This window comes from Anabaena sp. AL93 (assembly GCF_001672085.1).
Lineage (GTDB): Bacteria > Cyanobacteriota > Cyanobacteriia > Cyanobacteriales > Nostocaceae > Dolichospermum > Dolichospermum heterosporum.
The window spans coordinates 1-57,671 of the sequence record NZ_LJOU01000019.1 but is presented as its reverse complement, the minus strand read 5'-3'; the positions used below and the strand labels follow the sequence as shown (position 1 = coordinate 57,671).

The following is a 57,671-nucleotide window of genomic DNA, read 5'->3' as shown; positions in this document are numbered from 1 at the left end:
GTTGAAAACGGGCGCATATAGCAACTATTATTGACCTCAATTCAGCCATTAAGTAAGGCTCTTCGGTACTTGTTATGCTAAATTATTTTTTTTAAATCCCAAAATTCTTGTTATATAAGGATTTTACTTTAATTCATTGGTTATTTTGACAAATTTGGTATCAAGAACAATAAAACCCTTTATTTATATGGGTTGTGGGGTAAATAAACTCATGTTTGGCATAACAGGTACGGAAGAACCTTAAGTAAGAAAAAACACGGTAGTGGTAAATATGTAGTGAAATGGCTGCTTGTGGGTGGGGACGTTGGGGACAACAAATTTCTCAAATTATTGCTACATCTCATCTTCAACAGCCTTGTCACCCGTTAAGTAAACTTTTATTAAGGTATTACATTTTAACTATTAAGTCATTGTATATTAATCAACGAAAACTAAGTATATAGAAAAAACTAAAGTCATACAACGGTATGTAAAGTTGTCTTAATACGAAGTTCTGATTGAGTTTCAGCCATTTTACAAAACAGTTCGATAGTGGCTATAAACAGGGAATAAAATATTTTTGCTTCTGCGAGGGTAATTATGAATCAGATCAAATTTGAAGATTTAACGCAACATGAAGTTCAAGCACTTAAACACAAATACAATTTTGCTGATGCTCATACCCATCAATCCCAATCTATCTCTCAATTAGAAATTGTAAAAAGATTGCCAGAATTATGGCTGGAATCTGAAAAAATCAAACAAGAGGTTCTCAATACAAGATTTATTGAGACTTTCTATAAAGTGAGAAAAATTGAGTCAGCCTTAATGCCGAACAATATTATGCTGCATTATGCTGCTTCAATTGCAACAATTCAGGTAGCTAACTTTCTCTTAAAAAAGAGATTAACAGTGAGTTTACTGGAGCCTTGCTTTGACAATCTATATGAAATATTGATGCACATGGAAATACCTCTTTCTCCTTTAAAAGAGGAATTACTTCATGAAGAAGATAAAATTTATGAAAACCTGAAAAATCATGTAAAAACTGATGCTATATTTATTATAGATCCGAATAATCCCACCGGTTTCACTCTGCTGGATAAAAAAAATAAGCAATCTTTTGAAAATCTAGTCAGGTTCTGTAAAGACTATGACAAAATTCTGATAATAGATTATTGCTTTGCGAACTTCTTAATGAATGATGAGGAAATTGAACTATATGATACCTATAAAATATTAAGGGAATCAGGTGTAAAATATATGGCAATTGAAGATACAGGTAAAACCTGGCCGATTCAAGATGCCAAAATAGCCATGCTGAAAGTAAGCGATAATCTTTATGACGAGATGTATAGTATCTATACAGCTTACATACTAAATGTATCGCCTTTTATTCTGAATTTTCTCACAGAGTATATAAAGGATTCTCAAAGATACCAGTTTACTTCCACAAAAAATCTTTTAAAGACTAACAGAAAAATTATAGAAGAAATTTTTGATAATAGTATTCTAAAAATACAAAAACCAAAAGGTAAAGTCAGTGTGGCTTGGTGTGAAATTATGGAACCCAATCTCACAGCCACAGAATTACAAAGAATTCTCTGTACAGGAGGGATTTACGTTTTACCAGGCAGTTACTTCTTCTGGTATAATCCTGCTCAAGGAGAGAGATATATCAGAATAGCTCTAGCGCGGAATACTGATAATTTTTTGGAAGGCATGTCATTAATTCGGCAAATACTCAACCAGCTAGATACAACCTTATCTTTGCCATCATTAGCAATTGAAACAGAGCTTTCATTAATTAGAAACTAAATCTCTAGCACCAACATGAATAGGACTCTATTTGTATAAAATTCATACCCCAAAGTCTGAAATGACGCAATTTCCTTCATACAGATAAAGGTTAATTTATACAGTAATTAAGTCCTAATGAATTAAAAATTCATCATTAAAACCTGATGCAAAATCCACTGAAATAGTAGGTAATATAATGAAATGGCAAGGTGTAATGCCAGCAATCACAACTGGCTTTAAACAAGACTTAAGTTTCGATGCGGAGTATACAGCTAAACACGTCAATTGGTTAGTGGATAATGGCTGTACAGGTATTGTTGCTAATGGCACACTTGGAGAAGCAACCTCCCTAAGCTTTGATGAAAAAATTCAGGTTCTCCAAACTTGCATAACAGCGGTTGGCGATCGCGTACCAGTTATTTCTGGTATTGGTGCGATGACAACAGCCCAAGCAGTAGCCTTGGCAAAAAAAGCTACATTATTAGGTTGTAGTGGCTTAATGATTTTACCACCCTATCAATACAGCACAGATTGGTATGAGATGAAGGCTCATGTAGCTGCTGTCATCGAAGCCACAGACACACCCTGTATGTTATACAATGACCCAGATGCCTACGGAACTGATTTTTTGCCAGAACATATTGCCGAACTAGCGGCGGATCATTCTCATCTTTGTGCCGTTAAAGAAGCAACTACTGATGTACGTAGAATTACAGCTATTCGTTCCCTACTTGGAGAGCGACTTTCTATATCTGTAGGGATGGATGATATCTTAGTCGAAGGTGTAGCCGCAGGGGCAACATCTTGGGTAGCAGGAACTGCCAATGCTTTGCCAAAAGAAAGTGTAGCCCTGTTTAACTATGCTATTCAAAAAGAGGATGATCAAGCTTTTCGTCTTTACAAATGGATGATGCCTTTGATGCGACTCAACGCAGATCCGAAGTTTGTCCAGATGACAAAGCTGATGCAGCAGGCTGTTGGCTGGGGAAATACCTTCGTGCGTCCACCAAGGTTGGAACTTACAGGATTGGAACTGCAAACATCCCTGGATATTATAAAAACAGCTTTGTCAGATCGTCCAGAATTTATCACCTAAGAACAACAATCCATTTGAATCAATAATTGCAGGAGAATAATTATGGTTACTCAAACATCCTCTCAAGAAACTCCTCTACCAAACATAGATCAACAGAAAATAATTACAACTCGTCCCCTATCATCAGCACAAATTGCGGAATATCACGCTGAGGGATTTGTCATCATTCCTGGGTTTTTTGATCCTGAAGAACTCGAACCCTTGAGGTTAGCTTGTGAGGAAGATCCGGAAATTAGAGGGGCACAGACATCTGTCATTGATGACCAAGGTAGGGTTTTTAAGGTTGCCAGTTGGAGTGATTTAAGCGATACGATGCTGGGGGTTATTCCCAGAATGGCGCGGGTTGTTGATGCATCTGAAGCACTACTGGGCAAAGAATGCTATCACTGGCACTCTAAAATTGTCAGAAAGCAACCTCACTCTGAAAGTGTAGTAGGTTTTCATCAAGATTATTGGTTTTGGTATCATGATGGTTGCTTGTTTCCAAACATATTAACCTGTACAATTGCTGTTGATAAACACACTAAAAACAACGGATGTCTCCAGGTAGTCAAGAAATCTCATTTAATGGGTCGTATTGACCAATTTAAGTTTGGCAATGATTATTGTACTGATCCTAGTCGAGTAGAAAAGATTTTGGCAAGACTGGAAATGGTACATTGTGAGATGGAAATGGGGGACGTGCTATTTTTGCACGGTAATACCTTGCACTGGTCAGATGTCAATCACTCAGATATGCCCCGCACTATTCTCCATTGTACCTATAATGCTGTGTCAAATGCGCCATTTTGGGTAGAAGGTCAAGAACACCATATATACAAGCCATTGCACAGGTTGCCAGACTCAGTACTCAAGGATGGTAAATACGATTCAGTCTTTGAAAAACATAAGTTTCACAACAAGGAAACAGATGAGAACCGGGGTACTGGTATATTTAGAAGATCAGCAAATCAGGGATTAACAACTTCTGAAGCCATTGACTAAATATTTAACTAAATTGTAGGCGCTTCATTTTATCTAGGCAAAACCGGACAGGATTTACTGGCTTGGTGAATAAATTTTTGTAAGGTTGTCCAGTTTTGTCCAGGATTTCCCACGCCAAATCATGATTAAGGAATCTCTTATGAAACCCACCAACACATCTTCTTATTCCCATAAAAAACCATACTTTTCTCTCTCCTTTGAACAAGAGCGTATGTGGGTTTTAGATCAGCTAAAACCAGGTAATCCGTCTTATAATATCCGAGGGGGGACTCAAATTATAGGTTTAATTAACCTAGACATATTAAAACAAAGTATCAATGAAATTATTAGGCGCCATGAAATTCTCCGAACTACCTTTGATGTCATTGATGGACAACCAAGGCAGATAATTACTTCACCCTTTAATGTGGATTTAGCGGTAGTAGATTTACAAAAACTGGGTGCTGTTGAGCAAAAGCAAGCAGTTGAACGGATGTCTATAGAATCTGTACAGCAATCATTTAACCTCCGCACTGGCCCATTGTGGCGAATTATTTTGTTACAAATGGAACCAACTAAATACCTTATGGTCTTAACACTACATCACATCATATGTGATGGTGACTGGTCTATAGGTATATTTTTTCAAGAAATGGCAACCCTGTATGAGGCGATCGCTAGAGGTAAGCAGTCACCATTATTGGCACTGCCGCTTCAGTATAAAGAGTTTGCCATTCGGCAGAAACAATACTTGCAAGGAGAGATTCTGGAAAACCAACTGAGTTACTGGAAACAGCAACTGGGGAAACAATTGTCTGTATTGCAACTACCTACAGATTATCCCAGACCAGCGATTCAAACTTATGCAGGTGCTTATTGTCAACTGAATTTACCGCACAATCTGAGTGAGCAACTCAAGATATTAAGTCAATCTCAAGGACTTACCCTGTTTACTGTTCTATTAGCAGCATTCAAAACATTACTCTACCGATACAACAGACAGGAAGATATCACCATTGGTTCACCAGTAGCAGGTCGTAACATTCCTGGTACAGAGGGAATGATTGGTTATTTTGGTAATCCAGTGGTTCTACGTACTGATATGGCAGGTAATCCCACCTTCCTCCAGCTATTATCTCGTGTTGCTAAAGTTGTAGAGGATGCTCAAAAACACCAAGATTACCCATTCCAAAAATTAGTAGAAGAACTAAAGCCAGAGCGGGATATGAGTTTCTCTCCCCTATTCCAGGTGTTGTTTATCTTGCGGGATGACCTAATGCCAAACCTGGAATTTTCCACCCTCAGCTTAACACCTAGTGATGTGGAGAGCAAATCAGTACCCTACGATTGGTTTATCTCTGTTAAGGATACAGAGCAAGGATTAGTATGGACTTGGGAGTATAACACAGATTTATTTGAATCAGCTACAATAAACCGTATAATGAACCATTTTGAGAATTTACTCAAAAATATCATTGCTAATCCACAAAAACATATTGGTGAAATAGTATTTTTGACAGAAGTAGAACGCAATGAATTATTGGTAGGTTATAACAATACGAAAATAGAATATCCCTCAGGTTGTATCCATCAGTTATTTGAGCTGCAAGTTCAACAAACTCCTGAAGCTATCGCTGTAGTTTATGAAAACCAGCAACTAACCTATAGAGAACTAAATCAGCGAGCTAATCGCCTAGCACATTATCTTCAGACGCAGGGAGTAGAAGCAGAAAGCTTAGTTGGTATTTGCATAGAGAGATCCCTAGAGATGGTAATAGCCATATTTTCTACCTGGTGTTCTGGTGGAACATTAGTGTTAATTTCTGAAGAAGTACGCCATAGTCCTGTAGACCTATTAAAAACAATTACTCAAACCGGAATTGAAAAACTCTATCTTTCCTTTATTGCTCTACAGCAATTGGTAGAGGTGATTGATGAGCAAACTATTCCTATCACTTTGCGTGAGGTAATGACCGCTGGTGAACAACTGCAAATCACACCTAAAATTACTCAGTTTTTCCGGCAAATCGGTGCCACTCTACACAATCATTATGGTGCTACTGAAGTTCCAGAGATAGCGACTTTTACATTGACAGGAGATGCCAAGTATTGGGCAACACTTCCCCCTATCGGTCGTCCAATTAATAATATCCAAATTTATCTTCTTGATGAGTTTTTTCAACCTGTTCCTCTGGGAGTTCCGGGAGAATTATATGTAGGTGGTGCAGGAATCGCTAGAGGTTATTTCAATCGTCCAGAATTAACTCAAGCAAGATTTATTCCCAACCCATTTAGCCCTGGTAATTTGTACAAAACAGGTGATTTAGCTCGTTACTTGAATGATGGTAATATCGAACATCTAGGACGTAGCGATGGACAAGTCAAGATTCGCGGTTTCCGGATTGAACTGGGCGAAATTGAAGGATTGTTAGCAAAACATCCGATTGTTCAGGAAGGTGTAGTTACTGTTCGCGAAGATGTCCCCGGAGACAAAAGACTAATTGCCTATGTAGTCCCTACACAAGAAGGAGTGCATCAGTCTCTAGAATCCACTTTACGGAATTATTTCAAGGAACACCTGCCTAATTACATGGTTCCATCTGCAATAGTGGTATTGGAAAAAATGCCGCTAACACCCAGTGGTAAAGTGGATCGTCGCAGTCTTCCCCAACCTGATATATCTCGTCGAGAAGTAGAAGAAGCATTAATTTTACCTCAATCTGATATTGAAAAAATAATTGCTCATGTGTGGCAACAAGTGATTCAATTGGAAGAAGTGGGAATTCATGATAATTTCTTCGATTTGGGTGGTAATTCCTTACTTCTAATTCAAGTCCATAAAAAATTAATTGAAATTTTTAATAAAAATATACCAACTGTCACTTTATTTCAATATACCACCATATATGCTTTAGCTCAACACTTAAATAAAACTGCAATAGCACCACCAAATATAGGATACCAAAAGCCGACTAAAAGACAGGGTTATCAAGCCTCGGATATCGCTATTATTGGTATGTCTGGTCGGTTTCCCGGTGCAGAAAATATTGAAACATTTTGGCACAATTTGCGCGATGGAGTTGAATCAATTTCCTTCTTCTCTGATGCAGAAATAGAGCTACCAGACCCTAGCTTGCTAAAACAGGATAATTATGTAAAAGCCAGTTCTATTTTGCCAAACATTGATTTGTTTGATGCACAGTTTTTCGGCTATTCTCCCAAAGAAGCTGAAATTATAGACCCCCAACAAAGGATTTTTTTGGAAACCGCTTGGGAAGCCTTTGAAAATGCTGGTTACAACCCGAAAAACTATCAGGGAGCAGTAGGGGTTTTTGCTGGTTCAGGGATGAGTACTTACCTGATTAATAATGTTTATCCTTACCAGGGATTTTCTGCGAAATACCCGTTCTTGGAATTCAACTCCCTTCAAGCAAGGTTAGGCAATGAGCGGAATTATTTTCCCACACGTATCTCCTATAAACTGAGTTTAACAGGACCTAGCTTAAACATTCAAACTGCCTGTTCAACTTCTCTAGTAGCTGTTCATGTTGCTTGTCAGAATTTACGAAATGGGGAATGCGACATGGCTCTAGCAGGTGGTGTTTCCATTGTCGTGCCGCAAAAAACTGGTTATCTTTACCAGGAAGGGATGGTTCACTCTCCCGATGGATGCTGTCGGACTTTTGATGCCCAAGCTCAAGGAACAGTGTTTGGTAGTGGCTGTGGTATTGTAATGTTGAAGCGGTTGGATGATGCGATCGCCGATAAAGACAATATTTATGCAATAATCAAGGCTTCAGCTATTAACAACGATGGTGCTTTAAAGGTGGGTTATACGGCTCCTAGTGTAGAAGGGCAAGCAAAAGTCATTGCGGAAGCATTAGCCTTAGCTGAAATTGACTCTAGCACGATGAGTTATGTAGAAGCACACGGAACTGCAACACCTTTAGGAGATCCAATTGAAGTAGCAGCACTTACCAAAGCCTACCGGGAAAATACGAGTAGTAGAAAAAACGGCTTTTGTGCGATCGGCTCAGTCAAAACCAATGTCGGACATCTAGATGAGGCGGCTGGTATCACAAGTCTCATAAAAACGATATTGGCACTTAAACATAAATTGATTCCCCCTAGTCTCCACTTTACAAAACCCAATCCCAATATTGACTTTGACAATAGCCCCTTTTACGTTAATACCACTCTCTCAGAATGGCAAACTCAAGATACACCTCGGCGAGCAGGCGTAAGTTCTTTTGGGATGGGTGGTACAAATTGTCATGTTATACTGGAGGAGGCACCAAAAGAAATCCAAAGTCCAAACTTAAAATCCACGACGGACAGGACATGGCATCTTTTAACGTTATCAGCAAAAACAAATCAGGCGCTGGCCGAACTAGCACAACGTTATGTTACTTATCTGGAGTCTGAACAGAAAACAGAAATAGCAGATATTTGTTTTACAGCCAATACGGGACGGGAACACTTTAATTATCGCACTTGCCTTGTTGCTAACTCCAAACAGCAACTCAAGAGGCAATTGGTTAATTTCATCAATAACCCCGAACTACCCCCAATTACAGCCCCTAAACTCGCTTTTAAGAAACGAATTGCCTTTCTATTTACAGGACAAGGTTCCCAGTATGTAGACATGGGTCGTCAACTTTACGAAACCCAACCCACTTTCCGACAAATCATAGATGATTGCGACGAAATTCTCCACCCATATCTGGAAGTATCATTGCGGTCAATTTTATATCCCGACAGACCATCTAATCATTTGCAATTAAATGAGACCGCCTACACTCAACCAGCCCTATTTGTTCTAGAGTATGCCTTAGCTGAGTTGTGGAAATCATGGGGTATAGAACCCGATGTAGTGATGGGTCACAGTGTCGGAGAATATGTGGCAGCTGCGATCGCTGGAGTTTTTAGCTTAGAAGATGGGTTAAAATTGATTGCCGCCAGGGGAAGGCTAATGCAATCTTTACCACCAGATGGCGAAATGGTGGCACTTTTAGCTAGTGAAGAACAAGCATTAGCAGCTATAGCTTCCTTAGACACTAATAGCCAACAAGTTTCCATTGCCGCTATTAATGGTCCGCAAAGTGTAGTGGTTTCTGGACAGCGAGAAGCAATTAGCATTCTTGTTACCAACCTAGAAGCATCCGGAATCAAAACCAAGAAATTAAATGTCTCCCATGCCTTCCACTCAACTTTAATGCAGCCGATGTTGGCAAAATTTAAGCAAATTACAGAATCAGTAAAATTTTATACGCCGCAGATTAAAATTAATAGTAATGTTACAGGAACACTAATAACTGATGAAATAGCTACCCCTGAATATTGGTGTCGCCATATCCTGATGCCCGTTCAATTTGCAGCAAGTATGGCAACCCTGGCACAGCAGGAAATAGATGTGTTTATTGAAATTGGTCCAAAGCCAATATTATTGGCAATGGGCTGTCAGTGTCTGAGCAATCGTGCCGCATTATGGCTACCAAGTTTACGCCCAGAACAAGAAGATTGGCACTCCCTACTAACTAGCTTAAGAGATTTATATGTGCAGGGAGTTTCTATAAATTGGGTGGGATTTGACAGAGACTATACACGCCGTCGCCAAGCTTTACCCACTTATCCTTTCCAGCGACAGCGCTATTGGGTAGAAATTCCCAAGGATAATGGAACTCAAGAACTTGTTCTTGTTGCTTCAAATCAGAGCGCTCATCCTCTGCTGGGACAGCAAATATCCTTACCGGGAACCGAGCAAATTCGCTTCCAATGTCAAATCAGCAAAAACTTCCCCAAATGGCTGGAAGATCATCGGGTGTTTGCAACTATAATTGTTCCCGGAACAGCATATATAGAGATGGCCTTAGCCGCTGGGGTAGTAGTTGCCAAAACTTCTAACCTCACCTTAGAAAATGTTTTAATTCGTCAGCCCCTCACCTTGACAGAAGACGGTTCTCATAAGCTTGTCCACTTGGTGTTAACTTCAGAGGCAGCTTTTTCCTACCGATTTGAGATTTTTAGCCTAGAACCTACAACTGAGGCAAACAAAAAACAAGTATCGTGGATACTTCACGTATCAGGTAAACTAATTACCCAAGTCAAACAGTCGCCAAATAAAACAATGGATTTGGCAACCTTAAAAAATCAATGCCAGCAAGAGATTTCTTTGCAACTTTTATACCAGCGTCACATCCAGCAAAATATTGATTACGGGCCAAGCTTCTTTGCCATAGACCAACTTTGGCGTAATGAAACCGCGGCACTAGGGAAGATATGCTTACCAGAACCAGTAAAATTTGAGGTCAACGATTACCTCATACACCCAATATTGTTGGATGCTTGTCTACAGATTTTAGATGCCACATTGATGGATGATGACCATCACAATACTTACGTGCCAGTCGGTGTAGAGCGATTGCAGATGTACGCTCGTGCTAGTTCAGTTATTTGGTGCTATGCTCAATTATATCAAAAACAGGGCAATAGCCAAGTCATGGTGAAGGCAGACTTACACCTGTTCACCCTGAAAGGAGAGTTGATTGCCCTTGTGGAGGGGGTGCAACTCCAACAAGTCCCTCAATCAGTCATGTTAAGAACTAGACAGCAATCTGTGGAAGATTGGCTATATAAAGTGGAATGGCGACCTCAACAGCGGAATGTTTTTTCATCACCACAGATATCATCTATCCCATCAGTCAGTTTCCCCAAACAATGGCTAATTTTAGCTGATAGTCAAGGAACTGGTCAGAAGTTGTCTGGACTGTTCCACTCCCAAGGAGACAGGTGTGCTTTAGTGTTTCCAGGACAAGAGTATGAACAGATTGGTGAGCAAGAGTACAAAATAGATCCTGCTAATCCTCGCCATTTTCAGGAGATATTAGTGGTTTTACCTCATATCCAAGGAGTTATAAATCTCTGGGGATTAGATACGCCCTCAATCCTAACTGGAGAGAACTTAGAAGCAGTTTCCTTGATAACTTGTGGTAGTACATTGCATTTAATCCAAGGGCTGGTTCATAAATATCATGATATACCTTCTATCTGGTTAGTTACTCGTTCGGCGCAAGCTGTAGCCGATACCTCCGTTCGACAGGTGGCTTCATCTTCCTTATGGGGAATGGGGAAAGTGATTGGACTCGAATACCCTGATCTAAATTGTATTCGGATAGATTTAGATTCGGAAGTGACAGAAAACGAGGTACAGAATTTGTTTGAGGAAATATTATTTCTACAAACATCAGAGCAAAAAGAGGATCAAGTCGCTTTTCGCAACCAGGTAAGGTATGTAGCCAGACTGATGCGCTGTCACCAGACCCAAAAAACTCTAACTCCATCCAAGCTAGATATTCCTAAAAACCAACCATTCCGATTAGAAGTGTCCTCACGGGGAACTCTAGATGGTTTGCAACTGCATAGATTAAGTCGTCAAAAGCCAAAACCAGGTCAGGTAGAAATTCAGGTCAAGGCTGTAGGACTAAATTTTATTGATGTTCTGAATGTGCTGGGCTTATATCCGGGAAATCCCCCCCTTGGTACTGAGTGTTCCGGTGAGATAGTAGCTATTGGTGAAGGAGTCAAAGGCTTTGAAATTGGAACCCCTGTTATCGCTGCTGGAATAGATACATTTAGTCAGTATGTCACGCTCAACGCTAACTTAGTGGTTTCCATGCCAGCAAGGCTGAACTTTGAAGAGGCAGCAACTATTCCTGTTGCATTTTTAACGGCTTACTGGTGTCTGCATCATGTAGCCAAGATTGGTTCTGGAGATCGAGTATTGATTCATGCAGCTACAGGTGGAGTTGGTCAGGCTGCTGTGCAGTTAGCCCAACAAGCGGGAGCGGAGGTATTTGCTACAGCCAGTCCCAACAAATGGCCAATTCTGAAGTCCCTGGGAGTAAAGTATATTATGAATTCCCGGACAATAGATTTTGCCGAGCAGGTGATGGCATATACAAATGGTAAGGGTGTGGATATTGTTCTCAACTCTTTAACCACAGAAGGATTTATTGAGAAAAGTTTGGCAGTTGTTGCACATAAAGGACGGTTTCTAGAAATTGCCAAACGGGATATTTGGCTACCCTCCCAAGTCACAAATTTCCGACCTGATATATCATATTCCGTGGTTGATCTAGGGCAAGAGTGTCAAGAGCAACCTGCTTTCATTCAACCAATACTGTGCCAATTAACTCAGCAGTTTGAAAACGGCTTCCTCAAGCCCCTACCGCAAACGGTATTTCCTCTTTCTGATGCTGTCAGTGCCTTCCGCTATATGCAGCAAGGTAAACATACTGGTAAAATCATAATCAAATTTCCTGATACAACGCCAGAGAGTCTTATTTTCCGTAGTGATAGCAGCTATTTGATTACTGGTGGTTTGGGCGACCTGGGATTATTAATTGCCCGGTGGATGGTCGAGTTGGGGGCGCGACATCTAGTATTGGTAGGACGCAGCAAAGTGAAGCCAGCTATTTCTGATCAATTAAGAACTATTGAACAGGCTGGTGCTAAAGTGGTTGTCATCCAAGCAGATGTGTCTGATACTGAACAAGTAACTCGGTTATTCACTCAAATTGAGCAATCTTTACCACCATTGCGGGGGATTATCCACGCTGCCGGCATTCTAGATGATGGTGTCTTGCATCAGCAAAATTGGCAGCGCTTTGCTCAGGTCATGGCTCCAAAGGTACAAGGGGCTTGGAATCTACACACCTTAACCCAGAATCTGTCCTTAGACTTTTTTGTGCTATTTTCTTCTAGTAGCAGTCTGTTAGGCACCGCAGGTCAAGCAAACTACGCTGCTGCAAATGCTTTTCTTGATGCCCTAGCATCCTATCGGCAGATGCGGGGACTGCCAGGTTTGAGTATTAATTGGGGTGCCTGGGCTGAGGTGGGTATGACCGTGAGAAGTAATTTAATTGGGCAATTGAGTGAGAAAGGTGAGGGAAGTATTGCTACGCAACAAGGATTGCAAGTGTTGGCACAGTTGTTGTTAGAGAATCCTATTCAAGTAGGAGTTATGTCAATCAACTGGTCGCGGTTTTTGGAAAAACAACTGACTATATCACCGTTTTTGGCTGATTTCCTGAATCTGTCAAAAACGCAGTCACAGCAGCAAGCACTCACTGATTTTCAGACCTTGTTAGAAGTAACTCCTGTGATTGAACGTCAAGGTTTGTTGGCTGCTCATGTTTGTCAACAGGTGGCGAAAGTGCTAGGTTTAGCTTCACCTGAAAAAATAGAGCCAGGACAAAAATTAATTGATTTGGGATTAGATTCTTTAATGGCTATTGAGTTTAGAAGTCATCTCCAGTCTAGTCTCAAATGCTCTTTGCCGTCTACTTTAATCTTTGACTATCCAACCATAGGAGCATTGGTTAATTATTTATCTGAGGAGGTGCTTTTATTATCGAGTAATGAAACTGCAACTAAAGGTTTTGGTAAAAATAACATCATTATAGATGAGTCGGACAATTCCACATTAGTACCAGTTCAGCCACAAGGGTCTAAGCTACCACTGTTTTTTGTTCCGGGGGTTTTAGGTAATGTGTTGGATCTTTACCCTTTGGCACGTCATCTTGGTTTAGAACAACCGTTCTATGGATTGCGATCACTAGGTCTGGATGAGAACGAAAAACCATTCACCCGCATGGTAGACATCGCTGCCCATCATATCAAGGCTTTACAAGCTGTGCGTCCACAAGGTCCATATCTGTTAGGTGGTCATTCATTTGGTGGTAGAGTTGCTTTTGAGATGGCTCAACAATTGCAACATCAAGGACATCAAGTATCAATGCTGATTCTTGTAGATTCTTGGGTGACAAGTCTTGATAAATACCAGGATTTTTCAGTGCCAGAGAATTTAAAATTCATTACCGATTTAGGTGAATTATATCAAGGTATTATCAACAAAAACCTGGAATTTATTCCCGCACAGTCACAAACTTTTTCCAGCCTTAATCAGCAACTAAACTATCTATTAGAAATATTACAAAGGTCTGGCTTCAAGTTGACAAAGGCTGAAATTGAGAGAATCTTTCAAGTTTACAAAGCTAATACAGTTGCCTTTGTTGAGTATATACCACAGGTGCATTATCCAACTTTAATCACCCTTTTCCGAGCTAGTGACATTGGAATGTTTGATTTTCTTCCTGATGCAGCGACAACTCACCAAGATCCGACTTGGGGTTGGTGTCAACTCTCTGGGCAATCTGTGGAACTGAATTTAGTACCTGGTAACCATTTTACTATGATGAGTGAACCACTGGTTCAGATTTTAGGCAAACAGCTAAAAATTTGCTTGGAGAAGATAGTATTATGATAAAATAAGTAACATTGCAGATATTATCCTCCCGGTATTAATGGTTAGACAGAACCTAAAAATTTGTGTTTTCTCGCAAGCATTCAGTTGAATCTTATACTAGAGCAGGGTTCAAGTTTTTAAAACACATTTGAGTTGTGTATTTCTTTCTTTTACGTTTACCCAAGGGAACGCCTAATAGTATTAGTGTATCCTGTCAATACGTAAGTCCTATAAACTTATAACTACAGTAGATTTATGTGTGGAATTGTGGGATTTTTCTCAAAAAACGGCATCATTTCTCAGGAAGCGTTAAAACGGGCAACACAAGTTTTATCCCATCGAGGGCCAGACGGACAAAACTTTTGGATTGCTCCCCATCAGCGAGTTGGATTAGGTCACACTCGACTGAGTATCATTGACTTAACAACAGGTGCCCAGCCAATTTCTAATGAACAAGAGAATTTACATATTGTTGTAAATGGGGAATTTTACGACTTTGAACGGATACAGGATGATTTAAAACGGCGAGGATACCGACTTCGTACCCATTCTGACAGTGAAATCGCACTTCATCTCTATGATGAGTTTGGAACGCAGTGCTTGCAGCATTTGCGTGGCGAATTTGCGTTTGTTCTGTGGGACGAAAGAAACGATCTCTTGTTCGCAGCACGCGATCGCTTTGGCATCAAACCGCTCTACTACACAGTTATAGGCGATACCCTCTACTTAGCATCGGAAGTCAAGGCCTTATTTACCGCTGGAGTACCTGCTCAATGGGATTGGGAATCGGTTTTCCAAGACAACTATGGTGTAATGCTGCAAGACCGTACTCTATATCAAGGTATCTATCAGGTTCCTCCTGGGTATTTTCTAATTGCTAATCGTAGTAATATTCAACTCATTCGCTACTGGGACTTTAATTATCCCACCGATAATGTCCGTCCTCAATATACTGAAGAGGAATACATCGAAAAGCTACGTTATGAGTTAAACGAAGCAATTCGACTGCGCTTGCGGGCTGATGTTCCTGTTGGCTGCTATCTCAGTGGTGGACTTGATTCTTCAACCATATTGGGTATGATGGCAGCGCAAATGTCTCAACCCATACAGACATTTACTGCTATATTTGACCATCCAGCCTATAGCGAAGAAGCTATAGTTCGGGAAACTGCCGCTCTAACTGGGGCAAATCTTAATCTTGTGATGATGAGTCAAGCTGAATTGGCTGACAATTTTTCTGATGCAATTTGGCACGGTGAAACTACAATTGACAACGCTTCCAGTGTTTCTAAATTTGTTCTCAGTAAAGCTGTAAGAGATTTTGGTTACAAAGTTGTCCTAACCGGTGAAGGTTCTGATGAAATATTTGCAGGATATTTTGATCTTCGTCGGGATATGTTGTTTTACAACACACAAGGACAGGACGAAAACACGGTACAACAACTGTTGGCGCAATTGCGGGATAGCAACTTAGTCGCTTCTGGTTATATGGTTTCCCAAGAAAGACCTATGCAGCTTGCAAGTGTAAAACGGTCATTAGGTTTTGTGCCCACCTGGTTTGAAACATGGGCAGAGATTGGCATGAAAATCAGATCTCTCTACTCGTCAGATTTTACTACTCAAATTGCTAATCGGGATGCCTATCGCATCTGTTTAAATCAGATTGATGTCCAAGGTCAACTCACCGGACGGGAACCTGTACATCAATCTCTTTATTTGCGGTCTAAAACAGAGTTGCCGCACTTGTTATTAATGATGTATGGCGACAAAGTTGACATGGCTCATTCTGTAGAAAGTCGTTATCCATTTTTCGATCATCATGTAGTTGAATTAGTGTGTCAGATGCCGGTTTCCTTAAAAATCCGTGGCATGACTGAAAAATATGTGTTAAGAGAAGCAGCAAAGCCTTTCTTAACGAATACAGTCTATCGTCGTCATAAGCATCCGTATGTTGCGCCACCACCTAGCCTCAAACCTAATGAATCCTTTAACGAATTAATGCAGGATACAATGCGAGGTTCAATCATGGCATCTCTACCTTTTTATGACCAAGCAAAAGTGGTTGCACTATTAGACAAATTACCGTTCATGAATGACAGCCAACGCATTGTCATAGATATTTTCTTAATGAAGTTATTGAGTGCTTGTTTTCTCCATGAACGGTTTCGACTGTCAGTTGGTTAAGAGGGAAAAGTCAGATTCTGAAATCTACTTCACATTTACATTCAACAAAACTAGAAATTTTCTATGACCACACCAGCTATAGAACATCATCAAAAGCAATCCTCGTCGACTAATCAGAGTTTCCAAGGCATCGTAATGATGATGTTGGTAACACTTATTTGGGCTTCCATGCCAGTGATGATTAAGCAAATCATCACTACTGTACCACCCGCTTTACAGATAGCAATTCGCTTCACACTTGGTGCAGTAATTTTTGTACCATTTGCTCGTAACCTAAATTTAGCCCTGCTCCGTGATGGAGCAATCACGGGGTTGTTATTTTTTGGAGGCGTTGTTAGCGAGACAATTGCACTTAAGACTATCCCAGCTAATCAGGCCTCATTCATCTATGGATTGATTGTAATCTTTGTCACACTGTTTGAAGTGTTGTTCTACCGTCGCCAATCCTTCGTAGCTATCATAGCAGCAGCGATCGCCTTTATCGGCATTGGGATAATCAGTTGGCAGGATGGTTCACCTCCGATAGGGGACGTTTGGATGCTTCTGTGTGCTTTACTCGCTTCCGCTTGGATTATCGTCCTGGAAATCCTTTCACCACGTCATTCACTTTTATCTCTCACATTCGTTCAGCTTTCCAGCGTAGCAATCTTAGGTTTGTTATGGGCAACTCCAGAACTGATTTGGCACTTTGAGTCCTTGCGTAAGAGTGTCATGAATCCAGAGACTCTAGCCGTTCTCTTCTATCTTGGTGTAGTAGCTACTGGCATCACTACATGGTTGCAAACAAAAGCACTACAAATGATAACAGCTTTTGAAGCTGGGGTAATAGAAACATTAGAACCAGTTTTTGGAGCAATATTAGCCTTTTTAATACTAGGAGAAACTTTTAAAACTCGTGGTTACATTGGTGCAGTTGTAGTAATAGTGGGCATGGCAATGGCTTTGAGTGCCAGGAATGCTAAAGAAAGTAGCGAATTAAGCCTATCGGTTGATGAAAATGAAAATAGTCAATTGACCTTACCATTAAGTAACCAAATAGAGTTAAAACTGTCAGATCAGGATCAGAAAGAACCTGCTGTATTGCTTATAGAGGAGCAAACGACGAAAATAAGCAACTGACATTTTAATTATCGGGATTTCCCTGTTCCTTGTTTGCTCTTAATATTCTTTAATAGAAATACCCGATTTATGAAGCTGGCAATTTACCAATGTTCAGGCACTTTTTTAGATCCGATTCAAAATCTTGAATTGTTGGCACGAACAGCATCCACTGCTGCAAGCCAGGGAGCAGATTTTCTTATCCTTCCAGAGCTTTTTCTAACGGGCTATAACCTTGGAAATGAGATTCAAAAACTAGCACAAGCAAGAACCGGGAAAATACTCCAGCAAGCAGCCAAAATCGCTTGGGAAAAACGATTGAACCTTTTATTTGGTTATGCGGAGGAAGACGGTGGATTTTTTTATAATTCTGCCGCATTAATTGATAATAGTGGAAATTTGGTTGGCAATTATCGTAAAATTCACCTCTTCGGTGCTGAAGAACAGCGTCTGTTCAAACAGGGAAACCAATGGCTAATACACACAATTTCAGGCTTTAAAGTTGGTGTGTTAATTTGTTACGATGTTGAATTTCCAGAAGCAGTTCGTTCTCTCGCTTTACAAGGTGCAGAACTTATTGCTGTTCCCACAGCAATTACTCCACCTTATATGCTAGTACCCAATCTACTAGTTCCCACTCGTGCCTTTGAGAATCAACTTTTTATTGCCTATGTCAATCGCATAGGCAGAGAATTGGATCTGGAATATTTCGGTCTGAGTCGAGTAATTGCTCCCGATGGTAAGATATTAGCAGCTGCTGTGGGGGACGAAGAGGCTTTGTTAATCACTGAACTAGACCGGGAAGCGATTTTTAAGGAGCGTTATTCGACCTATTCCTATTTAGAAAACCGCCAACCTAAACTTTACATTAGTTAAGGAAGGATTTACAACCTTACTTTAAGGAGGTAGTAGGAGTCCCCATCAATAAATTTAGGTGGCTTTAGACCCTTTGCCACCCTGCTTTTCTTCGGTGAACTAATCAGTTTCTGAACTACATATTATAGAGTTAAATTTGTATCTATGCTTTCACTTCCACAACGACCTAAATTCGAGCGAATAGAGAGTGACCGTCTTCATCGCAAACAACGTCTAGCCGCTGTATTTCGCTTATTTGCACGCTATGGATTTGAGGAGGGTGCTTCTGGTCATATTACCGTTCGTGACCCCGAATTTCCTGATTGTTTCTGGGTTAATCCCTTCGGAATTTATTTTGGACATATGCGAGTCTCTGACTTGGTTTTAGCTAACCATAAAGGTGATATAGTACAGGGTAATCAGCCTGTAAATGTATCTGCTTTTGCGATTCACGCTGAAATACACCATAGCAGACCAGATGTAGAAGCTGCCGTTCATGCCCACTCAAAAGATGGCAAAGCTTGGTCAATTCTTGGACGTCTCCTTGACCCAATTAGCCAAGAAGCTTGTATTTTCTATGAAGATCATGCTCTGTTCGATGACTATACTGGCATAGTGGCAGATATGCAAGAGGGCAAGCGAATTGCCGATTTAATTGGCAATAAAAAAGCTGTAATCCTGCGTAATCATGGCTTACTTACAGTTGGGAACTCTATTGATGAAGCTGCATGGTGGTTTATCATTATGGATCGCTGCTGCCAAGTACAGCTGATGGTTGAGTCTGCGGGGAAAGCTAAATTTATTGACAAAGACATCGCTAGTCTTACTCATAGTCAGATTGGTACGCATTACGAGGGATGGTTTAACTTCCAGCCTCTGTATAACATGATTGTGCGACAAGAACCGGATTTACTCGATTAAACGATTTTATTTTTCCACTTTTTCAGCAAGCCCTAATTACGGTGAAATTAGAACCATGATTATTAACAAAGTTGAATGTATTAAACTAGAAAAGTTCAAAGATGAAGGTCTCTATTCTTATAGTCCACTATCTAGCAATCAGACAATATTATATGAACTCCCTCCCCATAGCGCAGATGATGGTTTGTATTGTCACCGCTTTCAAACAGATCAGTTATTAGTTATGCGAGGGTGTATGGTTTTAGTATTCATAGAAAATCGGCATAAAAATTATATTTTCTTGAATCAAAATGTACCACTACTGGTTACAATTCCTCCAAAAATTCCCCATGCAATCATGAATCCTATTTCTGAACCTTGCTTGTATTTAAATGCTGTTATTCTTCATAACACCCCTCATCCAAAAGATTACCAACCTATTCAAAAACCTTTCCCTTTTGACATGAATCAGGTAAATCAACTATTGGAAAAATTTCGGAATTGAATCATAATTTGAGTCGGCGATTTTTTCAGGGCTATTTCATTCTAAAAAAGATGGTAAAATGGTAGAGATAGCCAGGCATCTATAGGACTAATATTTGATTTTTGAAAAAGCTCCGCACATCTGAAGCATGGGAAAATCAAAGGTAGTGTGTCGGATAAACCATTCAAACATCCATTTTAAATGAGAAAATGTTGGTATCAACGCACAAAAACGTCGAACCCATGTTTTGGCTTGTAACCAAATATCCTCAATTGGATTTTGTATCGGACAATTGGGAGCAAAACGAACACATTGTATTTTCCATTGATCGCTTGAAAGTCCCTGATTAATTTCATCCAAAAAATCTCTAATTTCTTGAGAACGATGGTAACTAGCACCATCCCAAAGGATTAGTAATCGTTGATCAGGAGACTGTTTGAGTAAATAAAGTAAATAATCAATAGTATTTTTTGAATTACCTTTATCGTAACTTTTAATTAGGGCTTGCTGAATAAACATAAAACCGGGACAAATAAATGACTCGATGGGATAGAAAGTGAAAAAGGTGCAAGAAAAAGAGTTAAAATGGGTGAAACCCCTTGCATTAAGGCGCATTAATATGTATAAAAAAGCGCAAGAACAGGAAATAGCACCGGAAAAGCTTAGTGGTGCAGAAAACTTTTTTGAGTTTCACAATGAAAAGCCTGAAGGGTTAAAATAGAAGCTGAAACCCAATGACCTCGTTCGATGTCTTGAGAAATCCCAAATCCATTGTTTCGGGTATAATCCTTTATTTATAGGTGTTTCAGGGGTTTTTGGCACCACTAAGGATGAATAAACATCAGGAAAATTTATTAGTCCGTTTTAACGGACTTGAGCTATGAGACAGGGAATTTATTCCCTGGCGGGTGTGGAAGCCAAACAAATAAGCCATCTGTCCGCAATTCTCATTTTAAGGTTTCATGACATTTAAACCCTTACATTCATAGGGTTTTACAATTCTTAACAAATCCGGCGATAGCGAAGCGCTGCTGCAAGCAGTTCGCTGAAATGGCGCAGACTCGTTTCAAAATGAGAATTGCTGTATCAGTGGTATAATTATTTTTCGGATCACTCTTTTTCTGGAAGCACGCTTTATCTCTTTTCTCTCGTCTAGACTATAGTAAGTAAGCACTTCACAGGATTATAAAGATTTCTTGTTAAAAGATTTTTTACGAGTTTACTCGGTTTGTGGGGTTTCATTACCTGCTAGTCGGGGTTGGTAGTGCAATTGTAGGGACATAATGTTATTATGTCTTTAAGTTATCTGATTTTAAGAAAGAATTTTACGAATGTTAGAAAAGCTAATTTCACTTTCGGGAACAGAAGACCAAAATTTGCAAAAAATATCTGATAATCTTGGCATTTCCGAAGAAAATTTAATTCGTCAGGTTTTAACTGATTTTTTGGCAAGACAAGCGGATGATTTAGAATTTGAAGAATTTATGCATCATACTATAATTATTTAACTAATAACTAATCAACACCGTATTGGCATTATTTTAGGGACTCGTCCCGAAGCTATTAAACTAGCACCAGTAATTCAAGTTTTCCAAAATTCTCCAGACTTTGAATTGCAGGTAATTCTCACAGGACAACATCGAGAAATGGTTGAACAAGTAATGCAATTGTTCAAACTCAAAGCCGATTGGAATTTAGAGATTATGCAGCGACAACAATCTCTTAGTGATATTACTTGTCGAAGTTTACAAGGTTTAGAAGCATTATTTCAAACCCAAGAATTAGATTTTGTAATTGTCCAAGGAGATACAACAACAGCCTTAGCAGCTTTTTATCAAAAAATCCCTTTAGGTCATGTGGAAGCAGGTTTAAGGACTGATGATTTATTTAATCCTTTTCCCGAAGAAGCTAATCGAAGGTTGATTTCCCAACTGACACAATTACATTTTGCGCCAACTACTTTAGCTGTAGAAAACTTACAAAATTCTGGGGTATTAGGAGAGATTCACTTAACAGGAAATACTGTAATTGATGCCTTGTTAAATGTGGCTGCCAAAAAAACAGTTTGCAATATACCTGGGTTAGATTGGCATAAATATAGAACAATTTTAGCAACAGTTCATAGACGACAAAATTGGGGATCACCCTTGCAAGATATCGCCGAAAGTTTTTTACAAATTTTAGAGCAATTTCCTGATACAGCCTTATTACTGCCATTACATAAAAATCCCACAGTTAGAGAACCATTGCAACAGTTATTAGGGAGTCATCCCCGCATTTTCCTGACAGAACCCTTGGATTATGCTGAATTAGTGGGAGCTATTGAGCGATCGCATTTAATCTTAACCGATTCCGGTGGCTTACAAGAAGAAGCCCCCAGTCTGGGTAAACCAGTCTTAGTTCTCAGAGATACCACAGAAAGACCAGAAGCCGTTACCGCCGGGACAGCCAAACTCGTAGGTACACAAACCGCAAATATTGTCACAGCCGCTAGTGAACTACTCAGCAACCCCGACGCTTACACGAAAATAGCCACCGCCATTAATCCCTTTGGCGATGGCCATGCAGCAGAACGCATTCTGCAAATTATCAAAAACTACCTGCAACAGGGAACAGAAAAACAACTTTAGTTATGTTTTTAAACATGGGTAACTATTGCTTCTTACCTCTTACCTTTCAATTAGAGTGATTAGACAGTTCCTAAATACCTAAAGCTCTCCGAGTTTGATAACCAACAACGCCATCTACACGCAGTCCGTTACGTCTTTGGAAGTGACGAATTGCGTTAATAGTTCGTGAGCCATAAACACCATCAACTCTAATCCCTAAAGCTCTTTGAATTTCTCTAACTCGTTCACCTCTTGAGCCATATCCTACCGTTACCCTACCCCCAACACCGTATCCAGAACGATATCTGCGGTGAGAATAGCCAGGAGTATTACCAATCCATCTTTCAGCCGCATAGTATCCTCGGTAACGTCCCGAAGAAATTCTCGCAAATCCATTTCTGACACTAACTGTTTCACACGCGAGATATTTCGCCGCCAAATTTGCTTTTAGCCCCTCTAATTTTCCCGGCTGAATTGACAGGAAATTCTTGGTTTATCAGGCTTTCTAATCCATGTAAAGCGATGGATGCCAATAATGGCGAAATTACACCGCCTTGTGGTGTTCCAGCCGTAGTAGCTGCAAATTTTCCTGAATCTATCACTCCTGATTTTAACCAGGCTTTGATTTGTCGCCTGACTGAACCGTTCATGTTTAATTTCCGAAGTAATGCTTCCTGATTTATGCGGTCAAAACATTGCGATATATCTGCATCTAAAACAAATTTAGATTTTGATACTATGCAGTTTTTGATGTGTTTGATAGCATCATGGCATGACCTACCGGGTCGAAAACCGTAGCTTGATGGCTCAAAACGAGCCTCCCATTCCGGTTCAAGGGTAGCTTTCACTACCGCTTGTAAGGCACGGTCAAAAATAGTGGGTATCGAGAGCGGTCTAAATTCGGTTTTACCTGGTTTTGGTATCCATATCCGCCGTGTAGGTTTGGATTTACCGTTAATGAATAGACCTTTTGCCAAGTTAAAACGCGCTCCTGGGGATAGTGATTTGATACCATCCACTCCGGCGGTCTTTTTTCCCTGGTTGTCTTGTGTTACCCTTCTTACCGCTAATGCCCTGTTCGACCAAGACCTCATTAGGGTTTTCTGGAGGAAAGCGAACTCGTTTTATATCACCACAACGTGAAGCGGCATAGATGCGTTTTTGCAATTTGAAAACATATCGCTCGACTTGTCGCCAGTTGATAGTTTTCCATCCCTCAGTATTCAATGTTGAATCTGATTTGGGCTTATTCATTGCTATTTACACCCCTATATACAGACACATTGCGGGTTACGTCTGCTTATCCTGGACATTACTCCATCCCTTTTCAGGCTTTGACCGTTATTTCGGTCTAGGCTTTTGCTTTTTAACCCATCCCTCCCAAATAAAGCTTTTAGCTTGACTGCTTACCTATATATCGACCACTATAGGAACTATAATTTGGGTTATTTCGTTCCTGATATCCATTGTTTTGAGTCTTTAGGGGGTGTCTATCCACCGGGGGTCTAGGAGGTACGCTGCTTCGGTTGCAAGATCCTAACAGTCCAAACCCTTGTCGGTTATTTCCAACCCAAGGTGTGTCCGAAACACAAGCTTATATCCCTTGGCGAGATCTGACGATGGCTCAACGACACTTTGTTTACTCTCCCCATAAACTCTTGCTTGCAGTTGGTGCTTTCAGCAATTACCACCATTAACCGCTTTCATCCCCGCTTTACAGATTTGATAGTCAGTCTTCTCCATAGGGGCTACCATTACTGGTAGTTATGTGCTTTCAACCCCGCACCAGGGCAGTAAGAATTGGTTCTTTGTGAACCTCACTTACATGGATATCAAGTTGTCATTAGTAGAGGATTAAAGTGCGGACTCAGCCCAATTAGGGTTACTCTACTAAAGCCTGGAATCCCCCCAGAAACTGGGTTTCTCCAGAACGAATCGCACTTGCAGGTATCCCGGCTGTACCCCTTATTCTTGAACAATCTGCTCTTCATAGTCCCCCCAATTATTGAGGGGAATACAAATCGCACTTGTTTATTACCTGCCCAATAATCCTAATCCAAATTTATAGGCACATTCGTCTAAGGCATTTAACAGATAGCCGCCCTCTTGGACTAAACAAAGTGGTATAGATGCTTGGGTGAGAATCTGACCAATTTCCTCGAAAATAGCAGGTGGTAAATGCCAACCGCCATGAGGATCATTGATAATAATGTCATAGCCAACAGAAACAACCATAGCTGCACAACCAAATTCAATTTTGGACTTTTTAACTAGCTGCTTAACTTCAGCTAAAAATTCCTCTAAACTAGGTGAATGGGAAAAAGGAATGAAAGTTTGACTATCATTAGCTGGTTGAACTTCTTTGTAAGGATAACTAAGGATTGTGGAACTGTGAATAGAACCGAACCAAACATCTGGTCGTGATGCTAATAAAGCAGCAGAACCATTGCCAAAATGAAAGTCAATATCAATCAATCCTACTGGACCTATTCCCGATTCCAGAAGTGTAACTACAGCCGCAACTGCATTATTTAAAAAGCAATATCCTCCTAACCAACCAGGCCCAGCATGGTGTCCGGGAGGTCTACACAAAGCATAGGACAAAGAAGCACCATTGACAATTTTCTGTGCGGCGGCGATCGCAGTTCTAGCCCCTTCACGAGACAAGTCGTAGACTCCCGCAAATAGAGGAGTATCTGCGGCAATTCCCTGGTCAACAAACGGATAATCAAACAGTAAGTCTTCTCCTAGCAATGTTCCATTCCAATGAGCTAAAAAGTCAAGATAGGACTGTTCATGAATTTGTTGGAGAATGTTATCAAGATAGCGATCGCTAACCTCAGCCGTGGAAAAATTGCATTCAGGAAGACGCTGTAGACCTTGAATAATCCTCTGGCTACGTTCTTCAACTTCTTGTCCAGCCTTGTTTCCCTCAGAAGTCACAATGATAGGAGATGCTCCTTGCATTTCTGTTTGTAAGACCACCTCAAGGGACAAATTACTCATACAATCACCTCCCGCATTTCAAAAGTTATCAAACACGTACCAGTTCCATCAGGCTCAGGGGCTTTTCTGGAGAGAAAATATTCACTAATTCAAAACCTGATTTTCGGAAAATAGCCTTAAATTCTGCCTGGGTACGCACTAGTCCATGTCCCATACACATCGGATATAAATCTTCCCATTTACTCCAATGGTACTGATTGTCAACGGGAATTACTGGATCGATAACAAGCAGTTTGCCATTTTTAGGCATAGCATAGTTAATGTTTTCCAAAAATTTGACTATACTATCATCATCCCAATCAATCATGATATATGACATAAGATAAATATCACCCCCACTAGGAATGGACTTAAACATATCTCCACCGACTACTTCACATCGTTCATCTACTCCCTCCGCTTTCAGAAACTTAACGGCATCAAAAACTGTCTCAGGCATATCAAAAAGGAGTCCTTGTAAGTGGGGATTATGCTTGAGAATGGCAGAAATAATTAGACCTTGACCGCCTGCTATATCTACGACTTTGCCAACTTTAGAAAAATCATAAGATTTAAGAAGTTGGATTTGACAGTTTTGAGCAATACCAAACATTGATTGACTAAAAATCAAATTAGGTTCAGTATTTTTTTCTAAATACTGCCAGTAATTGTTAACCGAATAAACTGATTTGATAGCTGGCTCACCTGTTTTGACAGTATGGTACATATCTCCAAAAACACGCCAACGCCACTCGTCAATATTAGTTATAGCCAAATATTTTAAAGAGTAAGGATTATCACTTTGAAGATATTCAGCTAGCGGAGTAAGAGCAAAATGACGTGGTTCAACCTCATGGAAAACCCCTACAGTACTAAGACATCGAAGGATGCGATAGAGGGAGGGAGCATGACTTTCAGTAGCTTGTGCCAACTCTTCAACACTTTTTGCTCCTTCTGCCAACAAGTCAGCAATGCTCAACTTCGCAGCAATCCCCAAAGCCTGACTAATCCAAGATGCACAAGTTAACTTGAAAAAATCATCAGGACGTATATCTGTAGTCATCATGTCGCTCCTTATTACTTTAATTGACTTTCACGGGTTATATTGTTATGCTAGATCCAAGGAGTTTCCGCATTCTAGGACCGAAATCTTCAAAGCCACTCTTTTGATAAAAATGGTGGGTATTAGAAAATCTGGGGAATTCATGGGTTGGCAAACATACTTCTAAACGAGAAATTCCCTGTTCATGAGCATAGGTTTCCACAGCTTGAATGAGATTTTCACCGATATTTTGACTGCGATGATCTGGATGAACCCATAGTTCCTGAATCAGTACAAATTGACCTGCCACATGAATCGCTTCTTGCACAGTTAAAGTAATTAAACCAAGGATAGAATCATTGTCTCCTTCTGGATTAGCAATGAAAATAGCACCAGGATATTTCCCTTCAATTACACGCTGACAAATTGCTGTGGCTTCAGCAGGAAGTTGAAATTCTGGAATACCTTTTAATTCTGCTAACAGAGAACCAATACCTGCAAGGACAGCAGGAACGTCAGCCAATTCAGCAGAACGAATCTGGTATGCTTGTTGAGAAATAGCCTTGGGTGTGGACTTTTGTAAAACCGTTCCTGATAGCCAACGAGATGCCATTTCATCTTCTGGGTTATTCAGCATTTCCTGGAAACGCTCTTGCAGCAGTTGGGTAACAGGTCCAGGAAATTGGCTACCGAGAATCTGTCTATCTACCGCAGAAACAGGACGGATCTCATGATAAGTTCCGCTCACAAATACTTCATCTGCCACCATTAAATCGCCCAAAGGCAGAGGTACTTCTCTGACAGGGATATTCAATCTATTTGCAAACTCAATCACTAAACGCCTTGTGACTCCATCAATACTTTGAGGAAGAATAGGAGTATATAAAACAGAGTTTTTGACGATGAAAATATTTGCTCCTGTCATTTCGCAGATAGTTCCATCTGGATTTAACATCAGATTACCGTCAAATCCCATTTTTTTAGCATTGCGATCAGCCGCAGCTTCCACAGCATAGAAGCCACTAATTTTACCTCTAGCGAGGGTAGAACCGGCTTCGGGACGACGGATATGACTAATGCCTAAAGTCAATGGTGGTAAAAATCCTGAACTGTCAGAACGCCAAGCCATAACCAATGCAGCCGAAGGGAATGGGGAAGGATCTAACCCCAAACAATTGCCGTTTGGATATACTAGCAAACGCACATATCCCTGTTGTAAATTGTTCGCACTTACGGCTTGCCACAATGCTTTGATAATTGCTTCGGGTTCCACAGGGGACAATCCCAAAGATAACATTGACAATCGTAATCGGTTGAGATGTAAATCTAATCCTAATATCTTTGAGCCATTGACAGTGGGATAAAGTCGAAATGCTTCAAAGGCAGCAGTTCCAAAATTGAGGGCATGATTATCTACTGGCAAACGTGCTAATTCAGTAGGTACGATGCGTCCATCAAGGTAAGTCCAAGAGCAAAATTCTAAGGCCATATAACAATCCTAAATTTGTTGCAAAAAAATTGTACTCTTTAGAGGGAACAGAAAAAACTCATCTTTAAAAACATGAGATTGGAATAATGAAACTGCTTTTTTGACTGAAGCTCTAAACTCAGAACTAAAGTTTCTTATCTGTTCCCTGTTCCCTGTTCCCTGTTCCCTGTTCCCTTTTTTAGTAATTAACCTTGCGCTTCTATAATCTCATCTTCCATCCGGCAAGTTTCTTGAATGATGAGGCTGTATAATGCGACCATAAAATCTCCATCTAACCCATACTGCATACCCAATTCTCGACGACGCTGTTTCACTGCTTCCACTCGTTCGGGTTGCATCATCGCAATTCCGTGTTGCTTTTTAAAGTTAGCCACCCGCTGACAAATTTCAAATCGCTTGGCTAATGCCTCAACAATCTGAGAATCTACAGCATCAATTTCTGCTCTAAAACCTTCCAATCCACTCATTTTCAGATTCCCAAATTTTCTTACCAATCTTCTCATTTATTCAATACCTTTGCCATTTTTTGTAGGTTGGGTCAAGCGACAGCGCAACCAACGCTCATGTTGGGTTTCATGCTAATTGCTCCGCGTTCACGCAGTGTCCCGCAGGGATACGTTCACGTTCCACAACCCAACCTACCAATCAAGGCTTTTTTTACAGCAGTTTTCATGTATTTGTACCACACGCTAATTTTTCTATTCCTTTCTTCCTTTGCGTCTTTGCGCCTTTGCGTGAGATATAAAATGTGGTTCATTTACCCGAAAATCGCTGTAATTTGGCTAAGGTATTATTAGCATCAATTTTCTTAGAAGTTGGGTATCTATAGTGAAACCTTAACCAAAGAAATAGTTCGATCTGAAGTATTATACCCACTATGGGAAACACCAGGGGGAGCATAATAAATGCTACCATATCCTAAAAGTTTTTCTTCTTCCCCTACTTTCATCATCATTTGCTCATTAACAATAATGCCAATTTCTTCTTTGGTACTTGTATATATGGGTAATTTTGCGTGGGCAGGAATTTCCAAAACAGCTATTTGAAACCATGAACAAGCACCGAATTTACAAGAAAAACCTGTTGTTTTATCTATTGTAGGTTGGAAAGTGAGGATAGGTTCATCAATGACCTGATCTGATTTATCTGATTGAGATCCTATTAAATATTTCATCTCAAATCCCAGAACATTTTCTTGAGAAAGAATCGTAGAACCATGAGGAATATTACTCCCGGCAATATAAGCTCGTTGGAATGGCTCTAAAATTGCTTTCTGATCATTGACATTAATTTCCACAGAACCAGAAAAAAGCATCCCCATTTGGCTTTCTGGATGTTGGTGAGGTTCAAAAATTGCTCCCGGTAAGATATTAGCTAATTGAATAACTATTTCTTGACAATGAAAAAGTGTCAACTCTAAATCTGAACGCGGCTTGATAGTTTGAGAAACTGGGAAAAATGTTGACATTTTCTAATTATGTAAGTTGATATAAATGGGAAGAGAATCAGACACCAGAAAGTTCTCATTGGAAAAGTTGAGGATTTTTGATCCCAATAACTCCCTGCTGTCTATTTTGTTGACGACCATATACGAGCCAAGCTGTTTGGACAGAGCCAATAACTTCATCAACTACTAATACATCAGGATTTTCTTCAGCAAATTGTAAAGCTGCAATACCGCTATCATACTTACCCGCCAGCAAATTTTGACCCACCACGGGCTTGGCCGTTTCATGGATAAAAGTTGAGTAGCGTTCTGTATTTACATAAGCCCGCGTAGCAGGCATTAATCCTAGACTGCGGGGATGTTCTACATCACGACGAGTTAGGAGTCCCATAGCACGAGTTGGACATAAGAAGCTATCAATTACGAATACTTCCCGAAAGTATTTTTCTGTTAATTCATAAACTTTAGGATGAGCAGAGTTTTGGATAATAAAGTCAACTTTACCATCATGTAGTAACTCCAGTGCGTCTAACAGATCATTGAACAGTTCTATTTTGGCATTAGCCACTTCTTGAAACTCAATATAAGATTGAGTCGCTAGTTCATGGCAAGTTCCAACAGGTCCAAGAGTTGCAAAAATTAGTTGTTTATTCATTGCCTACACACCTACTTTTTCATAGTTATCAAAAACCTCTGTTTCTGTTCCCTGGATATAATATTCATCGGGATCAAAAACGCCATTTGTTGTGATCATCAATGCCTGAATCAATGCTTTAGCTTTCAGCATGATTTCTTCAAACTCCATTTGGGGATCAGAAAGTGCCACAATACCACCGCCAACACCAATGGAAGTTTGTTCGTCCGTGATCACAGCAGTACGAATAACAATATTCAAATCGGCTGAACCATTTAATCCTAAAAAGCCAATAGACCCAGAGTAAACTCCCCGTGCTTCTTGCTCTAATCGATCAATAATTTCCAGGGTTCTAATCTTAGGTGCGCCCGTCATAGAACCCCCAGGAAAGGCGTTACGAATGCAGTCTACAGCACTCATATTAGCGCGTAATTGACCACGAATTGTTGTCACCAATTGATGTACTGTAGCGTAGGTTTCCACAGCCATTAATTTGGGAACATGAACCGTTCCCACTGCACAAACCCGTCCCAGATCATTTCTAAGTAAATCCACAATCATCAGATTCTCCGCTCGATCTTTTTCGCTATTTTGCAAGCGATCGCGTAGAATAAAATCTTCTTCAGGTGTTTTTCCTCGTGGTAATGTTCCCTTGATGGGTTTTGTTTCTGCCCAACCTTGGCGATCAATTTGCAGAAATCGTTCTGGAGATGAACAGGCAATTCCCACATCACCAAAGCGCAAAAATGCAGCATAAGGAGCAGGATTGATGCGGCGTAATGAACGATAGAACTCTAGCGGATCAGGTGTTGTATCTGTGTAAATCTGGTTTGTTAAACAAACTTGATAAGTTTCTCCTTCGTGAATTTCTTGTAAGCATTTTTCAATATCATCAAGATAAGTCTTTTTAGACCTGCTTAATCTAAAAACAACAGGTGTTTTTTCGTTTTGAGGAACAATAGGCGACAGAGGAGGAAGATTGTTAACTTGGTGTGTGATCGCTTCAAACCAATCTTCGGCGGAGGCTGTTTTTCCTTTCTGAATTAGACAAAGCAGATAGATAGTTTGCTCTTGGTGATCAATTGCAATCATTCGATCTGCTAACATAAACATGGCATCAGGTAAGGCAGATGTGTGATTGAATTTTCCTCCAGATTCTGCCTTTAATTCATAGCCAAAATAACCCACAAACCCGCAGTTAAAATCAAAAGGTAAATGCTCAGATGAGCAATGTCGTCGTTGAATTTCCCGCTGGAGATAATCAAAAATCCCCTCTGTTTTGAAACTGACAGTATCGGACTGTGTAATTGTCAGTTCCTGCCCTTGCGTCCGATAATGAATTAGGAGACTGTTTTCACCACTGTTATCTCCCATGAAAGAAAAGCGAGAAAGACCAGGTTCAACCCGACTGCTATCTAACCAAAATGCACTGGCTGATTTACTAAACAAATGTACAAACATCTGTTCTGTATCGGGACACAAATTCAATTTGCGCGTACAAAGTTCAAATTCCTGTTGCTGTTTTTTGTTAGTAGAATTTGTGGGTAAAGTCTCATTCCCGTTATTTCCTGTCCAATAATGTTTTTTCGGACTTTTATCTCGTTCCTGGGCAAATTTTTGGGTAATCTCTTTAAAATTCTCAAACAAAGTATGTCCATACTCAGTACAGATGGACTCTGGATGAAACTGCACACCCCACATTGGTAAAGAGCGATGGCGCATTCCCATGATCAGGTTGTCCTCTGTCCACGCTGTTTTTTCTAAACAGTCCGGTAGGTCATCTGCAACCAGCAAAGAATGGTAGCGCACCACAGAAAAAGGAGAAGGTATTCCCGCAAACAAATCAGTAGCAGTATGATAAACCTCACTGAGCCGACCATGTCGAACTTCAGGCGCGTGAATAACTTTTCCTCCATAGCTAAATCCTAGTCCCTGATGTCCCAAGCAAACGCCTAGAAGTGGTACTTGGGCATTTTCAATCATTTGACGACAAATACCAAAATCTTTTGATTTTTCTGGACGACCAGGACCTGGTGAAATCACGATGTTATCAAATTCCCACTGTTTGAGTTCATCCCATATAACTTGATCGTTACAAATCACAGTGGGATACTCTCCATTGACTTCTGCAATCAATTGGTAAAGGTTAAAAGTATAAGAATCGTAGTTGTCAATAATCAGGGTTTTCATGTTTAAATCCTCTTAATTAACTCGTCAAAAGGGCTAAAGCCCAACTACATACAAAAGTTTGATAGGTTTCCAGCAATTTTTATCCATAAACTCTATCTTTTAAGATTTCAACATAATTTTGCAGCATTAATTGAATATCTTTGTAACTAAAGTATGTCTGATCGTATTCTACATGAATGCTGACATTTCCTGATAATGATTCCATGGAAATAGCATAATTTAAAGGAAAGTTAAACTTGTCATAAATCATTTTTCTCTGTACCTTTAAGCTAGTATGCTTGTCCACAGTTTTGGTATTATGGAAGTTTACAAAATTAAACGTAGCCAAAAATAATTCCGTTGTTTTTTGATCTGACAAAATTTCCAGCAGTGGATATCTCACACAAGGTTCAATATCAATTAGGGTTTGCTGGACATTTTTAATTTGCACACTTTTATCTTCTGTAATTGTTTGACAAAATGGCACAATATTCCAGAATAAACCCAAAGCTCCGAAGGGATCAGATAATCTTTCTATCCTACCATTAGAAATAACTCCTACAGAAACCTGATTTTCTTTCATGACAATACTAATGAGATCCAGGTATGTACTCAAGAAAATTGCTTTTGGTGAAACTTTCAATTTCCGACAGTATTCACGTAAATCAATAATTATTTCTACATCAAAGTTTTCTTCTACAGATTTTACTTGATCTCCTGAAGTTTTTAATGGCTGTAATGCTTGATATTCATAATTTTGTAAGTGAAGTTTCCAGAAATTTGATGCCTCTGTTGAGCTAATGATTTCTTTCTCTAAAGCGACAAATTCCTGATGCACATTATTTGCAGGAATCACGGTTATTTCTTCTCCTTGCTTGAGAGCAGAATATAATTCCTCTAGTTGATTTACAAATTCAATACTACTCCAACCATCTGTAATTGCATGGTGCATTGACATGAAGAATTCAATGTGATTTTCAGCTTTAGCGAAAATCCATAATCTAAAAAGTGCTTCATTGCAATTCTCAACGTTGAATAAATTTTGCCTATCTTGCTTTATGATTGCATCAATGTAATTTTCCTGTTCGTCTGATTTGATGTGACTAATATCTTTTTCATTGATGGAAAAATTCAGATTGTTTCTAACCACTTGACATACTGGTTTTCCGTTCTGAAAAATAAACACCGTTCTCAGAGTTGGATGTTTTTCTACTAGAATTTGTAGAGCTTTCTTGAAGACACTTATAGAAAGATTTTCATCATATATATCTAATAATTCCTGTCCATGATAAACCCCCATTTTTTGATGATCATTCGCGTAATGATGCAACATAAACTCCTGCATTTTGGCAAGAGGATATGCGAATTGTGTATCATCAGGTAATAACTCAGAGATATCTTGAGTCAGTTCTAATAAATGTAGGGGGACAGGAACATTATTTTCCTGATGCTGATGATTATTTATTGGTTGAGAAAAGCCGTAAATTTCCTGGTTTGCAGATACATCAATAGATAAACAATGAGTAATTAGAAAACGCAAATTTGCTGCAAAATCTTCAGCGAGATTTTCAATAGTGTCTCGGTGGTGAAAATTTTCGCTGTAAGTCCAATCTAGTTTTAACTGACCATCTACTACGAGTCCATTAATATCTAGTAAATGACTGCAATTCTCTTGCTGGCTATGTTCCGCTCCCACTGATTCAGAAGCTAGTTTAAAGAAGGAATTTTCTTGTCTTCCCCAATCGAATTGTCCCAAATAATTGAAACTAACTTCAGCTTTTGGCATTGTTGAAAGTTGAGAGATAATATCTTTATCCCCACTCAAATAGCGCAGCAAACCGTAGCCAATACCTCGGTTGGGAACAGCACGCAGTTGTTCTTTGATCGACTTAATAGCATCTCCCAGATTATCTGTTGCTTTTAACTCTAAAAGTACGGGAAAGATGGTCGTAAACCAACCGACTGTCCTCGATAAGTCTACATCTTCAAAAATATCTTCTCGTCCATGACCTTCAAGATCAAGTAACACAGAATTACTACCAATCCAACTACCTAAAGTCTGCAATAAAGCAGTTAGCAAGATATCATTAATCTGGGTTTTATAAGCTTTAGGAACTTCCTGTAATAAAGCGCGGGTTTCCTCAGGTGAGAGTGAGACTGATATGATCTGATTGAATGCTACAGTATTAGCACCCAAGGCATGATCAACTGGTATACGGGTTATCTGTGTACGTGAAATACCTTGCCAATTAGTTAGTTTTTGCTTGGCAATATCAGACTGTGCGTAAGAATTTAGTTTCTCAGCCCAATATTTAAAAGAGGTCGTTTTAGGACGAAACTGAATTTTTTCACCGCGACTAATCTGTTGGTAAGCTGTTTCTAAGTCTTCTAACAAAATTCGCCAAGAAACGCCGTCTACTGCTAGGTGATGAATAATTATTAATAATCGGCTGGATTTGTTAGTACCTAGACCAAAAAACGCTACTTGCACTATTGGACCAGAAGCAAGATTTAAGCTAGTTTGTAGGGAACTAGCAGTGGCTTCGATAGCTGCTTTTTGTTCTGCATCTGGTATGTCCGATAAATCTACATAAGAAAAAGGAATAGTATCATCAGAGGTAATATTAATCTGTTCCTCATCGGCAGGACAACGTAAGCGCAGAGTATCATGATGTAATAATAATTTTCGCATCACTTCTGGGAATAAAGTCCAGTCAACTACCCCAGATAATTCCAGCAGCAATGACTGATTAAAGTGGTGAGGTTCGGGGAAATTTTGCTCTTTGAACCAGTGTTGAATAGGTGTCAGCGGTAATAATCCTGTTACCAAACCTTGTTCTGCTTTCACCGTCTGAGTGATGTTAGTTACTGCCGCCAATTCAGCAATCGTCTGGTTTTGAAATATCTGTTTAGCCGTTAATTGTAATCCAGCTTGTTTAGCTTTAAAAATAATCTGAATACTGAGAATAGAATCTCCACCCAACTCAAAGAAATTGTCATGGATACCAACTTGTTTAAGATGCAGAACTTCACACCATATTTTTGCTAGTATTTCTTCAGACTCCGTGCGCGGTGCTGCTAGACCCGTTTCTATTTTATGGCTTGTTGTATCAGGTTTAGGTAAACCACGCCGATCTACCTTACCATTAGGGGTAAGAGGCAGAGCATCCAAAACCACAAAAGCAGAAGGTATCATGTAATCTGGTAACTTCTGTTTCAGGAAAGAACGCAATTGCGACTGGGGTAAAGACGTTTCATTCAACGTCCCTACTATGTATGCAACTAAGCGTTTAGAACCTGGAATATGATCAGAATCAATCACTACCGCTTCTGATATTTGGGGGTGTGTAATCAGTAAAGTTTCAATTTCCCCCAGTTCAATGCGAAAACCGCGTATTTTCACCTGATTATCAATGCGACCCAAAAACTCAATATTCCCGTCGGGTAAATAACGAGCTAAATCCCCTGTTTTGTAAATACGTTCTAATGGATTAAAAGGATGAGGAATAAATTTTGCATCTGTTAAATCTGGACGGTGGAGATAACCTCTAGCTAAACCCATACCACCAATATGCAACTCCCCTGGTACACCCATAGGAACTGGTTGTAAATAGCTATCAAGAATATAAATCTGCACATTATCAAAAGCATTGCCAATTACTTGTTTTGGCTGTGTATCCTCTGTTGCTAACTTTGATAAGTCGTATACTGTTGACAATACCGTTGCTTCTGTTGGCCCGTAGCCGTTCATTAATAGCGGTGGTGCTTTTAAATTCTGAATACTTGACCTCTCCTCCATGCACTTTTGCCACAACTTTAATTTTTCTGGTAGCCATTGCTCTCCCCCAGTTGATAACAATCTTACTGATGGTGGTAGGGTTTCATTGGTTGTTGCTAATTCAGCCGTTAACTGCTGCCAGTAGGCTGTTCCCACCATTAATACTGTTAATTTCCATTCCCAGCACTTCTGTACAAATGTGGAGACAGCACCCAACATTTCGGCAGTCCGTAGCACTAAAGTTCCACCACATATTAAACAGGGATAGATTTCTTCTGCGGCTGCGTCAAAACTAATAGATGCTGCTTGAAGAACTCTGTCTTTATTGTTCATCCCATACTTATCTCTTACGGTTTGGGTTAAATTCACTAAAGACCGATGTTCAATCATTACTCCTTTCGGCTTTCCTGTGGAGCCAGAGGTATAAATTACATAGGATAAATTATTGGCTTTAACTTGAGTTTGTGGGTTTTTGTCGCTTTGAGTGCTGATTAATTCCCAATCGGTATCTAAACAGATCACCTCTAAGCCAGTATTTGGTATTGAGTTCACTAACTGCTGTTGAGTTAGTAGCACTTTTGCCTGAGAATGATCTAACATATAAGCTAAACGCTCGGCTGGATAAGCTGGATCTAAAGGAACATAAGCACCACCAGCTTTGAGAATCCCTAATAATCCTACTACCATTAACAGCGATCGCTCTACACATATTCCTACTAAAACTTCTGGATTCACACCCAGTTTTTGCAGATAATTTGCTAGTTGATTTGCCCGTTGATTTAATTCCTGATAAGTTAGTTTTTCCCCTTCAATCTCTACTGCTACAGCGTCAGGTGTTTTTATTACCTGTTCTTCAAACAATTGATGGATACATTTATCTAATGGATAATCTTTTTTAGTATTATTCCAATCAACTAATAATTGATATTGCTCAATTTCTGTTAACAATGGTAATTGGGAAATAGGTTGCTGTGGATTGGCGACAATTCCTGTTACTAAAGTGTGGAAATTTCCTGCCATGCGAGCAATTGTTGAATCATCAAACAAGTCGCTATTATATTCCCATTCGGCTATCAATCCAGAAGAAGTATTCTCAATTGAGAGAGCTAAATCGAACTTCGCTATTCCCGTTTCCACAGGAAATGAACTTATACTTAACCCTGGCAAATCTAAACTTGATATAGGAACATTCTGGAGATCAAACATGACCTGAAACAGAGGCAAGTGACTCAAAGAACGCTGAGGTTGCAAAGCATCAACCAATTTCTCAAAGGGCAGGTCTTGATGACTGTATGCTTGCAGAGATACTTCCCGCACCCTCATTAGTAACTGCTCAAAACTGGGGTTGTCTGACAAATCAGTTCGCAGCACTAAAGTATTCACAAAAAGACCAATTATCCCTTCTATTTCCGGACGATTACGACCAGCAATGGGTGTACCAATTACAATATCCTTTTCCCCTGTGTAACGATAAAGCAAGGTAACAAAAGCCGCAAAAAACGTCATAAATGGGGTAACTCCCGCACCCTTGCTAAGTAGGTTCATGGACTCACCTAGGGACTGAGGAAGTGTAAATTGTTGATGTTTTCCCCGGTTTGTTTGAATAGCAGGTCTGGGTCTATCGGTAGGAAGTTCTAATAAGGTGGGAGCGCCTTGAAGTTGTTTCTGCCAATAGGATAACTGCTCTGTAATTCTCCCTTGTTCCCACCACTGTCGCTGCCAAACGGCAAAGTCTGCATACTGTATGGGTAATTCAGGCAGTTCAACAACTTTTTGAGGGGTTTTGTCATTACAGAATGCAGTGTAGAGTGTTGCTAATTCTTGGACGAATACACCCACTGACCAACCATCAAAAATAATATGGTGCGCTGTGAGGATAAAAATGTATTCTGTCGAGTCAATCTGTAAAAGAGTGGCACGTATTAAAGGTTCTCTTTCTAGATCAAAAGATCGCACTGCCTCATTTTGAACTAATCGCTGCATTTCCACTTCTCGTTCCTCGGTCGGCATATACAGCAAATCTACAATTTCTAGTGGCAAAAAAAGAGTTTCAGCAATAACCTGAATAGGTTGATCTTCTTGTGTGACAAAGTTTGTCCGTAACGCTTCATGTCGGCGGGTAATTTCGTTCAGGCTCGATTGTAGCGCAGTTACATTAAGTTTCCCGCTAAACCGCCAAAGGATAGGGATGTTATAAAACGCACTATTGGGATCTAATTTGTCTAAAAACCACAATCTCGCTTGTGCAAAGGAGAGCGGGAGGTTTTCTGTCCTACCAACTGGTTTAATTGCAGAAAGATCGTCCTTGTGTAGAAATACCGAAATCTCTGCTTTATGTTCAGCCTGGAGTTGTGGTGTCAAACTTTTTGTTTGCAGTTCTGGCAATTTCCCCTGAATTGTCTCACAATACTCGGCAAAACTAGCTATAGTTGGTGCTGTAAATAAAGTGCGGACGGACAAATCCATCTGCAAGATTTGACGTAGCCGAGATATGATTTGGGTAGCGAGCAGGGAATGACCACCGATTTCAAAGAAGTTATCGTGTATACCTATATTTTCTAAATGAAGCACCTCTTCCCAAACAGTAGCAATTGTTCGCTCCACATCCGTTTGGGGTGCAACGTAATTTGCTGCTGAGTCAGGTCTATTTTGGTCAGGTTTCGGTAAATTGCGCCGATCTACCTTACCATTCGGAGTTAGAGGTAAAGCATCTAAAACCACAAAAGCAGAAGGTATCATGTAATCTGGTAACTTCTGTTTCAGGAAAGAGCGCAATTGCGACTGGGGCAAAGAGGTTCCAGAGGAAGTTTCTACGATATATGCAACCAATCGTTTAGAACCAGGAATATCATCAGAATCAATCACTACCGCTTCTGATATTTGAGGATGTGTAATTAGTAAAGTTTCAATTTCCCCCAGTTCAATGCGAAAACCGCGTATTTTCACCTGATTGTCAATGCGACCCAGAAACTCAATGTTACCGTTAGGTAAATAGCGAGCTAAGTCTCCTGTTTTGTAAATACGTTCTGATTGCTTAAAGGGATGAGCAATAAATTTTGCATCTGTTAGATCTGGATGGTGGAGATAGCCTCTAGCTAAACCCATACCACCAATATGCAATTCCCCTGGTACACCAATAGGAACGGGCTGGAGGAAGCTATCAAGAATATAAGTCTGGACATTATCAAAAGGAGTGCCAATGATTTGCTGTCCCTGTGTATTCTCTAGGCGCAACTCCGATAAATTGTATACCGTTGATAATACGGTTGCTTCTGTTGGTCCATAGCCGTTCATTAACATCGGTGGCGCTTTTAAATTCTGAACGCGCGATCTATATTCCATGCTCTTTTGCCACAGGTTCAATTTTTCTGGCAGCCATTGTTCTCCACCATTAGCTAACAACCTTACTGATGGTGGTAGGGTTTCATTGGTTGTTGCTAATTCTGCCGTTAGCTGGTGCCAGTATGCTGTTCCCATCATTAATACTGTTAATTCCCATTCCCAGCACTTCTGGATAAATGTGGAGACAGTACCCAACATTTCAGCAGTCCGTAGCACTAAGGTTGCACCAGAGACTAGACAGGGATAGATTTCTTCTGCGGCTGCGTCAAAACTGATCGATGCAGCTTGCAGAACTCTGTCTCTATTGCTCATCTCATATTTGTCTTTTACCGTTTGGGCAAAGTTCGCTAAAGACCGATGTTCAATCATTACTCCTTTTGGCTTCCCTGTGGAGCCAGAGGTATAAATTACATAGGCTAAATTATTGGCTTTAACTTGAGTTTGTGGGTTTTTATCGCTTTGAGTGCTGATTAATTCCCAATTGGTATCTAAACAAATTACTTGTAAGTCAGTATTCGGTATGGAGTTCACTAACTGCTGTTGAGTTAGTAGCACTTTTGCCTGAGAATCATCCAACATATAAGCTAAACGTTCTGCTGGATAAGCTGGATCTAAAGGAACATAAGCACCACCAGCTTTAAGAATCCCTAATAATCCTACTACCATTAACAGCGATCGCTCTACACAAATTCCTACTAAAACCTCTGGATTTACACCCAGTTTTTGCAGATAATTTGCTAGTTGATTTGCCCGTTGATTTAATTCCTGATAAGTTAATTTTTCCCCTTCCAACTCTACCGCTATAGCGTCGGGTGTTTTGATTACCTGTTCTTCAAACAATTGATGGATACATTTATCTAATGGATAATCTTTTTTAGTATTATTCCAATCAAATAATAATTGATATTGCTCAATTTCTGTTAACAATGGTAATTGGGAAATAGGTTGCTGTGGATTAATTAAAATACTTTCTAGTAAGGTTTGATAATTTCCTGCTATTCGTTCTACAGTGGAAATATTAAACAGATCAGTGTTGTATTGCCAGCAAAAATTAAACTCACTACCAGTTTTAATAATCGCCAAATCTATATCAAATGCTGATCCTCGTTGATGTCCTTCTATTAAGAATGGCGACATCACTAAAGATGATTTTTGGCTATTATCATACCAGCGATGCTCTTGCCAAGTTAAAGAAACTTGAAACAGAGGAGAACGACTAGAATCTCTTTCAGGAATAAGCTGTTTTACTAATAGGGGAAAGGGATAATCTTCATGTTTCTTACCCTCAGAAACTGTGCGACGTATTTGAGCAAGAAAATCTCTGAAGGTGGGATTTTCCCCTAGATTTGCACGTAATACTACGGGGTCTGTAAAATAGCCAACAATACTTTCAAACTCCTTGTTACCTGACCGACCCGCAACCGGACAACCTACTAGGATGTCTTCTTGTCCTGATAAGCGGTAAAATAGAATAAAAAATGCAGCCAGGAAAATTCTATACAGGCTTGTTTTTTCTAATTCTGACAACTTTCTCAGCCTGGAAAGCAATTCTTCATCTAACTTGATGATGTGTGTGCTACCAGAGTAGGTTTGCACATTTGGTCTAAGTTTATCTACGGGCAAGTCTAAGACTGGCAACTCACCTATTAATTGTTTATGCCAGTATGCTGAAATTTGTTCACCTTGAGAACTTGACAACATCTCGGTCTGCCAACTTACATAATCTGTGTATGATAGCTTTGGAAGAGAGAGACTATTATCTGTTTGAGAATTATAAATATCTGAATTTTCAATAATTTGTAAGTCAGCTTGAGACGATGTTTTTACTTCTGTAGCATACAGAATTTGCAGTTCATTTAATAATATGTCAAAAGACCACATATCTCCAGCAATGTGGTGCATGGCCAGTAATTGGATATGTTCTTCTGATGATCTTGTAAATAGATGTACCCGCAATACTGGACCTGTTTCCAAGTTGTAGGGACGCTCGGTTTCTGTCAGAATTTGTTTTTTCAAGTAGTCTAAATTCCAAGCAGAAGCATCTGTTATTTTAATATCTATCTCTTGGTATGGGTGAATTACTTGAATAGGTTGATCTTCATGCTGTGTATAGGTAGTTCGCAGGATGGGATGACGTTCTACAATTTGCAGCCAAGCTCTGTGCCATGCTTCCAAATCTAACTCTGAGCTTATCTGCACTGTTGTATAGATATTGTATGCGATGCTTTGGGGTGCTATCTGGTCAAGAAACCACATCGCTTGTTGACCGTAGGAGAGGGGAAATGATTTCGCTTCCTCTGTAAGTTGTGGCTGCCTTTCCAAAGAAGAATTGCTTTGCATTGCTAATTTATAACTTTGTTATCTGTGAGTTTAATTGTAGTCGTTAGGGGCGTACAGAAAATAGCACAACCATAATAACAGAAATTCGTACTATGATTCTTCGATTTCTAAGAGGATGTTTGAAAAGTTTTAGGTTGTGATTTTAGGCACTTACAGATCCCCCCTAACCCCCCTTGTTAAGGGGGGAACTAGAGTCAAAGTCCCCCTTTTTAAGGGGGATTTAGGGGGATCTAAAAATATTTGATACACCATGAGGGACTTTTCAAACACCCTCTAACGGGTAAATGGGTATCCTGGTATCTACGTTCCCTGTTCCCTTTGAATGTACATCTATTGATAATTTTTAGGGATACCAACTTGTGATAAACCAGCAATTACTTTCAAGTTTTGACAACGAATTAATTCACTAAAATTTAAACCAGAACGCCCTTCTATTGTTCCTACGGCTTCAATAGCTGTTAACAAATGTTGGGCGGCTTCAGTTTCTGAATAACCCCGTCTTTGGGCGATTCTAATAGCGACTGTATCAGCAGTTAATTCTGACTCCTGGGATTTATTCGTGCGCCAAATCCGGATAGCCGCTACAGCACTTAATCCCCCGGCTATTACCACACCTACCACATCCGCCTGGACTGCTTCGAGTATTCCCCCTACAAGCCCTGCTAACACCACACCTTGATAAACATTAGGTTGCAGCCATTTCACCCCTATTAACCAGCTTACCTTCTGTAATAGGAGTAAATCTCGTTGGGGTTTTGTCAACCGTCTCCATAAGTCGAAATTAATATATATTGGTCTTGCTTGACTTAAAGGCAAAGGAAAAGCCGCATCTATTACCTGTTTTTGTTCTGGTTTACTGACGATTTTAGTCATCATTCGCCCAGAAGCGGGCATTACATCCAACAACCGACGAATTTCAATATTTGGTTCCATAACACCCATTATTAGTCATAATTATGTATATTCAATGACTACTAAGATTACACTCTATTCCACTTTATATTTATATGGACGCTTTTGATCCCAATCCGCCAGAATGGACTAATCAAGCCGTACACGCCTACCAGTTTCATTGTCCCAAATGCCATGCTGGTAGTCGAGATGCTGTTAATGTGTGGTTAAATAGAAGGTCTCCTGTAAGTACCCCAGATCGTCGTCGGAAGTGGCAAGAATTCTATCATTGTCAATGCAGTTATGTCTGGTGGGCTTGGAGTAATGACAGACCACCGACGGATTTATCTAAGCAAAATCAAAATAATTAACTGCTTTGAGGCAGAGCCTCTATATGGCATTCCCAGTCGGAGACTGGGAACGAGAGATTTTGTTTATAAGGAAGAACGCCGAAAACCCTTGAAAATGTGGCTTCCTGAGTCAGCCACATTTGGGCTTTAGACAAGGGATGAAGGCTAGAGGCTTTCCTTTATCCTGCATTGACGTTAATTTGAAAATTTGAAATTATTTCAAATTTTCATCCATATTCGTGATACAATTAAATTTTCACTAAAGACATAAAAAGCTACCGAGGGACTCTCGGAAAGTTACGCTTGTCAGATATGATTTCGCCCGCCAGGGCAAACGAAATCAGGGCAAGAACCCAAATATTTAAGGAACCCTGCCTGAAACTGGGATAACTGAGGGATATAGACTGAAACTCTCTATAGAATCTCCGCGTCTTTAGACCGGAGAGTGTCAATCTAAATCTGGTTCAACACCAAGCGCACGAAGTTGGGCAATTAATCTTTCGGTTTTTTGCCTTTCTTGTTCTAACTTTTGTCTTTCTTGTTCAGCTTTTTGTCTTTCCTGTTCAGCTTTCTGTCTTTCTTGTTCAGCTTTCTGTCTTTCCTCCTCTGTGCTGGTTAATATCCAATTACCGTCTTTGTCGTACCAACGTAACCAAGGCATTTCGACGTTTTTATAACTTCCTTGCCACACTCCTAAACCTAATTCTATTTCGGGAATCCAAAACCGAAAATCTGATAATTTTACTTCAGCATAACGAGCGCCTGTTAACTGAAACATTCTAAATTCAGATTTATAACGATCAAAGATGGCGTAATAGGGTACTCTTAAAATTTGTTCGTAAACTTCCCATTTACCAGGAGGTTTTTCTACATCTCTTAATATTGTCCCTAAGTCTTCTTTCTCTGTTCCTGGTGAGAGTAATTCAACAATAATATGAGGATTAACCGCTTCTTGCCAAACCACATAACTTAACCGCAAATCTCTTTTGTCATAAAGAGAGGGAACACCTAACACTGCAAACCAATCAGGGCGTTTATACCATGAAGGATGACGCAAATCATAGTAAAGATTCAGATCACTTCCTGTAAATATTTGGTCGCTAGGATAGTCAGGGGGACGGAATGTTTCTGCTAATAATTGTGGTTGGAATAAATGAAATTGATCTGGCAAACCAGGTTCCTCCGGGTCTTCGCTAGGAAGATCATACATTGTCGGTAATGTTTCTTTAGGGGAAAGTGGCGGATCTGTTTGATACATTCTTAACAATCCTAAAGATAGAATTTCTATTTCTAAAATGTAGCAATAATTCAGAAGTTGTGGTTTTATTTTAGCATTATATTAAGACAGATAAGGCAGAGCCTCTAAAATAACATTCCCAGTCAGAGACTGGGAACGATTTATACAGGTGATCAAGCTTCACAAAACACATGATAGCGGCTGCGTCCCATTGTATTTCTTTGATTGATATTGGTATGGAGGTTGAGGCAGAGCCTCTATGATGGCATTCCCAGTCGGAGACTGGGAACGAGAAATGGCACGCTACGCTATCAGCAAGCCCTATTTATGCTTCAGTTTGTTTACGATTATTTCCTTAACGGTTGAGACTTTCTTTTAAAGCTCCAATTTGTTCACGACGGGCTTCTAATTCTAAACTACGACGGGCTAAATCTTGATTTTGTAAAGTTAAACTTTGCTGCCAATTCTCCATTTTTACCGCTTCTTGTTTGAGAAATTCAGAAGTAACTCCTGTAGAAAGATAGGTTTGCACTAAATTAATTACCCAGTCAGTGGCATCTTTAATTGTTTCAATTTCACCTTGAGGAGATAGTTCAACTAATACTAATAATTTATTAATTTTAGTGTTTCCCTTTCCTAAGAGAATTAACATTTCTTCCGAAATTGTCAGCCAAAAGTTTTTTGATTCTTGACGTGCTAATAAGTAGGTGAACGGAAAAAAACCGAAATATGTAACGAAAAGTAAAATCGCCCAAACCCTCTTCACTCTTGCCTCTTGCCTCTTGCCTCTTGCCTTGCCATAACGACGATTTTCAATGCTAACCTACTTAAACGTAATTGATACTGATCTAAAAAATCATTTTTATGTATTTGGGCAAGATATAACATAATTGCTAAGGAATAGGTAATGGGTAATGGGTAATAGCGAATCTTTCCAATCACCAATTACCCATTATACTTATACCAAACTCAGGAAGCGATATCTAGGATAATGTTTCCAACCGTATACGTAAAATTTCTGCTTGTTTTTGTGCTTCTGCTAAAGTCTCTCTTGCAGTCTGTACTACATCTGCGGGGGCTTTATCCACAAACTTAGAATTGCTTAATCTTGCACTTAAAGATTGGGCTTCTGCTTCGGCTTTTTGTAAGCTTTTCTCCAGTTTTGCACGCACAACTTCAATATCTACAACTCCTTTTAAAGGAATAACTACCTGTACAGTCCCGACAACACCAGCAATGGAATTTTCTTTTTCCGGGGGTGCAGTTGGTGGTAATTCTGGTGCAGTTGGTGTTTCACTGGGTGGAAAGTATTTTGCAAATAACTCTTCTCTTGCTTGGGCATTGAGTAAATAGCGGAAAGCAAACCAAACTACATAACCCAAACCAACTATTTCAAAGTCAGTTCCAAATATGGGAATATCTAAGGCAGTATTTCCCACAAATATAGCTACTTTCAAGCCGATAAGGGCGACAATTGTTAAACCAATTATCTTTAATCCACCCCAATATTTATTATTTTCAACTTGTGCAATCTCTTGGGGAACAACAACAGGATTAGTATCAACAATTGTTAAATTTTCTACCTTGGCTAAATCTTGAATATAAGCCTGTCCAGCAGTGAGAATAAATCTTTCACTTGCGCTTTCAGTTTGTAAATTGGCGGTAATTTTTACCCCTGGTTTAATATCTGCTTCTGCCCGTAAATTACGAATTGTGCGAATTGTGCCAATTAATAAATCAAACTGTGTCTCTAAAGCTGAATCAATGAAATTTTCATCGGCTTCAGGATAGGATTGCAAAGGTAAAAGTTGGGGATTTTCGGCAGGTTGTTGGGTGAGAGTTTGCCAAATTTCTTCAGTAATATGAGGCATAAAGGGATGGAGTAATTTTAAAATCCCTTCGAGAATGTAAGCAATGATTTGTTGGGCTACTTTGCGAGATGCGGGTTCTGCATCTTTCTGTAATCTAGATTTAACTAATTCAATATACCAATCACAGAAATCACCCCAAATAAATTCATAAAGTCCCTTTGCTGCTTCACCTAAACCATAATTATCAATGTCATGATTAGTTTGTTTAACAACTTGGTTGAACCGGGAAACAATCCACTTATCACTTAATTCTGTGGGAATTGGTTGACCTAATTGGGCTGGGGTTTGTCCATCCAAATTCATCATGACAAATCGGGCAGCATTCCACAACTTATTGGCAAAATTGCGAGAAGCTTCGACAGAGATAGATTCATCTTTTTTGCGGTCATATTCTAAACGAATATCTTGACCTGCGCCCGCAACTTCCTTAATTAAGGTATAGCGTAAAGCATCAGTTCCATATTTGGCAATCAACAACAAAGGATCAATACCATTATTTGCTGATTTGGACATTTTCTTATTATTTTCATCCCTGACCAAACCATGAATGTACACAGTTTTAAACGGCATTTTTCCGGTAAAATGTGTTCCCATCATCGTCATTCTAGCTACCCAGAAAAAGATAATATCAAAACCAGTAACTAGGGTTGCTGTGGGGTAATATGCCGCTAAATCTTCCGTTTCTTCCGGCCAACCTAAAGTAGAAAATGGCCACAGTCCCGAAGAAAACCAAGTATCTAAAACATCGGGGTCTTGAACTAATTTCACATCTTCCCCAAATTGCAATTTGGCTTTTTGTAGCGCTTCTGCTTCATTGCGGGCGACAAAATAAGGGGTAGAGTCGGTAATTTCTCCTTCAGTTTCGCTGACAGCATACCAGGCGGGGATTTGATGCCCCCACCACAACTGGCGAGAAATACACCAATCACGCAGATTTACTAACCAATCACGATAAACTTTATGCCAACGTTGGGGAACAATTTCGGGGGAATCTTGGTTATCAAGGAAATCTAAAGTTTTATCAGCCAGGGGGCGGATTTTGACAAACCATTGGGTAGAAAGCAGAGGTTCAACAGGGACTTTTCCGCGATCGCTATAAGGTACTGTATGTTTATATTCCTCAACTTTGACTAAAACACTTTCAGCATCTAAACGGGCTACCAAATTTTTCCGCGCCACAAAGCGGTCTTGACCTTGAAAATCACCGGCATTTTCATTGAGTGTGCCGTCCTTATTCATAATATTAATGAAGGGCAAATCATGGCGTTTACCCATTTCAAAATCATTGGGGTCATGGGCTGGAGTCACCTTCACGCAACCTGTTCCAAAGGTCGCGTCCACCAATTCATCACCAATAATCGGGATTTCCCGGTTCATAATTGGTAAAGTTACGGTTTTCCCAATCAGGTGTTTATATCTGTCGTCATGGGGATTAACCGCCACACCTGTATCACCTAACATAGTTTCGGGGCGAGTTGTCGCCACTTCCAGAAAGCCAGAACCGTCGCTGAGAGGATAACGGAAATACCACAGATTCCCATTTACCTCCTTGGGTTCTACTTCCAAATCAGACACCGCCGAACCAGAAGCGGGACACCAATTGACTAAATAGTTACTACGATGAATTAATCCCTCTTCATGAAGGCGAATAAATGCTTCTAAAACAGCTTTTGATAAACCTTCATCTAAAGTAAAGCGTTCCCGCGTCCAGTCTACGGACACGCCTAACCGTTTTAACTGATTAATAATTGTCCCACCAGATTCCGCCTTCCATTGCCAAGCCCGTTCTAGGAACTTTTCTCGCCCTAAATCATGGCGAGTTTTGCCCTCGGCTTTGAGTTGCTTTTCTAAAATCGTTTGTACAGCAATGCTGGCATGGTCAGTTCCCGGTAGCCATAGGGTGTTCCGTCCCTTCATGCGGTGGTAACGTACCAGGGTGTCAATGATAGCCCCTTCAAAGGCGTGACCCATGTGCAAACTGCCAGTTACGTTAGGTGGAGGGATAACGATGCAGTAGGGTTCGCCTTTGTGGTTGGGGTCAGCTTTGTAAACTTGGTTGTCTTCCCAGAATTTTTGCCATTTGGCTTCTGTGGAGAAGGCTTCGTAAAGACTGGGGAGATTAGGAATAGTTACAGTCATGCTGGGAATATTAATTTTATTACAACTTTACTAAATTTTGCCACAGGCTTGGAAAACCTTGGTCATCTGTTGGCAATTTTAGATTTTAGACCACACTCTTGATTCCTCTTTGCGCCTTTGCGCCTCTGCGTGAGACAAAAAAATGTGGTTCATTTACCCGAAAATCGCTGTAAAAAAATTTGGTACAAATGCACATATTTTTTATCCTCACTAGGTATTCTATGTGATAGTCTGTCAAGGTATTTGCCAGGATTCCGCCTTTACGCATAGCATTGTACACCTAAACCAGCAGAAACATATGTATCAATTCCAGGTTAGTGCTTCCACACAAACTGGTGAATCCATTGGTATCGTCGGTTCTACTCCCGAATTGGGATTGTGGGATATTACCAAATGTGTTCATCTTCGGACAAGTGGCGATTGCTATCCTTTATGGTGGACAGATCAAGAAATTGACATCCAATCGTCTGATAATTGCCAAAGAGTTGAATACAAGTATGTACGCATTGATGCCAAAGGACGGGGACAATGGGAAGCTATAGGTGCAAACCGTTGGCTACCAATTAACAGTGAAGAACAATCCCGGACTATTGTTGTGGATGATGGTGCTTATGGTTATTTACAGCCCTATCCCTTTGGATATTTTCGGGATGTTACTGACAATAAACCCATTGCAAAAGAGTCAGACGGTCTGAAAATTGTCGTGATTGGCAGTTCTGTGTCCTTGGGCTATAAAGCTTGGTTATTGAGAGGTTGGGCTTGGTTGTTGGCAGAGGATTTGCAGCAAAAATATGGACATCAAGTAATTAATTTATCAGAATCGGGCGCAAATGTCAGCAGAACGATCGCTCGATTTGCCTCAGTTGTCACCCCAGAACAACCGGATATAGTAATTATTGCCTTATCTTTGGGTAACGAAGGGTTAGCTTATTGCCCTCCTCACGAACGCCGCGCAGTACAGCGACGTTTTGAAAGTGGCTTGCAGCAGTTGGTAAAAATGACCCGGAAACTGGGCGCACGTCCAATTTTAGGAGGGGTCTATCCCAATGGCGATTTTTCCCCTGAACATCATTGGTTGTTGAAAGATACACACAACCGAATGTTGAATTGGGGTGTGCCGGTTTTGGATTGGTTAGCACCATTAGATAATGGTCAGGGACGCTGGCAAGAGGGAATATCCTTTGACCCATCTCACCCTAACACCATCGGTCACAACCTGATGTATGAGGCCATAGACCTGCGCTTCTTCCAAATTGAAAAAGACGAATTAGCAAAAGAAAAACAACGCTTCTGGCAACCGAACGAAGTTCCCATCTATCTTGATAACGCAGGTTTCTATATCTGTGCATCTATCGAAGACAAGAGTTTGCGGATTAAAAATCCATCAAAATATAGTTATACCATTGCTGCTTATTGGCAAGAATTACAAACTGTTCTACAAAATAAGGCAGGATTAATCCCCGGTATTTACATTGCCAAAAATACCGAACCAGGAATACTCCCCTTCTTTGCTGTGCAAGAGAATGGAACTATCTCCACAACCCTAAATATTCCCCCTGGCGCTGACTTGGAATATAGTGCGGCTTTCAATCTTTTTGCACCGAATAACTCCCAGGTTTTATTCTATGATGGGCATCTGGGGATTTTACAAAAAGACGAACATCACATCTGGATTATCAACGAATCAGATAATGAGTACAATATCCAGCCGATGTGGACGGAGATCCGCAAAGCATTAAAAGCTATACCATCGGGTGTATATGAAGATCCCCTTCAACCCGATGCACCTTTTCGCACCATGATGATTGGTAAGCATGGGTTAGAAAGTCGGGTGAAAGCGCCACCGAAATCAGCAGTATTTTTGGAATACAAATGCAAATTATCGGATATTAGCCGTGTGGCTATTTTGCCGTTGGGCGATCGCTGTGCCGTCCGCATGATGTTGTATAAGATGGAGTACGATGGTCCAGCTTTTCCCTTTGATTTGACCCGCACGACCAAGATAGCAGATATTGCAGATATCATCGAAAACCGTTTTTATGATATGTGGAATCCTCATTTGCTGCATTACAATTCCGAGGAACACAGAATTTATCATAGCAAATGGGGCGGTCTATCCTTTGCCCATGAAGTTGAGGATACGGAAGACCCTGTTAACGATATGTCTCCCATCCATGAACGGATGCGAGTGCGGTATACGGCACGTTCGGAAAGGTTTTGGTATGCCCTCGATCATTGTGACGAGGTGCTGTTTATTCGCACAGGAATCGCTGACCGAGGTGGAGTAATTGATCTGTTGAATAAGTTGGAAAAACAATCTCAGGGTAAACCTTTTCAACTGTTGATTATTTCTCCCCAATCTTCCGATGAGTTTTCAAATTTGCCTCATGTATTGCATTACAATTTTGAGTTTAATCCTGATCGAATGTATGACGATTTAGGACATTGGATGTATTGTACAGATGTGATGAAAGGGATTTTAGAATCGTTGGGAGTGTCCAGTAAAAACCTGTTTTGGTGTCCACCAAATCCACCGAAGGGGTAAGCTGTTGCAAATTAGACATCTGGTAGAAATTAAATCTGCATTTTCCAGAACCCTCCCAAATTAGCCTTACAAACAATAAAATCCCTAACTTACTGGAAAAGTTAGGGATTTTTTAATTGTAATCTTCAAACTCTGGAAAATCATACCAAATATTCGGGTTTTCCTGTTAATATGCAAATTCTAATTGGCATAGCATTCTGGATCATAAGTAGTGAGACAGAATTAATTACACAATGTCATTGCGTTAGCGCAGCGTGGCGTTAGCCATATGGAACGAAGTGAAATGAAGCAATCGCAAGGGTTGTGATTGCTTCCCTTCGCTCGCAATGACTGTAAATATTTTTGTCCAATTACTTAGCGCTTGTAACGGCTATCACGCTTTGGATTTTTTGGTTCTTTGGCAACAGCAAGTTCTGGATTTACTGAAGAGGGAAATTGAGTATTTTCATTGTAAATTGCTTGATAGAAACTAACTCCTTTTTTCTCCCCTCGGTAACGGGTTTCGCATCTGTATTTGTCGAAGCTGCCATATCCGTCATATCTGTCAGATGTATATATACTTGAATCACATCCTTTCAGATCCTCACTATCCAAGTTAGCATCAGTCAAGTTTGCGCCTTGAAAATTGATAAAATCACCTACATAGTGGTATCCACTTAGATTTGCCCCAGTTAGGTTTGCTCCACCGAAGTCTGTATCGGAAAAAGATGCCTTGGTCAAGTCTGCTCCAGTCAAATTAGCATTATTTAATTTAACACTAATGAGATCGGCATCATGTAGGTTAGTACCAGCTAAATTTGCTCCACTCAGGTCTGAGAAGCGTAAAAAAGCATCAGTTAGGTTTAAACCACTCAAATCTGCTCCAGTTAAATCAATATCTTGGCTTCCTCTCCCACCGTGTAAATTCCAATTATTCCATTGTTCAACACCACTTTTGAGAAGGTCAAGTTGAGTTTGATTATAAGCCCAAGCATTACTAGAAAAGCTAGTTAGGGATAGTATAGCAATCAAACAAGTAGCGATTAAGGATGCAATAAATCTTCTCATGTTTTTTCTGGCTTCATCATTGTTAATGACCAAGTAATATTCAACTCTATCTATAAGGGTGTTGTACAACTACTTTAATATTCCGTAATATTAATGATTGACATACAAGGTTGCTGTTCTTTATATACTTTGCAATGTCACAGTTTGATCTCTTGCTTAGAGGATGTTTGAAAAGTATCAGAATTAATCGAGATCCCCCCAACCCCCCTTACAAAGGGGGGCTAAATTCCTCAAAGTCCCCCTTTTCAAGAGGGATTTAGGGGGATCTGCGGGTGTCAGATCCCACACGAAAAAGTTTTCAAACAAACTCTAAAAGTGCTGCTATTCTTGTAGGGTGCGTTAATGAAATGTAACGCACCTTCCTTATCGGTATTTATTCTACAACAGATCCTACAAAATAGCGCACTGCCGTAAGGGACTTCCAAATAAAAAAATACTCAACCACCTAACGCAAAAATCTCTCAAACCCTTATTCCTCTGTGTCCTCTGCGCCTCTGTGGTTCGTTAATCAGGATAATTTATTTCTTGGAAGTCCCTAAGCGATCGCTCCTCTTGTAGATTGGATTGATGAAAGAAAACCCAACAAATAAAGGTTTATATCAGTAAAATAGAAATATCATTCAACAGTGAGGCGTTTCTGATGCTTGAAATTCAATTAAACTTTGAAATGTTATCCCAGCCGCAAGAAAGTTGATTATTTCTTCATAAGAACACCCGGTAAGTGGGAAACGAGCGCGTCTTTAGACCTGAGAGGGAAACGAGACTTCGACAAGTGTTACAGTGAGCTTGCCGAACTGCTCAGTGACCGCACGAGCAGTTCGATAAGTGTTACAATGAGCTTGCCGAACTGCTCACTGACCACGGTTTTAACCGCTGTGGATATTAAAATTGAAACCAGATTTTTGATTGGAATCTGGAAACCAACTCCCATTTCTGGGGTAATGTTAGCCGATGCCTACGGCACGCTGGCGCGAACGACCTGTTATAAGAGCTTGTTGGGCTTGCAACACTGTTCCAGTGACCTTAGAACTGTTTAATCACAAGCGACAGAGCAGGGAACTGGCAACGCATTTGGTGGGTGTCGTGACTCAAATAACGGCTACCCTTCGACAACGCTCAGGGTGGTCTGGTCAGTACGGCTTGCTTGATTACTCTTGCAAGCCCAGTCCCTTTAGGGCTGGGTTACTGACAATAATTTACCATCTCTTTTATTAAAGATATTTTTGACATCTTTAAACCCACGACCCATTGTAACACTTTTTGCGGGGATAGCGCAGCACTGCTACAAGCATATCGCCGCTCTTGTTAGGGTTCGTTAATTATCCGCTCTTTATCCTGCCTGAAATAGTTCAAACACCTGCGGCTTAGTTACTTTCCCCATAGCATTACGGGGTAATTCATCAACTATCAAAATGTGAGTGGGAATCTTATAAACTGCCAATTGCCCCTTTGCCCAACTCCTCAAAGATTCTAATGTCAATTGACGTTCTGGTAGTAATACTAACGCCGCACAAACTCGCTCACCCCATTCTAAATCTGTCACCCCAACTACTGCACATTCTTGAATATCTGGATGAGTTCTTAACACTTCCTCAATTTCCAAAGCTGAAACCTTATACCCTCCTGTTTTGATGATATCAACGCTCATTCTTCCTAAAATACGATAGTTGTCATTTTCGACTATGGCCGTATCTCCAGTACAAAACCAGCCATTGCTAAATGCCTTTTCTGTTGCTTGGGGGTTTTGCCAATATTCTAAAAACACTCCAGGGCTTTTAACTTGAATTTCTCCTGGTATTCCTGGTGGCACTAATTCTCCATTTTCATCTACTAATCTAACTTCAACTTGTGGTAAAGGTTGACCCACATATCCTGCGTATCGTTGACCATGTAAAGAGTTGGATAGTGCCATACCAATTTCCGTCATTCCATAGCGTTCTAGGAGAAAATGACCGCTAATACTTTGCCACTTTGCTAATACTTGTACTGGTAAAGCTGCTGAACCAGAAACCATCAGACGCATTTTTTCACATCCTGCGGTCATAGTTTTTTGGCGTTCCTGAGTAGCATTTTCCCAAGCAGCAATCAATTTTACATAAATTGTTGGTACTGCCATAAATAGGGTTAACTTACCCTCACAAATCTGATTACACACAGTTTCAGCATCAAATTTACTTAATATATGGCATTCCGCCCCAACCCATAAAGCACAGGTCAGGACGTTGATAATCCCATGAATATGATGTAATGGTAGTACATTGAGAATACGGTCATCTGATGTCCATTCCCAAGCAGTAACTAAGCTAGTTACTTGCGCTTGAATATGATCATGAGTTGTCACCACACCCTTGGGTTTACCTGTTGTCCCACTCGTATAAAGAATTAATGCCCGTCTTTGAATATCTATATTTGGTAGGGTAGTAACATGATCTGGGAGTGTTGCTGAGGTGAGAATAAAGCGTAAATTTTTTTCAGTGGCAAGCGATAGCAGTATATCCTCAAATTGGGGATGGACAACAATAATTGATGCTCCCGAATTAGTAATCACATACTCCAATTCTGGACGGGGGTGAGAAACACATAACGGTACCGCTATTCCCCCAGCCCGCCAAATTCCCCACTGAGTGGCTACATACTCAAACCCAGGGGGGATAAGAAAAGCAACTCTCTGTTCTTGTAAGTCTTCTGTATCCTTCAGCAGACCTGTGGCAATTAGCCCAGAGATGTGGAGTAAATCACTATAGCTAAATACGTCTTCACCTGTAACAATTGCTATTTTTTTGTTATGCTTTTTAGCATGAGTAATCAAAGGGAGATTCACTTTTCTTTACCAATTTATCTATGATTGTTTACTTAGGGACTTCCAATTAAAAAAATACCCAAAAATTTCTTGTGGTGCGGGACGAAAAGCCCACTAATCATCAAGGACGGGCAGGACTTGTGCTGAGCTTGTCGATAGCGTAGCGTGGCGTTAGCCATAGTATGCCCATCCCACAAAATTGGGTAATTTATTTTTTGGTGTTCTCTTAGCAATACCTTGTCCAAATTAGAAAAAGCCTTGATTTGTAGGTTGGATTGAAGCATGAAACCCAACAAAGCAGAAAATGGACAAGGTATTGGTGCAAGGAATAAGCATGGAAACTATTAAAAACCTATCACGTTTCAGATTCAAGACTATTCTTACCTCCTGATAATTCTGACTCCTGACTCCTGAACTTCTAGCGCTCATAGACAACTTTTTCAGCAAACCCTACTTATGGTTGCTTCTAAGTAGTGAGACAGAATTAATTACACAATGTTATTGCATTAGCGAAGCATGGCTTTAGCCATATGGAATGAAGTGAAATGAAGCAATCCCAAGGGTTGTGATTGCTTCCCTTCGCTGGCAATGACTGTAAATGTTTAAGAATGTAAGGGTTTAAATGTCATGAAACCTTAAAATGAGAATTGCTGAACTCAAAAGCCATACATAGCATTTCCTAATCATATCGAGTACATTATAGCCCCCTCCTTGCTTGCGGAGAGGAAGTTGGAGGTGGGGTGCTTGAACTTCGCTGAATTAAAAACCGCTATACAACAATTCTGAGATAAATATGCTTGTTTTTGTTGCCAATGTGGGTAATATACAACAACATGAAGTGCATACTAAAAGTAAATATTAGCAGAAGGAAAAATATGAGAATTTTAGTGACAGGCGGTGCTGGTTTTATTGGCTCTCATCTGATTGACAGATTAATGAATGATGGTCATGAAGTCATTTGTTTGGACAATTTCTACACAGGAAAGAAACATAATATCCTCCATTGGTTAGACAATCCTAATTTTGAAGTGATTCGTCACGACATTACCGAACCAATTCGCTTAGAAGTGGATCAGGTTTATCATCTGGCTTGTCCAGCGTCCCCTGTGCATTACCAGTATAACCCCATTAAAACTGTTAAAACTAACGTCATTGGTACACTCAATATGTTAGGTTTAGCTAAACGGGTTAAAGCCAGATTTTTATTAGCTTCTACAAGCGAAGTTTACGGAGATCCAGAAATTCATCCCCAGACTGAAGATTATCGAGGCAGCGTCAATCCCATTGGCATTCGCTCATGTTATGACGAAGGCAAAAGAATGGCTGAAACCCTGGCATTTGACTACTACAGAGAGAATAAAGTCGAGATTCGCGTCGCCAGGATATTCAACACTTATGGACCGAGAATGTTGGAAAATGATGGGCGCGTAGTCAGCAATTTCGTGGCTCAAGCATTACGAGGTACGCCTTTAACTGTTTATGGTGAAGGTCAACAAACCCGGAGCTTTTGTTATGTTTCCGACCTAGTAAATGGGCTAATGCGATTAATGAATGGTGAACATACAGGACCTATAAATCTGGGGAATCCTGATGAATATACGATTTTAGAACTAGCTCAGGCTGTACAAAACCTGATTAACCCAGATGCAGAAATTAAATTTGAACCCCTACCTGCTGATGATCCCCGTCGTCGTCGTCCCGATATCACCAAGGCACAGACTTTGTTAGATTGGGAACCCACTATTCCTCTGCAAGATGGTTTAAAACTGATGATTGAAGATTTCCGTCAACGTTTCCAACAGGTTTAGCATTACGCCTTACCTAAAGGATCACCAATCATTGATTCACAACTGACAACTGACAACTATAAAAAACAGGGGTTTTAAAAATGCGTGTTTGCGTAATTGGTACTGGTTATGTTGGTTTAGTAACTGGTGCTTGTTTGGCTCATATTGGCCATGATGTAATTTGCATAGATAATAACGAAGAAAAAGTAAAATTAATGAAGTCTGGGCAGTCACCGATTTTTGAGCCAGGACTTTCGGAAATTATGCAGTCTGCTATTAATAGTGGCAATATTCAATTTTCTAGTGATCTCGCGGCTGGTGTTAATCATGGAGAAATCCTGTTTATTGCTGTGGGAACTCCTCCTTTACCCAATGGTGAAAGTGATACCCGATATGTAGAAGCTGTGGCTCGTGGCATTGGCGAAAATCTTCAAGGTGGCTATAAGGTAATTGTCAACAAATCTACTGTCCCCATTGGTTCTGGTGACTGGGTAAGAATGATTGTTTTAGACGGGATTGCTGAACGTCAAAAAACATTGCTGATATCTGGTGATACAGCTAGTGATGATAAATTATCGAAGATTGCTAATGATTTTGATGTCGTCAGTAATCCAGAGTTTCTCCGGGAAGGTTCAGCAGTTCATGATACATTTAACCCTGATCGGATTGTCTTAGGTGGCAATAGTCAACAAGCCACTGGCATGATGAAAGAACTATATGCGCCAATTGTCGAACGCAAATTTGCGGCTGATAAATCTTTGCCTCCTGTTCCAGTTTTGGTAACAGATTTAAGTTCGGCAGAAATGATTAAATATGCCGCTAATGCCTTTTTAGCCACCAAGATCAGTTTTATCAATGAAGTTGCTAATATATGCGATCGCGTCGGTGCGGATGTTACCCAAGTAGCAAAAGGCATCGGTTTAGATTCCCGCATTGGTAGCAAGTTCTTACAAGCTGGTATTGGTTGGGGTGGTTCATGTTTCCCCAAAGATGTTTCCGCCCTCATTCACACCGCTGATGATTATGGCTATGAAGCCCAACTCATGAAAGCCGCTGTCAGTGTTAACGAACGTCAACGCCTAATCGCCCTAGAAAAACTCCAACAGGCTTTAAAAATCCTCAAAGGTAAGACTGTGGGACTACTCGGTTTAACCTTCAAACCAGATACAGACGATTTACGGGACGCACCGGCACTAATCTTGATTGAACAACTTAACCGATTGGGAGCGAAAGTCAAGGCTTATGACCCCATTATTTCCCAAACAGGAATGCGTCATGGTCTTTCTGGTGTGTTAGTAGAAACTGATGCGGAAAGACTAGCAGATGGCTGTGATGCTTTGGTACTTGTCACCGAATGGCAACAGTTCAGCACTTTGGACTATGGGAAAATGGCAAAATTAATGAACCATGCTGTCATGATTGATGGTCGTAATTTCCTTGACCGTCAAGCAATGGTCAGGGCTGGATTCCAGTATGTGGGTGTGGGGAGGTAGGGGAGGTGGGG

The 57,671-nt window shown here is 40.2% G+C and carries 35 protein-coding genes and 1 pseudogene (1 of these 36 running past the window's edge); 17 read left to right on the top strand and 19 right to left on the bottom strand.

What is annotated here, in order from left to right:
- The 10 genes from gntT to AN486_RS07080 form a co-directional block, all read left to right on the top strand.
- On the top strand, positions 1–21 hold the final stretch of the coding sequence (gene gntT / locus AN486_RS07125; protein ID WP_290599880.1) for a guanitoxin biosynthesis MATE family efflux transporter GntT. Its footprint begins 1,437 nt before the window's first position; only the last 21 of its 1,458 coding nucleotides appear in the window; the start codon falls outside the window, past its left edge; the stop codon is at positions 19–21.
- A 558-nt stretch (positions 22–579) separates the two neighbouring features.
- A complete protein-coding gene (locus tag AN486_RS07120) occupies positions 580–1,797 on the top strand; it encodes a pyridoxal phosphate-dependent aminotransferase (RefSeq protein ID WP_290599879.1) in 1,218 nt (405 codons plus the stop codon).
- A gap of 178 nt (positions 1,798–1,975) precedes the next feature.
- The gene (locus AN486_RS07115) at positions 1,976–2,875 is read left to right on the top strand and encodes a dihydrodipicolinate synthase family protein (protein WP_205748597.1); all 900 of its coding nucleotides are present in this window, start codon (positions 1,976–1,978) and stop codon (positions 2,873–2,875) included.
- Between the two features lie 42 nt (positions 2,876–2,917).
- Positions 2,918–3,859, top strand: a complete 942-nt coding sequence (locus AN486_RS07110; RefSeq protein WP_168636722.1) for a phytanoyl-CoA dioxygenase family protein — start codon at positions 2,918–2,920, stop codon at positions 3,857–3,859.
- Positions 3,860–3,998: 139 nt separating this feature from the next.
- The gene (locus AN486_RS07105; protein ID WP_290599877.1) at positions 3,999–14,162 is read left to right on the top strand and encodes a type I polyketide synthase; all 10,164 of its coding nucleotides are present in this window, start codon (positions 3,999–4,001) and stop codon (positions 14,160–14,162) included.
- 237 nt (positions 14,163–14,399) lie between these two features.
- A complete protein-coding gene (gene asnB / locus AN486_RS07100) occupies positions 14,400–16,328 on the top strand; it encodes an asparagine synthase (glutamine-hydrolyzing) (protein ID WP_168636720.1) in 1,929 nt (642 codons plus the stop codon).
- A 63-nt stretch (positions 16,329–16,391) separates the two neighbouring features.
- Positions 16,392–17,447 (top strand): DMT family transporter, encoded by a 1,056-nt coding sequence (locus AN486_RS07095; protein ID WP_168636719.1) that lies wholly within the window; start codon positions 16,392–16,394, stop codon positions 17,445–17,447.
- Positions 17,448–17,516: 69 nt separating this feature from the next.
- A complete protein-coding gene (locus AN486_RS07090; protein ID WP_168636718.1) occupies positions 17,517–18,302 on the top strand; it encodes a carbon-nitrogen hydrolase family protein in 786 nt (261 codons plus the stop codon).
- A gap of 144 nt (positions 18,303–18,446) precedes the next feature.
- Positions 18,447–19,202, top strand: a complete 756-nt coding sequence (locus tag AN486_RS07085; RefSeq protein WP_168636717.1) for a class II aldolase/adducin family protein — start codon at positions 18,447–18,449, stop codon at positions 19,200–19,202.
- Between the two features lie 55 nt (positions 19,203–19,257).
- Positions 19,258–19,686 (top strand): cupin domain-containing protein, encoded by a 429-nt coding sequence (locus AN486_RS07080; protein ID WP_168636716.1) that lies wholly within the window; start codon positions 19,258–19,260, stop codon positions 19,684–19,686.
- Positions 19,687–19,773: 87 nt separating this feature from the next.
- On the opposite strand, the pseudogene AN486_RS07075 reads toward AN486_RS07080, so the two are convergent.
- Positions 19,774–20,178 (bottom strand): annotated as a pseudogene (locus AN486_RS07075) (transposase); the annotation flags it as partial.
- A gap of 52 nt (positions 20,179–20,230) precedes the next feature.
- On the opposite strand from AN486_RS07075, the gene AN486_RS07070 reads away from it, so the two are divergent.
- The 3 genes from AN486_RS07070 to wecB all read left to right on the top strand — a co-directional run bounded on the left by AN486_RS07070 (position 20,231) and on the right by wecB (position 22,295).
- A complete protein-coding gene (locus AN486_RS07070) occupies positions 20,231–20,386 on the top strand; it encodes a hypothetical protein (RefSeq protein WP_205748596.1) in 156 nt (51 codons plus the stop codon).
- Between the two features lie 610 nt (positions 20,387–20,996).
- Complete coding sequence (locus tag AN486_RS07065; protein ID WP_168636714.1) at positions 20,997–21,173, top strand: hypothetical protein; 177 nt, start codon at positions 20,997–20,999, stop codon at positions 21,171–21,173.
- 3 nt (positions 21,174–21,176) lie between these two features.
- A complete protein-coding gene (gene wecB / locus AN486_RS07060) occupies positions 21,177–22,295 on the top strand; it encodes a non-hydrolyzing UDP-N-acetylglucosamine 2-epimerase (RefSeq protein ID WP_168636804.1) in 1,119 nt (372 codons plus the stop codon).
- A gap of 70 nt (positions 22,296–22,365) precedes the next feature.
- Here wecB and AN486_RS07055 read toward each other — a convergent pair whose 3' ends face one another.
- The 12 genes from AN486_RS07055 to AN486_RS07000 form a co-directional block, all read right to left on the bottom strand.
- Positions 22,366–22,713, bottom strand: coding sequence for a peptidoglycan-binding domain-containing protein (locus tag AN486_RS07055; protein ID WP_233455551.1), 348 nt, complete (start codon positions 22,711–22,713; stop codon positions 22,366–22,368).
- Complete coding sequence (locus AN486_RS07050) at positions 22,688–23,368, bottom strand: reverse transcriptase domain-containing protein (RefSeq protein WP_267902195.1); 681 nt, start codon at positions 23,366–23,368, stop codon at positions 22,688–22,690. Before AN486_RS07050 ends, AN486_RS07055 begins: the two co-directional genes overlap by 26 nt.
- Positions 23,253–23,528: a reverse transcriptase N-terminal domain-containing protein gene (locus AN486_RS07045; RefSeq protein WP_290599871.1), complete on the bottom strand. Its 276-nt coding sequence runs from the start codon at positions 23,526–23,528 to the stop codon at positions 23,253–23,255. Before AN486_RS07045 ends, AN486_RS07050 begins: the two co-directional genes overlap by 116 nt.
- Positions 23,529–24,308: 780 nt before the next feature.
- Entirely contained in the window at positions 24,309–25,280 is a 972-nt protein-coding gene (locus AN486_RS07040; RefSeq protein WP_290599869.1) for a hypothetical protein, read from the bottom strand.
- A 28-nt stretch (positions 25,281–25,308) separates the two neighbouring features.
- Positions 25,309–26,325, bottom strand: coding sequence for a methyltransferase (locus AN486_RS07035; protein WP_148760636.1), 1,017 nt, complete (start codon positions 26,323–26,325; stop codon positions 25,309–25,311).
- A gap of 34 nt (positions 26,326–26,359) precedes the next feature.
- Complete coding sequence (locus tag AN486_RS07030) at positions 26,360–27,790, bottom strand: GNAT family N-acetyltransferase (protein WP_168465317.1); 1,431 nt, start codon at positions 27,788–27,790, stop codon at positions 26,360–26,362.
- Between the two features lie 185 nt (positions 27,791–27,975).
- Positions 27,976–28,257 carry a chorismate mutase gene (locus tag AN486_RS07025; protein ID WP_039203516.1) on the bottom strand — a complete coding sequence of 94 codons (282 nt, stop codon included), beginning with the start codon at positions 28,255–28,257 and terminating at the stop codon, positions 27,976–27,978.
- 356 nt (positions 28,258–28,613) lie between these two features.
- Complete coding sequence (locus AN486_RS07020; RefSeq protein WP_290599864.1) at positions 28,614–29,258, bottom strand: cupin domain-containing protein; 645 nt, start codon at positions 29,256–29,258, stop codon at positions 28,614–28,616.
- 55 nt (positions 29,259–29,313) lie between these two features.
- Positions 29,314–29,892, bottom strand: a complete 579-nt coding sequence (locus AN486_RS07015; protein WP_148760644.1) for a hypothetical protein — start codon at positions 29,890–29,892, stop codon at positions 29,314–29,316.
- Between the two features lie 3 nt (positions 29,893–29,895).
- The gene (pabB, locus tag AN486_RS07010; protein ID WP_290599861.1) at positions 29,896–32,061 is read right to left on the bottom strand and encodes an aminodeoxychorismate synthase component I; all 2,166 of its coding nucleotides are present in this window, start codon (positions 32,059–32,061) and stop codon (positions 29,896–29,898) included.
- Between the two features lie 79 nt (positions 32,062–32,140).
- A complete protein-coding gene (locus AN486_RS07005) occupies positions 32,141–41,500 on the bottom strand; it encodes a non-ribosomal peptide synthetase (protein ID WP_290599859.1) in 9,360 nt (3,119 codons plus the stop codon).
- Between the two features lie 330 nt (positions 41,501–41,830).
- Positions 41,831–42,433: a DUF3318 domain-containing protein gene (locus tag AN486_RS07000; RefSeq protein ID WP_053541292.1), complete on the bottom strand. Its 603-nt coding sequence runs from the start codon at positions 42,431–42,433 to the stop codon at positions 41,831–41,833.
- A 74-nt stretch (positions 42,434–42,507) separates the two neighbouring features.
- Between AN486_RS07000 and AN486_RS06995 the strand changes: the two genes are divergently transcribed.
- Entirely contained in the window at positions 42,508–42,762 is a 255-nt protein-coding gene (locus AN486_RS06995) for a hypothetical protein (RefSeq protein ID WP_039203522.1), read from the top strand.
- A gap of 427 nt (positions 42,763–43,189) precedes the next feature.
- On the opposite strand, the gene AN486_RS06990 is transcribed toward AN486_RS06995, so the two are convergent.
- The 4 genes from AN486_RS06990 to AN486_RS06975 all read right to left on the bottom strand — a co-directional run bounded on the left by AN486_RS06990 (position 43,190) and on the right by AN486_RS06975 (position 47,988).
- The gene (locus AN486_RS06990) at positions 43,190–43,999 is read right to left on the bottom strand and encodes a DUF874 family protein (RefSeq protein WP_039203524.1); all 810 of its coding nucleotides are present in this window, start codon (positions 43,997–43,999) and stop codon (positions 43,190–43,192) included.
- A gap of 334 nt (positions 44,000–44,333) precedes the next feature.
- A complete protein-coding gene (locus AN486_RS06985; RefSeq protein ID WP_053541291.1) occupies positions 44,334–44,726 on the bottom strand; it encodes a hypothetical protein in 393 nt (130 codons plus the stop codon).
- Positions 44,727–44,740: 14 nt separating this feature from the next.
- Positions 44,741–44,920 (bottom strand): hypothetical protein, encoded by a 180-nt coding sequence (locus AN486_RS06980; RefSeq protein WP_199924253.1) that lies wholly within the window; start codon positions 44,918–44,920, stop codon positions 44,741–44,743.
- Between the two features lie 41 nt (positions 44,921–44,961).
- The gene (locus tag AN486_RS06975; RefSeq protein ID WP_290599857.1) at positions 44,962–47,988 is read right to left on the bottom strand and encodes a valine--tRNA ligase; all 3,027 of its coding nucleotides are present in this window, start codon (positions 47,986–47,988) and stop codon (positions 44,962–44,964) included.
- Between the two features lie 298 nt (positions 47,989–48,286).
- Here AN486_RS06975 and AN486_RS06970 point away from each other — a divergent pair, with 298 nt between their 5' ends.
- Positions 48,287–50,533, top strand: coding sequence for a DUF1796 family putative cysteine peptidase (locus AN486_RS06970; RefSeq protein WP_290599856.1), 2,247 nt, complete (start codon positions 48,287–48,289; stop codon positions 50,531–50,533).
- A 354-nt stretch (positions 50,534–50,887) separates the two neighbouring features.
- Here AN486_RS06970 and AN486_RS06965 read toward each other — a convergent pair whose 3' ends face one another.
- Together AN486_RS06965 and AN486_RS06960 are read right to left on the bottom strand one after the other, a co-directional pair.
- Positions 50,888–51,649 (bottom strand): pentapeptide repeat-containing protein, encoded by a 762-nt coding sequence (locus AN486_RS06965; RefSeq protein ID WP_199924252.1) that lies wholly within the window; start codon positions 51,647–51,649, stop codon positions 50,888–50,890.
- Between the two features lie 1,261 nt (positions 51,650–52,910).
- Positions 52,911–54,401, bottom strand: coding sequence for an acyl-CoA synthetase (locus tag AN486_RS06960; RefSeq protein WP_290599855.1), 1,491 nt, complete (start codon positions 54,399–54,401; stop codon positions 52,911–52,913).
- Between the two features lie 854 nt (positions 54,402–55,255).
- Here AN486_RS06960 and AN486_RS06955 point away from each other — a divergent pair.
- Both AN486_RS06955 and AN486_RS06950 read left to right on the top strand, forming a co-directional pair.
- Positions 55,256–56,188 (top strand): UDP-glucuronic acid decarboxylase family protein, encoded by a 933-nt coding sequence (locus AN486_RS06955; protein ID WP_290599853.1) that lies wholly within the window; start codon positions 55,256–55,258, stop codon positions 56,186–56,188.
- Between the two features lie 80 nt (positions 56,189–56,268).
- Positions 56,269–57,660, top strand: coding sequence for a UDP-glucose/GDP-mannose dehydrogenase family protein (locus tag AN486_RS06950; protein ID WP_290599852.1), 1,392 nt, complete (start codon positions 56,269–56,271; stop codon positions 57,658–57,660).
- Positions 57,661–57,671: the final 11 nt, after the last annotated feature.

Coding starts and splice junctions, on each gene's coding strand:
- AN486_RS06955 (WP_290599853.1), top strand. CDS start 55,256: ATGAGAATTTTAGTGACAGGCGGTGCTGGTTTTATTGGCTCTCATCTG.
- AN486_RS07035 (WP_148760636.1), bottom strand. CDS start 26,325: ATGATGACTACAGATATACGTCCTGATGATTTTTTCAAGTTAACTTGT.
- AN486_RS07090 (WP_168636718.1), top strand. CDS start 17,517: ATGAAGCTGGCAATTTACCAATGTTCAGGCACTTTTTTAGATCCGATT.
- AN486_RS07120 (WP_290599879.1), top strand. CDS start 580: ATGAATCAGATCAAATTTGAAGATTTAACGCAACATGAAGTTCAAGCA.
- AN486_RS07080 (WP_168636716.1), top strand. CDS start 19,258: ATGATTATTAACAAAGTTGAATGTATTAAACTAGAAAAGTTCAAAGAT.
- pabB (WP_290599861.1), bottom strand. CDS start 32,061: ATGAAAACCCTGATTATTGACAACTACGATTCTTATACTTTTAACCTT.
- AN486_RS07045 (WP_290599871.1), bottom strand. CDS start 23,528: ATGAATAAGCCCAAATCAGATTCAACATTGAATACTGAGGGATGGAAA.
- AN486_RS07025 (WP_039203516.1), bottom strand. CDS start 28,257: ATGAGTGGATTGGAAGGTTTTAGAGCAGAAATTGATGCTGTAGATTCT.
- AN486_RS07020 (WP_290599864.1), bottom strand. CDS start 29,258: ATGTCAACATTTTTCCCAGTTTCTCAAACTATCAAGCCGCGTTCAGAT.
- AN486_RS06995 (WP_039203522.1), top strand. CDS start 42,508: ATGGACGCTTTTGATCCCAATCCGCCAGAATGGACTAATCAAGCCGTA.
- AN486_RS06950 (WP_290599852.1), top strand. CDS start 56,269: ATGCGTGTTTGCGTAATTGGTACTGGTTATGTTGGTTTAGTAACTGGT.
- AN486_RS06970 (WP_290599856.1), top strand. CDS start 48,287: ATGTATCAATTCCAGGTTAGTGCTTCCACACAAACTGGTGAATCCATT.
- AN486_RS07030 (WP_168465317.1), bottom strand. CDS start 27,790: ATGGCCTTAGAATTTTGCTCTTGGACTTACCTTGATGGACGCATCGTA.
- AN486_RS07015 (WP_148760644.1), bottom strand. CDS start 29,892: ATGAATAAACAACTAATTTTTGCAACTCTTGGACCTGTTGGAACTTGC.
- asnB (WP_168636720.1), top strand. CDS start 14,400: ATGTGTGGAATTGTGGGATTTTTCTCAAAAAACGGCATCATTTCTCAG.
- AN486_RS07085 (WP_168636717.1), top strand. CDS start 18,447: ATGCTTTCACTTCCACAACGACCTAAATTCGAGCGAATAGAGAGTGAC.
- AN486_RS07065 (WP_168636714.1), top strand. CDS start 20,997: ATGTTAGAAAAGCTAATTTCACTTTCGGGAACAGAAGACCAAAATTTG.
- AN486_RS06975 (WP_290599857.1), bottom strand. CDS start 47,988: ATGACTGTAACTATTCCTAATCTCCCCAGTCTTTACGAAGCCTTCTCC.
- AN486_RS07095 (WP_168636719.1), top strand. CDS start 16,392: ATGACCACACCAGCTATAGAACATCATCAAAAGCAATCCTCGTCGACT.
- AN486_RS07115 (WP_205748597.1), top strand. CDS start 1,976: ATGAAATGGCAAGGTGTAATGCCAGCAATCACAACTGGCTTTAAACAA.
- AN486_RS07050 (WP_267902195.1), bottom strand. CDS start 23,368: ATGAGGTCTTGGTCGAACAGGGCATTAGCGGTAAGAAGGGTAACACAA.
- AN486_RS07110 (WP_168636722.1), top strand. CDS start 2,918: ATGGTTACTCAAACATCCTCTCAAGAAACTCCTCTACCAAACATAGAT.
- AN486_RS07005 (WP_290599859.1), bottom strand. CDS start 41,500: ATGCAAAGCAATTCTTCTTTGGAAAGGCAGCCACAACTTACAGAGGAA.
- AN486_RS07105 (WP_290599877.1), top strand. CDS start 3,999: ATGAAACCCACCAACACATCTTCTTATTCCCATAAAAAACCATACTTT.
- AN486_RS07040 (WP_290599869.1), bottom strand. CDS start 25,280: ATGAGTAATTTGTCCCTTGAGGTGGTCTTACAAACAGAAATGCAAGGA.
- AN486_RS07000 (WP_053541292.1), bottom strand. CDS start 42,433: ATGGAACCAAATATTGAAATTCGTCGGTTGTTGGATGTAATGCCCGCT.
- AN486_RS06990 (WP_039203524.1), bottom strand. CDS start 43,999: ATGTATCAAACAGATCCGCCACTTTCCCCTAAAGAAACATTACCGACA.